This is a genomic window from Xenorhabdus aichiensis (assembly GCF_028598775.1).
Classification (GTDB): domain Bacteria; phylum Pseudomonadota; class Gammaproteobacteria; order Enterobacterales; family Enterobacteriaceae; genus Xenorhabdus; species Xenorhabdus bovienii.
Genome location: NZ_JAQRFO010000027.1, coordinates 1 through 57,671, shown reverse-complemented (window position 1 = coordinate 57,671; position 57,671 = coordinate 1). Strand labels below are relative to the sequence as shown.

The following is a 57,671-nucleotide window of genomic DNA, read 5'->3' as shown; positions in this document are numbered from 1 at the left end:
GATTTAATTTATGTCATAAAATCAAAAAAATTGAATTAATTTATTAAATTTTTTAGTTATTTTAGATGTTTGTGATGTTATATATTTATCGGCAGAATTCTTATGAAGATATAACACGTGTAATAAAATAAGATATATGCAATATATATTGTTATTTGTGTAATATACGTGATGTTGTTGTGGGTTTTATGTTAAATATTTGATGATATATATTGTGGTGAATTGAATATGTAATTTTATTATCTGTTTTATCAATAAGTTATCAAGAACTCATCAAGATTGGCTTCTTATGCCAGATGAATGACTTGAAAAAGTAATAGGCTATTAAAGATGTAAAGTCAAGGCTCTCAATATGTTCAGCTTAATTTATATATTAGGTTGGTTATACCTTATGATTTTTTGATATTTCCTTTTTTTCTATTGTGGGATTTTTATTGAATTATATATTAAGAGTATAACAGTGAACATTTGATTTATGGAGTCTTTACAATCTGCAAATAGGCATTGTTGGTAGTGAAGTGGGTGTAATAAATTAGGAAAAAAATATGGAACATCTTGACGTAGAAAAGGTGTCGAGCAAAATTTTACATGAATTGTTGCAATATAGACGCCGTTTCTCAGAATCTGAACATACGATTGAATATGAAGAACAGAAAGTCTCTGAAGTTCAGCTACCACGCATTCGTGCGTTTGTTGAACAGGGTAAAGCTGTTGAATGTATTCTTCCTGCGTTTCCGACAAAATCGCCAAACCCCCGCAAAGTACTGGGTACGATGCCTGATATGGCAGAAAAATTATCACTGATTTTTCTGAATTCTCTGTGTCAGCGCATTCAACTTTATTATCCACCAGGTGCAAATATTGTTATTTGTTCTGATGGGCATGTATTCAGTGATCTTATCCATGTCGACGATGAAACCATTACCCATTATCAATTGGAAATTGAAAAGTTGCTGCATGAACTGGGTGCAACCAATCTTTCAGTTTTTAATCTCGGCAATGTTGAATCACTAACCCAATATACCAGCAATTATGATCAACTGCGTGAGTTGCTGGTGAATGGCTATGCTTCTTCGGTAGAAGAAATTAAGGCCACGCTTAAAGAGAGTGAAGAAGGGCTTCAGCTCTATCGGGCGATTACTCGTTTTCTCTATGAAGATAGTCTGTTGCCGGGATATGACGGCTCGAAAACTGCCTTGCAGAAAGATGCGCGTCAGCGAGCGGCTGGCGTTATCCAGCGTAGTTGGGCTTGGGGAAATCTGCTGGCTGAACAATTTCCATTGGCTATTCGCCTTTCTATCCATCCGCAGCCCGTTGACAGTATTAAAATCGGTATTCATATGATGCCTACCCGGGATGATTGGCTTACGCCGTGGCATGGTGTCGCAGCCAATATTAACGGTCAATTTGTGCTGATGAAAAGTGATGAAGTGAAAAAGATGCAGGGGAAATTGGTCGAGATCCGTGGTGTCCCCAGCCATTACATGATTGAAGCCGTATCTGAGCAAAATCAGCAGGTGGAACCGCTGGTTGCCGCTCCGCAGGAACAATAATAAAGGTTATCTGAAAGCTATTCGCCGTTATACCGCATTTTTGAGAGAGGGCATTATGAGTATAGATGAACTGGATTGTCGCATTGAACCGATCATGCCTTTTGGACTACTGATTACGCCCAATGCTCCTAAGCAGGACATCACTACGTTGTCTATTGATACCCTGCGCGAGCTAGCACGTACCCATAAGCTGGTTGTATTACGTGGCTTTTCTTCTGGTTTTACGGATCCGGAAAAGTTGACGGAATACACTGGCCGTTGGGGAGAAATAATGATGTGGCCGTTTGGCGCCATACTGGATGTCATGGAGCGCCCTGATCCTTCTGATCATGTTTTGGACAGCACCCATGTGCCATTACATTGGGATGGGATGTATAAGCCGACAATTCCGGAGTTTCAGATATTTCACTGCGTCTCTGCACCTGAGGCAAGTCAAGGAGGGCGGACCACGTTTGTTGATACTGAGCAATTGATTGTTGATGCCAGTGATGATGAGCGTCATGAGTGGAAAAACACCATGATAACTTACCGTACAAGCAGAGTGACGCATTATGGTGGAGAGGTGGTTTCACCGCTGGTTTGTCTCCATCCTGATGGTAAGAAATGGGTGATGCGTTACAACGAACCCATGACAGGAAAAGATGATAAATATTCTGACCATCATTTGTTGACAATCAATGGGTTGTCAGTTGAACAGCAAAAAGAATTTGAAAGAAATCTGTATAACAGATTGTATGACCCGCGTTATTTCTATGCTCATCAATGGCAGTCCGGTGATTTTGTGATTAGTGATAATTTTACTTTGCTACATGGTCGGGAAGCGTTTATTACTCATTCTCCCCGACATCTCCAGCGGGTACATATTCATGGAACACCTGTCTGTGAGAATCTCAGTTTCCGAACTATTTCCAATTCAGATTCTGGTGAAGCGGACGTTGAGTTGAAGGAGGTTTGATTAATGGCTCGTATTGTTTTGGCTGCGATTGCGACTCCAGGCCATGTTTTTCCCATTTGCTCCATTGCCAAGCATTTGATAGGGCAGGGGCACGAAGCGACAATATTCACGGGTTCTATTTTTCGGCAGCAGGCAGAAGCGTTGGGAGCGAGTTTTGTCGCTTTTGATCAGCAGGTTGATGTTGATTACCGTAATCTGGAAGAGAAATTTCCTGAGAGAGGGCAGCATCCTCCCGGAAATCATCAGATGACACATGCCCTTAAGCAATTTTTTGCTGGCCCTATACCCGTGCTGTATCGTCAGTTGGAACAGTTAGTTGAAGGCGCTGATTTGCTGATTGTGGACAATACGTTCTATGCGGTACTGCCATTGTTACAGAAACCTGCCCATGATCGTATTCCTGTTATTGCGATTGGGGTGACACCGTTGTCATGGTCGACTCGGGATACCATCTTCTGGGGACCGCGTATTCCTCCTGAATTATTGCCTGCTGATTTGATGCGTGAGCAATTGGTGGATGAGGAAACGGGTCAGTTGATTGGACAGGTACGGGATGCATTCAACACAGCACTGTTGGAAGTGGCATCTTCTCCTCTGACACAAGATCACAATGATGTCGTTCTGAGTCGAGCCGACCGTTTCCTGCAATTGGCAACCAAATCGTTTGAATTTCCTCGTGATGATTTACCGGAAACGGTGGATTTTATCGGTGCGCTGGGTGTCGAAGTGCAGGATGATAAAACCCAGTTGGAGTGGCCAGATGAAAGCCTGCCGCTTGTCTTAGTCACACAGGGAACGCTGGCGAATGTTGATCTCAGCCAATTGCTGTTACCTACCTTGCGTGCATTGGCGACGCTGCCGGTGCGTGTGCTGGCAATTACGGCAGGAAGGCCAGTCGAAACGTTGGGTGAAGAGATCCCTGACAATGCCAGAGTGGTGGAGTACCTTAACTTTGAACACTGGCTTCCTCGTTCAGCAATTTTCATTACCAATGGTGGGTATGGTTCTCTTAATGCGGCCATTCGTCACGGTGTGCCGCTGGTGGTTGCTGGTACGGGAGATGGTAAGCTGGAGGCTGTCGCCCGTGTTATCTGGTCACGATGCGGTATTAGTCTGAATACGGATACACCGAGTGAAAAACAGTTATATCAAGCGGTGACCCGGATACTTTCTTCTCCTGAATGGCATTATCAGTCACAGAGAATCAAGGCAGATTATGATGCTCATAATGCCTTGGAATCGATCACTCGTCATGTTAATGAATTGATTGCTGAATCAGCTTGAGTCATTAATTGAAGAAAAAGTATATATACCGAATGGATTTCGAGTTGCAGCGCGACGGCAAGGGAAGGAATCCCCGGGAGCATAGTTAACTATGTGACCGGGGTGAGTGAGCGTAGCCAACAAAGCGGCAACTTGAAAGACGGAGGGTATATAATCGGTTAAACCGTCACGAACATCCCCATGTCTGAGTGGGGAATATTCAGTGACGGTTTATTCTTGATCGGAAGTTCTGATTCAGGGTATTAATGCAGAGAGATATCAGGCCTTTTCCCGTACACCTTCAACGGAAATAACCAATTCAACTTCCTGAGATTTTGGTCCTAAATTAGCCTTAATATCAAAATCTTTCAGTTTAATTTTACCATTAGCTTCAAAACCCGTACGGTATCCACCCCACGGATCTTTACCTTCTCCCATTAATTTGGCATTCAGCGTCACAGGTTTGGTGACACCATTTAATGTTAGATCACCGATAACTGTGTATTTTTCTCCCTCTTTGCTGATCTTAGTTGAAGTAAATTTAGCTTCTGGATATTTTTCCGTGTTTAAAAAATTAGGCTTGCGCAGGTGTTTATCGCGCTCGGCATGGTTGGTGTCTACGCTATTCGTCTTAATAACGACATTAACTTTGTCTTTTGCTGGGTTTTGCGGATCGAAAGCAAAATCTCCGTCAAATTTTCTGAAGCTACCGTAAAGCCAGCTCATACCCAAATGTTGGATACGAAATTCAATAAAGGCGTGTTGGCCAATCGTATCGATTTTATAGTTAGCGGCTATTGCAGAGCCTGTACTCATTAATAAAGCGCCTGCGGTCAGGCCAATTAGCATCTTTTTTAACATAGTGATTCTCCAGAGGTTATTTTTAGTCAGGGTTTGAAGCCAAATATTCTTTTTAAGGTACTATCGCGGTCAATAAAATGATGCTTCAATGCAGCAAGTGTGTGCAGCAGGGAGAGCACCACAACAACCCAAGCGAGATAAAGGTGGATAATGCCAGCGGTATCTGCCTGTACGCCTTGTTCTGACAGCGTAGCAGGGATATCAAACCATCCAAAAACACTGATAGGTTGCCCGTCAGCCGTAGAAATAAGATATCCGCTGCCTAAAATGCCAAACAGAGCCAGATAGAGCGTGAAATGAACCAGTTTGGAACCGATTCGCGTCAAATGGCTGTAACTTGTCAGAGGTTTTGGTGGCGGAGAAATAAACCGCCAGATAATACGAATAACCATGACAAAAAAAATTAAACTCCCAATACTTTTATGGAGTTCTGGTGCCTGATGATACCAAGTATCGTAATAGCTTAATGTCACCATCCATAATCCAAGTGCAAACATACCGTAAACAGCGAGTGCAACTAACCAATGGATTAAAACAGAAACATGACCAAAGCGCGTGGAAGTATTTTTTAAAAGCATACCGTTTCCTTATTTTTGATCACTGAAAACTCTCTGCGAATATAAATGAGAAAGTTTAGGTATTATAGTAGATTAAAATGCTATTTGATTTTTATAAATCTTCGACAAATAATTTGTTTAAGAATGTCAGATTTTATCAATAATATAATCATATTATGATCTTGATGATGAAATAAAAAGAATTTAATTCATTTGTTGATTGTGATTTAATGTTAGGTGATTAATATCCATAATAATTATGTGTAAAATTAAAGGTGATATTATTTAATTGTATTTTTTCTATATTCATTTTTGTTTTTAATATATTAATTAAATGAATAATGATCAAGGTGTAAATTGAAATTTATTCATTTATCCATAAAGTGACAGTTATTTTTTATTATAGATCACAATCAATAATAGGAATAACTTATTACTAAATAGATTTTGCGTGTGAATATTATCACTTTATTAAATGATTTATTTAAAAAACAGATGGGTGATTATTATTTAAATTGGTAAAAATAAAAAGCGTTTCCCTGTGTGCCATTGTTTACTCTTAGGGCAAGAGATTGTAATGTTTTCGCGTAGTCACACTCTTTGATCACTATAGCGGGAAATACGATGTACACATTGTGGATAGCCAATAAAAATTATTCTTCTTGGTCACTGCGTCCGTGGATTTTGCTGAAGGCGCTGGAGATCCCATTTAACGAGCAGCTTAGTTATTTTGAAGAGGATAAAAGTAGTTATGAAAAATTCAAAGCATTCTCACCCACTGGGCTTGTTCCTTGTCTGGTAGAGGGTGAAATTACCGTTTGGGATTCACTGGCTATTGTTGAATACCTTGCAGAACACCACACTCAGGTTTGGCCACAAGATCGCATCGCCAGAGCATGGGCAAGAAGTGCTTCGGCAGAAATGCATTCTGGTTTTGCCACATTGCGCCAAACTTGCGCGATGAATTGTTCAAAACAGTTTGAATTGAGGGAAATTTCCCCTGAATTACAGTGTGATATTGACCGCCTTGATGCTCTTTGGTCAGACGGGTTAACGAAATTTGGCGGCGAATGGCTGGCTGGGAATACATTCACTGCGGTTGATGCGTTTTTCGCTCCAGTGGCTTTCCGTGCTCAGACCTATGGGCTGAAATTTTCTGCTATTAGTCAGGCATGGGTTGATCGTATGCTTAAGCATCCGGCAATGGTGGAATGGGCTGAGGCGGCAGCAAAAGAGCCTGAAATAGAGTATTAATTAATAGATAGATATTATTTGACTCAATAACATGCAGGGTACGTTGTGTGCCCTGATTAGAATCACCTATTTTTGGTTGAATATAATTTATTGAGTGATTATTTTAATTTTATTAACCACCTAATATGGACAAAAAAAAGCTCCGTATTGATACGGAGCAGAAATGGGTAAAAGTAGCTGGAAAAATGTAGTAGGTAGTACAGGTGCATAGTAATCCTACGCAATTAAACGCGGATTAAACAAAAGAGATGTAGTGCAGAGGAAGTTCAGTGTGAGGTTTGTTGAGGGGCAATAACAAATTATTTCCGCTTGAGAGAATACCTGGTATGGCCCATTAACAATGAATTTTTATCAAACAAGCCATACCAAATATCAGTTTTTGTCATTGAGTCATACCCTATATTTTTTTATTGGCTGTGACCTGATGAGAAACGGCATCTCGGATCACCTCCAGCGAGGCAGGGTTCTCAATTAACGCAATATCGTTCGGCTCCCGTCCTTCACAAATCGCCTGCATGGTGCGGCGCAGCATTTTCCCTGAGCGGGTTTTGGGAAGTTGGGTAACAAAATAGACCCGCGCCGGGCGCCCGACACTGCCGAGCTGCTTATCGACCAGATCCATCAGTGATTTTTCCAGTGCTGCGAAAGGGTCAGCATTCTGGATTTCCCGTCCTTCCTTGAGTACCGCAAAGGCAACAGCGGCTTGCCCTTTTACTTCATCTTTGATGCCAATCACGGCTACTTCTGCCACGTCTTCATGGCTGGCGATGCACTCTTCGATTTCCCGTGTTCCTAAGCGATGCCCTGAGATATTAATCACATCGTCCGAACGCCCCAGAATAAAATAGTAACCGTCGCTGTCACGGATGCCCCAGTCGAACGTAGAATAAATCTGCTGGGCAAAATGCTTCCAGTAAGTATTTACAAAACGAGTATCATCGCCATAGATGGTCTGAATACAACCGGGAGGCAGGGGGCCTTTGGCGACCAACATCCCTTTTTCGTTATCGCCACATTCCTGACCCGTTAGTTCGTTGATCAGTTTGACGTTGAAGCCGTACATTGGAAAACCGGGGCTGCCAAAACGACTCGGCCGATCATCCAACCCACGCGCAATCGCCATAATCGGCCAGCCGGTTTCGGTCTGCCAATAATTATCAATGACCGGAACGTTGATTGTCTCCGCAACCCAGCGGGCAGTATGTTCATCAAGCGGCTCACCCGCCAGATATAGTGTCTCAAGTGATGAAATATCGTATTTTGCAATACAATCTGTGGGATATTTTTTCAGAACACGGATTGCGGTTGGCGCAGAAAACATTCTGGTGACCTGATGTTTTTCCACGATTTGCCACCAAATACTCGCATCAGGGCGGGTCGGCAGCCCTTCATACATGATGGTTGCCATGCCAGCAATAAGTGGCGCATAGACAATGTAAGAGTGGCCAACCACCCAGCCGATATCCGATGTGCAAAAGAAAACGCCGCCTGCTTTGCCGCCAAAAATGGCATCCATCGAGGTCGCCAGTGCGACTGCATAGCCGCCGACATCACGCTGTACGCCTTTGGGCGTCCCCGTTGTGCCCGATGTATATAGCACACAGGAGGTTTCATTGGATTCCATCCATGTGACAGGAATATCTGCATCAAGGTGCGTTTGCCGCAGGCTGGCGAAATCGATATCCCGTCCTTCCAGCCAATTTATTGCGGCCAGACCGCGGTTCACCATCAAAACATGGCGTGGTGTGTGTTGCGCTAGCTCAATAGCTTCGTCCAGCAGGGGTTTATAAGGAATAATTTTGCCTCTGCGCGATCCCGCATCCGCAGAGACGACCAGCACCGGCTCTGCGTTATCCAGTCGTGTGGCGAGACTGTGGGAAGCAAAGCCGCCAAACACGACCGAATGAATCGCACCGATACGGGCGCAGGCGAGCAGGACGAACAGGGCTTCTGCCACCATTGGCATGTAAACCACCACGCGATCGCCTTTTTTTACCCCCAGCGAGAGCATCATGGCAGCGGCTCGGTTGACTTCCTGATGTAATTCTTTATAGGTGAAAACTTTTTCGCTATTGGTTTCGGTTGAAATGGCAATCAACGCCTTGGCATCGGGTTGGATTTCCAGCCAGCGATCCAGCGCGTTGTAACATAGATTGGTTTGCCCACCGCTGAACCAGCGGGCAAAAGGCGGGTTACTGTGATCCAATACTTGTGCAAAAGGATGTTGCCAGTGTATTCGCCGGGCCTGGTCTGCCCAAAAGGCATCGGGATTATCAATCGAATGCTGATAAAAATCTTGGAATGACATAATCTCTCCTGGCGCTATGCAGATGAGAGGCGGTTCTTGCAGGCAGAACCGCCGATAGCTTCGTCGATTAGATAACGTATAAATCGAGATATTCGTTTACGGGCATGTTTTCCAATAAGGTGCGGTCAAGGGAAACCGACAGGATTTTTCGTTGCTGAGTGTCAGGAAATTGCCGCGTCAGGTTGGTACTGAATTTTTTCAGTAGTAATGGGATGCCATCTTTGCGGCGGCGCGCATGTCCAATCGGGAACTCGACTTTCACTTCGTCAAACTGGCTGCCATCGTTAAATGTGATGGTCAAGGCGTTGGCAATCGAACGTTTCTCAGGGGCATGGTAATCACGGGTGAAATCGGGATTTTCAACACATATCATCTTTTCCCGCAAAGCATCAATGCGTGGATCGGCGGCCACATTATCCTCATAATCGGCCGCCGTCAGACGGCCAAACAATAATGGAATGGCGACCATGTATTGGATGCAGTGATCTCTGTCCGCCGGATTATTCAATGGGCCCTGTTTATCAATAATTCGGATACAGGCTTCGTGGGTACGGATAGTGATTTGGGCAATGTCTTCGACCTGCTTACCTGCCGCTTTCAATTGCTGGTGCAGAGTCATGGCCGCTTCTACGGCCGTTTGTGAGTGGAATTCGGCAGGGAAAGCGATTTTAAACAGCACGTTTTCCATCACATACGCGCCATAAGGACGTTGGAATTTGAACGGTTGCCCATTGAACAGAACATCATAAAATCCCCACGTTTTTGCCGTTAATACTGAGGGATAGCCCATCTCGCCTTTTTGCGCCATCAGCGCCAGTCGCACGGCACGGGAAGTGGCATCACCGGCAGCCCAGGATTTGCGGGAACCCGTGTTAGGGGCATGGCGATAGGTTCTCAGGGATTGTCCGTCCACCCAAGCGAGCGAAACGGCACTCAGTATTTCTTCACGCGCTAAACCCAACATCTGGGCGACAACCGCTGTTGAAGCGACTTTAACCAACACCACGTGATCCAGACCGACTTTATTGAACGCATTTTCCAATGCCAGACAGCCCTGAATTTCATGGGCTTTAATCATGCCGGTCAGCACATCTTTTATGGTCAGTGGTTGTTTTCCATTAGCGACTGCCGTTCGAGACAGCCAGTCGGCGATGGCAAGAATTCCCCCAAGGTTGTCCGATGGATGCCCCCATTCTGCCGCTAGCCAAGTATCGTTGAAATCCAGCCAACGGATCAGGGTGCCAATATTAAAGGCGGCCTGAACTGGATCGAGTTGGAACTGAGTTCCCGGTACGCGCGCACCGTTCGGAACCACGGTACCCGGTACAATCGGCCCCAATAATTTTTTGCAGGCGGGATATTCCAGTGCTTCCAGCCCACAGCCCAGCGTATCCAGAAAACAGTAATGGGCTGTTTCGTAGGCAACGGGGGATGTTATGGTGTAGTTCATGACATAATCCACAATATCCACAATCACTTGATCGTAATCAGGGCGGTTGTTGACAACAGAGGTAGACATAACCAATCCTTCTTAAAAATCGAATAAAACATGAATACAAAAAACACCGCATAAAATAGTGCTACTTACGCTGGTCAATCGGTGTAAACGGCAGGTTCTCAGGGCCGGTGTAGTTGGCTGAAGGGCGAATAATTTTGTTATCAATGCGTTGTTCAATAATGTGAGCCGCCCAGCCAGCAGTACGGGCAATCACAAACAGTGGGGTAAACATGGCGGTAGGGATCCCCATCATGTGATAAGACACCGCCGAGAACCAATCAAGGTTCGGGAACATTTTTTTGTTATCCCGCATTACAAACTCAATGCGCTCTGCAATGTCAAACATCTGAGTTGTGCCCACTTCCTTGGAAAGACGCAGGGAAATCTCTTTAATCACCTTGTGGCGCGGGTCGGAGACGGTATAAACCGGATGACCAAAGCCAATAATGACTTCTTTTCTTTCCAGCCGGCTAAGGATATCGGCTTCGGCTTTGTCGGGAGAGTCATAACGCTGCTGGATTTCGAATGAAACTTCATTGGCACCGCCATGTTTTGACCCGCGTAAGGCGCCAATTCCACCGATAATAGCGGAGTACGTATCTGATCCTGTGCCGGCAATCACTCGGCTGGTAAATGTCGAAGCATTGAATTCATGTTCGGCATACAGGATCAAAGAGCTATGCATTGCCTTTTCCCATGAATCCCGCGGTTTTTGACCATGCAAGAGATGCAGGAAATGCCCGCCGATGGAATCATCATCAGTTTCAACGTCAATCCGACGTCCGTTATGGCTGTAGTGATACCAATAAAGCAGGATAGAGCCGAGGGATGCCAGCAGACGATCTGCGATATCACGGGCGCCGGTAAGGTTATGATCTTCTTTTTCCGGTAGGGTACAACCAAAGACAGAAACGCCCGTGCGCATCACATCCATCGGATGGGCGACCGCAGGCAAAGTTTCCAGTGCTGATTTGACACTGCTTGGCAGGCCACGCAAGGCTTTTAGTTTGGTTTTGTAAGCGGCCAGTTCTGCGCGGGAAGGGAGCCTTTCATGGACGAGCAGATAAGCAATTTCTTCGAATTCACAGTGAGCGGCTAAATCGAGAATATCATAGCCGCGGTAATGTAAATCGCTGCCGTTTTTTCCAACGGTACAGAGCGCTGTATTACCGGCAGTCACGCCAGACAGGGCCACGGATTTTTTCGGTTTAAATGTTGCCGCTTCAGGAGATCCAGTCATCGTATTCTGTTTACTCATGAGTATCACCTCTGGTTTTTCTGGGAAAACAGGGCATCCAATTTCTGTTCAAAATCGTAATAATTAATGCTTTCATAAAGTTCATTACGGGTTTGCATCAGCTCGATCACGTTTTTCTGTGTGCCGTCACGGCGGAGTGTAGTGTAGACCTGCTCTGCGGCTCGATTCATCGCCCGAAATGCAGAGAGCGGGTAAAGCGCGATAGCGACGTCTACGCGACCTAATTCTTCGGTCGTAAAGAGTGGAGTGGCACCAAACTCGGTGATATTGGCCAATATGGGAACCTGCGTTCTTGCGGCAAATACCTGATACATTTGCAACTCTGTTATCGCCTCTGGAAACAACATATCTGCACCGGCGGCAATATAAGCCTCGGCTCTGTCGAGAGCGGCTTCCAACCCTTCCACCGCCAGTGCATCTGTGCGCGCCATAATCACAAAATGCTCATCGGTGCGGGCATCAACGGCAGCTTTGATACGATCGACCATCTCCTCTTTGGAGACAATTTCTTTATTTGGACGATGCCCACAACGTTTGGCACCTACCTGATCTTCAATATGGATACCCGCAGCACCTGCTTTAATAATAGAACGAACGGTGCGGGCGACATTAAATGCCGAAGAACCAAAACCGATATCGGCATCCACCAGTAGCGGTAAATCGCATACATCGGTGATGCGACGAATATCGGTCAGCACATCATCCAGCGTTGAGATGCCCAGATCCGGCAGACCTAACGAACCTGCTGAAACGCCGCCACCAGAAAGATAAATGGCTTTGTAGCCCGCTCGTTTCGCCAGCAACGCATGGTTTGCATTGATAGTTCCGACCACCTGTAACGGAGATTCGGCCTCTATTGCCCGGCGAAAAGCCAGACCAGCAGAAGAAAATGCCATATATAACTCCATTGTTACTAAAATGAAACTAATTCGTATTGAATTGTTATTTGAGCAAGATTTGTGCCAATGGTTGAAAAACAGGGTGCGAATCGGAGATGTGTAATAGAAGGTGTTGATATTTTTTGTTTTAAATTAATGGAATAGCGCTATTCGTGCTTGTTGCATGATAACTGTACATCTATTAGGCATAATGTATACTTGTTTCATATTGAATCAATAATGTTTCATTTTTGTTTCAATTCTGAAAAAATGAAACATTGTGGCGAGCTTATCAAAAATCGAAAAGAACAAGAGGGGGGAACAAATGGCGTCAGGACACACAGGGGAGCGTGATAACAACAAACCGGTTATCTGGACAGTATCGGTTTCCCGGCTTTTTGATCTTTTTCGTGACATCACGCCGGAATTTGATCATCAGGCTGATATCACACCGATTAATCTTGGTTTTGAACAGGCGGTTCAGCATATTCGTAAACGTCTGGAAACGGAGCACTGTGATGCCGTGATTTGCGCGGGCTCGAATGGTGCCTATTTAAAAAGTCGTTTATCCGTGCCGGTGATTATCGCCAAATCCAGTGGTTTTGATTTCATGCAGGCACTGGCGCGCGCGAGGCAAATCAGCGCCCGGATTGGCGTCATCACTTATCAGAATACCCTGCCAGCATTAGAAGAATTTCAGCAGCGTTTCAACCTGCGGATTGAACAGCGCAGCTATGTGACGGAAGAAGATGCCAGAGCGCAGGTCAATGCGCTGAAAGCCGTAGGTATCAAGGTTATTGTGGGCGCAGGGCTGATTACCGATCTGGCTTATGAAGCCGAGCTGGTGGGGGTGTTTCTCTATTCTGCCGATACTATCCGGCAGGCATTTCATGATGCGCTGGAAATGGCCAGAATGACCAAACTCAATCTGGTGTCGAGTTCGCCTTATCCTACGGAGGATAAGTTACGCATTCGTCATACGCTCAACGATATTAGAGGTGATTCCGCTGCGGTGGAGCATGTACGTAACACGATTATGCTGTATGCCCGCTCGACGGCCACGGTGTTGATTCAAGGGGAAAGTGGTACGGGGAAAGAGCTGGTGGCGCAGGCCATTCATCATGAATACAGCCTGCGTTATGGACAGTCTGTGGGTAAACATCCGCGTCCCTTTGTTGCGGTCAACTGTGGTGCCATTACCGAGTCATTACTGGAAGCAGAGCTGTTTGGCTATGAAGAAGGCGCTTTCACGGGCTCCCGCCGAGGGGGGCGGGCGGGTTTGTTTGAAATCGCGCACAGAGGAACGCTGTTTCTGGATGAAATCGGCGAAATGCCATTGCCACTGCAAACGCGGTTATTGAGGGTGCTGGAGGAAAAATCCGTCGTCAGGGTCGGGGGATATCGTCCGATTGCCGTTGATGTTCGGATCATTTGTGCCACCCATTGTGATTTAGATACGTGGGTGCGAGAAGGGCGCTTCCGGGCAGACCTCTTCTACCGCTTGAGTGTGCTGCGAATTAATGTTCCGGCATTACGTGAAAGAGGGAGTGATATTGGGCTGCTGGCCGTGGAGTATCTGCGGCGGGCATTTGCAGCGCTTAACTTGCCTGTTTCATCGTCAAGGATACGGGAGCTCTCTGCTTGTCATGCAGCGCTGCAATCTTACCATTGGCCGGGTAATGTGCGGGAACTGCGTAATTTGATGGAGAGGATTGCACTATACTTAAGTGCCCACCCCGAACAGACATTGACACCGGCCTTGATCTTATCGCTTTCACCTGAGCGGCAGACTGATATCGGTTCGGTGAAGAACAACGCGAAAACTTCCGAGATTGAATCTCCTTCTTCAATGGCGGTTTCTTCCTCTGTCCATGATATTGTGGCGAGATTTGCGGGTAATCGACAGGCGGCGGCAGAATATCTGGGAATTAGCCGCACGACGTTATGGCGGAGGTTAAAGCAAGAGCCGGGGAAAGATTAAATGGAAAAACCTTATTGGAATAGGCTCCTTATTGACTAATATTGTGATAACTATCACCAATGTGACATTTTTGAAATGCAATATATTCCTGTGGTATCCAACCTGCTTCTCCGGACTTTTTGTGAGCCAAAAACCAGCCATTGAGTGATTTCTCCAGATACAGACATTCTCCTACTTTCACTGTCAATTCATGGGCGATGTAATTTTCATTGCATATTGCTTTGTTTGCATGGGTGAAGCTTAGAATTTGCTGAGGAACCCACCCACTTATATTTGAGGCATTTGTTGTCCAAATCCAGTAAGGGTATTCAATGTCACTGTGACTGATTGAGACGATATCTCCAGCCTGTAACCTGATTGGATTTGGGAAAGCGCTGAAGTAATTACAGGTAACAATGCCTTTTCTAAGCATTTCTTCTCCACATTTTCACTAATTTAGTCGCTGGAATGATAATGAGTAATTATACATTGAATTTTATTATATCGGTATGTTATTTTTGACATGGTTTTGGAAAAATAAATATAAATAAAAAACAAAGGTAACTTATTTAGCTGTGAAATTATAAAAATAAATATATTATTAATAGAGTGATGAGTGTATTGCTGATTTATCACATTATGGATATTTATAATAAATAAGGATTGTTCTTTTCTACAGTCCATAATGAGTGTTATGTTAATAACAATGAAAATGCTAAGGTTTATGAGGTTAATTGTTTTTAAGTGATGTGGTAAATTATATTCATTATAGTGCCATAATACAACGATAATATGAAATCATTAATCTAAATATGATTGGTAAGTAATGTGTTTTAAACATAATTGAGTATTATTTTATCATGATCAATTTATTTTGTCGTGAGACGCTTTTTGAGGTTTGGCTTCTATATTGTTTTGCTATTATTTAGTCCGTAAGCAGCTTATAAGTGAAGAGTAGATCCAGTGTTATGTTGGTCGCGTATAAAAATAGGCTAATACCATTAACTAATGAGGGTACTATAATGAAAATGATTGATATATTGATGGCTATAAGGACTGAAGATATTATTAATGACTATGGCAAGCTTAGCAAAGACATTAATAAACCTGTTTCACTTCATCCTTCAGTCGTTTATGACAAATATATCCGCATTTTACCTGAAGATGAAAAAGTTGTTTCAATTGATGATGTAGGGGATATTGTTATTAAAGCCAATGTTGGCGACATGATCCGATTTAATGGAATTACGTTAAATAATAATCCCATGTACTCTATCTCTGTATTGAAATTTGTGCCAATGGCAGAGAAAATGATTCAGGAAGATGTAGTTAAAATGATGGATCTACCTAAAGTAGAACATTATATTAAAATGATGCCTGTCATGAAAATGGATAATCCATTAGACGTAGACATGCAAAAAATTAGAAGCTACTACTGGATGATTGAAGTCAATGAATTGCCTTATCATGGTAGCGTGCGTGTGATGTACTATGAATGTATTATCGGAATATATAAAGAAGGTGTTCTGCAAGGCTATGTAGCGATAGAACCCGGTATTGTTCTGGATAATAAATAATTTCTCTTTAGCAAGAAAATTTTAATTTGATTTAGCTTTTAGAGGTCGCGCGATGCGCGACCTTTTTGCTTATTTATTGAATATAGTCGTCTATTTTCTGGTATTTTCGGTCTCATAAATAGAGGATAATTCGGTTACGTATTAAAAATGTGTATTATGAATTTCATTGTATTTCATCATATGCTCTCAACACATTAAATACACAACCCAAATAGGTGTACACGATAAAGTTCGTAGCAATAGAGGTAATCTACACGAATGTCGTGCATTTAATGCACGACATTATAAGCTAACTCAGAGAGATATAAAAAACAGTAAAGTAGTGCTGGAGAAAAAATTTCAACTAAAATAAAAACGATAGAAATTAATAGCGATGATACTATAGTTTTTTTAAATTTTCTGTCTGAAATGAAAAAATAACTAACTATAGAAAATAATAAAAAAAAGACAGAGAATTTAATTACCATTAATAAAATGAATGTCATTCCCTTTTCCGAGCAAAAAAACTATCCCGCCTGTTTGCACTGGCGGAAGCGAAAGAGAGTGGCAACCTGAAACGCTATCTTCATTCAATAAATAGCCAATAGAGGAGATTAACGATTAGTTGGGTGGATTGGGAGAATTGTGGTCAGATGTTGGGGGATTCGGTGTGGGATTTGGGGCAGGGGGAGGCGGAAGGGGCGTAAAGAACCGCCCCAAAATAATCGGATATTCAGCTAATGTAATCGCATCATTATGCCGATCTATACCATCCCATCAACATAATATACGTGTTGGTAATATCGATTGCTTCTCCGTTACCAGTGTTTGATGTTGCACCTGATATGGTGTGGGTATGACTACCAATATCAACTTCATGTTGATGAGCTCCATCAGTACTGGTGTTATATTTATAATTATCCCAATCAGAGGAGTGGGAGCCATAATTATTATTCGTATTATCATAAACTCCATATCGTGCTTTATCTGTATCGGTATATGCTTCTCCCCAACCACTATCATGAAAATGCTCACCGGCGCTATTCGTTGTTTTTGTTCCATAATCAAATGGGTCTGTTGTGGCTGAGAATGAGTGATTATGAGCAGGTATTTGTGCAGCGCTCAAAGTGATTGAGTCATTCCCTCCTGTTGATAAAACGTCTGAACCATTTAGAGATGCCAATCTGATAGTTTTATTTTCGCCAATATATTTCCAAGTTGTACCAGGGAATAGGTTGTTGGGGTTTTTATTTTGCGCAAACCATAAAACAATACCGACAGGATATACTGTATCAATAGTTACCGCATTTTTTGCCCGTTCCACGGTTTCCGCTAATCCGATATTTTTCACAAATGTTTCTTTGTCAGGAATATCCGCCCCATTCCGATTTTTCTCTAATCGAGTATTGGCGTTATCATTTGAATTGCTAGCGTTTTTATTAGCAGTATTTGCCAAATCGCATGCAGCTTTAACTGCTTTTGGTGTTGCCGCATTAGTTTCGCTATCACTATCGACATCATTGCTTAGAATCACAAATCCTTTATCTTTAAGTGTTGCATCAGGATGATCACGGCTCTGGGCGTGATTTTGAATGGAGTCTTTGACATATTTTCTGGTCGGCACTATGACAACGTCATCTTCTTCTAAGGCTTTTGATTCAGGCTTCTTATCTTGAATGCTCATATTTATTCCCTCATTTAATCAACAACGTGTATTGCTAAATAACATGAAGGCGGGCTACTTCTCCGCCTGTGAACACTAATAAAAAGGTTCATCAATACCGGAGAGAACTTCTGATTAGGATGGCACGGAATGGTTGGTAGGGCATTAATAAAATCTATTTGTCTATGGCTGACTGATAAGACTTAGCATTTAAAGAGGATAATTCTCCCCTTTAATTTAAGATATTGATATTTATTATTTTTGTCAGAAAACCGGAATTCCTGTTCTGAGCGGGAATTACGTAAAGTCAACAAGTTATCTAAAGGCGGGATTTCTCACCTTTAACTCTTAAGTCTTTTGCATGGTGCGGGCATCCTTCCGTTTCAAACGGAGGCAGTTGTAGGGATTCCTTCAGTTTAAGGGCCTCCAATTTGAGAGACTCCCCTCTTTAAGAGGTTCAGTTTGAACACCAAAAATATTGGTATGCAAAATGATGAATACAATCTGAAGTTATCACCATAATTCAGCGATGCCCAGTTTTTTGCCGCAATGGCCACCGCTGCGTGCCAGTAACCCCGGCGTTTGATCAAAGAACTTACCCATTGGCTGAAGGGATCTGATTTATGCTCCACGCCAATCATCACAGAACGCGCTCCCTGAACCAGTAACGTGCGCAGATAACCATTGCCAGCTTTGGTGATTTTTCCCAAACGGGGCTTTCCTCCACTGCTGTACTGCGACGGCGTTAAACCCAGCCATGCTGCTAGTTGTCGGCCATTTTTAAAATCATGTCCATTACCAATACTGGCAACTAACGCACTGGCTGTTATCGGTCTCATGCCTTTGAATTTCATGATATTTTTTCTGCGTACATCCTGATTAATTATTTTTACCAGGATGCGATAGTAATCAGCAATCTTTAGTTCAAGATTGTCAATATGCCTGAGTAGGTCATCGACACATTGTCTGACCCAGCCCGATAGTGTTTCCCTGTGCTCTGTAACCAAGTGGCGCAGTTGCTTTGGTTACTCCCCATGATGGCACGGAAAATCAATACAGTAACTCAATCGAGGGGAAGTCCCTTTCATTCGATAAGTTCATTTTTTGATCTGGTTAGGGCGGTAAATCCTGAGGCTAGGTGCTATGAAGACCATTACATTCAATTCTTCCGGCGACGTCTGTGTCGCCTCAGAGTTCAAAAAATAAAGTATGCAACCTTTTCTGTTGCCCCTTGTATGTGTAACCAAGACCAAAATTAAATCTTTTTCGTCATGAGTATCGTTTCATAACCTTCATAAATACCAGAAATAGCTAAAAACTCTCCGGCTCAGATAAAACCTGCATTTTCATAAGCCGGTAACGCCTTTTGATTATTGCTGTCCGGATCGATGAGAAACATATCTGCTTTAGCGTCTATCGGTAAAACATTATGAATTCGTTGATTGCTATAGCAGCAAGTCCTTTTCCAAGGAAGTTCTCCTCTCAGTCAAAAATTCCATCAAAATAGGAGCTTTGTATTTTTCTACCTTTCATAAAGATATCGAGATCAACTCGATAGGCGTCACTGTTGTCCCAAAATTCTTGAACGTAAGGTTTATCTAACCAACTAAGAACTTGCTCCTTATGCTGCAATGTCGCTTTCTCAAATGAAATACTCATATTATTTATCTGTATAATTATCTAACATGCTCATCAGCCAGTTTAACCTATACCCTAACTGGGCGTCAGGATGATTGATACAAAAGCGTCAGAATAAGGTCAATAATCATAATGAAAAATATACAAATTAGAGAAAAAATGAAGCTGGAATTTAAACACCTGACGCAAATAAACATCGATGACATCATCGTACTCCATAACCACCCTGAGGTTTTGCGTCAAATGCCGCTTGGTAGCCCAAACTTCGACCATGAAAAGTGTTTGAAATGGGTAACACAAAAAGAAGCCCAATGGGCTCAGTATGGTTATGGACCGTGGGCATTTGTGATTGACAATAAATTTGCAGGTTGGGGAGGGCTTCAGTTTGAGGAAGGAGATGCAGATCTTGCTCTGGTACTACATCCTGATTATTGGGGGACAGGTAAGATAATCTATGACGAGATAGTCAGACGTGCATTTACTGAGATGAATTTAGAAACCATCACCATTTTACTTCCCCCTTCCAGAACAAGGATAAAAGGTATTTTTCGCTTAGGATTTCAGCCTGACGGAGAGGTTGAGTTAGATGGGGTTCGTTTTCTGCGTTTTCGTTTGTCTGGTTCTAGGATACTAATGTCAGGGTCCTAAGAGATCTACTGATTAATGAACAAATCTATCCTTAACGAATGAAAAGGACTTTCCCTCGATTGAGTTACTGTATTGATTTTCCGTGCCATCATGGGGAGTAACCAAAATATGACAGTAGCTTTCCTTCCCACCTCTCCTTCATCTCAGGCTTCTCCATTTTTTGGCAAAAAGTGTACATCAGCTAAATATCATCAAAAATTCTGAATATTTAAAAGCACTGTTTATGTGTACAGAAATACGTCAGTTTAGAGAGGGATTTTGACGGTGAATTTTTCGAACAAAATAACGATGTCTGTTCTTCGATATGAATTTTAGAGGGAGTGATCTGAAGGGTAAATCAGACCCAAAACAGGCAAAAATGGCGTGTGTTTTTGTTACACTTTTTTACAAATGGAAATACATTAGTTGCAAACAAAAACACCTCAGAGGGGGAATCTGAGGTGTTTCGATTTTAACTTCACGTGCATTTTACGTGCACTTTGAAGTCCTTTTACTGTCATGGTAGTGTCCCATCAACTTTGCTAACTGACTGTTTTTCAAGTTGTTGTCCTGACACTGACCCACCAAATTTGGTGGAGCTGGCGGGAGTTGAACCCGCGTCCGAAATTCCTACATCCTCGGTACTACATGCTTAGTCTAGTCTTTACATTCGCTTGCCAGCTGCGGACAGACACGCCACTAACAAACTAGCCTGATTGGATTTAACGCTTCAACCCCAGGCAGGGCATCCACGCGATCTCTTTTGGGTTTGACCTCTCTTGATCCCCGTCCTAAGAGCGGAGGCTAGGGAGAGAGGGCTCTAAGCAGGTTATTAAGCTGCTAGTGCGTAGTTTTCGTCGTTTGCGACTATTATTTTGCGGCTTTTAACGAGGCCAACCGCCCCTCGGCATGCACCTTGGGTTTCGCGAATCCCGTCGAATCCAGAATCAGCCCCAAGTATGTTAAAAGCAAGTATATCAGAATATTGGATGATAATGCCAGTGATTAACGCCCTGAATTCTTCATTATTCTTTCTTTGTCTACTTTCCACTCACGTTCTTTGATATCTGAACGTTTATCATGCGCTTTTTTACCTTTCGCAACGCCAATTTTGATTTTGCTCCAAGCGTTCTTCCAGTACATGGAAAGCGCAACGATTGTATAACCTTCGCGATTGACTCGACCATATAGTGAATCAAGTTCGCGCTTGTTAAGGAGTAATTTGCGTGACCGTGTCGGATCACAAACTATATGGGAAGAAGCGACATTTAATGGTGTGATTGTGGCACCAAAAAGATAAGCATCACCATCTTTGAGCAAAACGTAACTCTCACTGATGTTTGCCTTGCCAGCGCGTAGTGATTTTACTTCCCAACCTTGTAGCGATAAGCCAGCTTCGAATTCTTCTTCGATGAAGTATTCATGGCGGGCTCGCTTATTCATGGCAATTGTTGCCGAACCGGGTTTGTGTGCTTTTTTCTTTGTCATAATGCGTTGTATTATACTGTATGCGTTAATGAAAGAAATCTCTTCTGAGTGATATTTAGCAATAAATGCATATTTATTGTTCCAAACGCCATCAGGTTTTTATTTAACCACATTTAAATGATACTATTCAGTGCTGTTACGTTTTACAGGAAATGATATGCCACAGATTAGTCGCTCTGCGTTAGTACCTTACAGCGTGGAACAAATGTACAAATTGATCAACGATGTAAAGTCTTATCCGGATTTTTTACCGGGATGTGTGGGTAGCAGTGTAATAAGTCGTAGTAATAATGAGATGACGGCTGCTGTTGAGGTCTCCAAGGCAGGGATCAGTAAGACGTTCGTGACGCGCAATACGTTATCTGATAATAAAAGTATCAGTATGCAGCTTGTTGATGGGCCTTTTCGAAAGCTGATGGGCGGGTGGCATTTTACCCCACTTAGCGAGGATGCCTGTAAAGTTGAGCTACATCTCGACTTTGAGTTTACCAACAAGTTGATTGAGTTGGCTTTTGGTAAGGTGTTTAAGGAATTAGCTGGTAATATGGTTCAGGCTTTTACCCAACGTGCGCGTGAGGTTTACAGTGTCTGATATCAATGTCGAAGTCGTTTATGCTCTGCCTGAACGGCAATATCTTTGTAATGTGAAAGTACCTCAGGGATCGACTATCGAACAGGCGATTGTCGCATCTGGTCTTTTGACATTACGTAGTGATATCGATTTGACTAAGAATAAAATCGGCATTTATAGTCGCCCGGCTAAATTGTCCGATACGATGGAAGAAGGGGATCGTGTAGAAATTTATCGTCCCCTTCTTGCCGATCCAAAAGAAATGCGTCGTAAACGGGCTGAACGAGCTAAAAATAGCACTCAATAACATTTATTCCGATATCTATTTATTCGCCAGATGCATTACTGGCGAATAAATAAAATTCCGCGTTTTACTGATCCTCTGGCAGAGCTTTTTCATTCTTGATATCAGTCAATACACCATTACTATCAAAGGTGAGTGTCAATGTTTCTTGTGTGGCCTTCTTATGGCCTGGCTGCTCACGGAATATGTAGTACCAAATTTGACTTCCAAACGGATCGGTCAGCATTGGTGTTCCCAAAGTGTAAGCGACTTGTTGTTGAGTCATTCCTTTGTGGATTTTTGATACCGCAGCCGGTGTCAGGTAATTCCCTTGATTAATATCAGGACGATAAACAACTCGCTCAAACATGGAGCAACCCGCAGTCAGCATAACAAGTGATACGGTAGCGGCAGTCAACAATTTACAGCGCATAGTAATTACATTCCTTTAGGAGTAAGGCCGTCGATGATAATAAACATTGAAGAGATTGAAAACCTTTCAGCGTTTTACCTATGACTTCAAGTATACAAAAAAGTTGTATTAATTTATGCCGCTAATAGCTCTTTTGCATTGGCCAGCGTGTTTTTTGTGACTTCATTACCGGCCAGAAGCCGCGCCAGCTCTTGGAGTCGGGATTTTTTGTCCAATAATTGCATTTGGGTTTCTGTTTCTTCCCCGTCGGTTTGTTTGTTGACATAAAAGTGTTGATGCCCACATCCTGCGACTTGCGGTAAATGTGTTACGCACATAACTTGGGTCGATTCTCCCAATTCACGCAGCAGGCGGCCAACGATCGCCGCTGTTGGGCCACTGATACCGACATCCACTTCGTCGAAGATTAATGCAGGCGTTTCCATTTTCTTGGCTGTAATGACCTGAATAGCCAGTGCCATACGGGAAAGTTCGCCACCAGAAGCAACTTTTGCCAGTGATTGATGAGGCTGTCCCGGGTTTGTTGTTACGTTAAACTCAACTTTGCTGGCACCATCAATATTTAAATGCTCGGGTTCAAATGTGAGGTCAATGGTAAAACGCCCATGAGGCATGGAGAGTTGATGTATGCTGTTGGTGATCAGTTGGCTTAATTCTACAGCATATTGTTGGCGAACCTGATGTAGCTTTTCTGCCACATTGAGCGCTTGTTGATAATGCAGGCTGACGAGTTCACTGAGATGGGCGCAATCATCTTCCTGCTGGGAGAGCTGATGTTGCTCTTCCATAAGTTGTTGGTGCAGGGCAGGCAGTTCTTCTGGCTTAACGCGATGTTTACGAGCCATGCTGATTTGTTGCGAAATTTTCTGTTCCAATTCAAACAGGCGGTTAGGGTCTAATTCCAGTAGATCACTGTAATGACGTAATTCATCACTGACTTCATTAATTTGAATGGCGGCTTCTTCCAGCATGTTAAGCAGTTCGTTGAATTTGTGATCCATGCTGGCCAGTTCAGTCAGTTCGTTTCGTGCGTAATTCAGAAGGCTGACAATGTTCTGCTCATCATTATCATTTAAGATCTGGAGAACGTTCTGACTGACAGAGAGAAACTGCCCGCAATTTGCCAGCCGCTTATATTCGCTATCCTGTTCTTGGTATTCACCGACTTGTGGTGCCAGTTCGTTTAGTTCTTTCAAGTGATATTCGAGTAACTGCTGGCGAGAGCGGCGTTCAAGAGCCTGCTGTTGAAATTGGACGAGTGCCTGACAGCTTTGCCGCCATTGTTGGTAAGCCTGCTTCATTTCATACTGCAGTTCAAATTCGCCAGCGTAAATGTCCAGTAAACGCCTTTGGTGACGGTTTTCTAAAAGTAATTGGTGGGCATGTTGCCCATGGATTTGGATTAGATGTGAACCTAATTCACGTAGCTGGGAAAGGGGGACAGCCGTGCCATTGATAAAACCACGGGAGCGCCCATCAGCGGTAATCGTGCGCCGCAACAGGCACTCATTGTCGTCATCACGACTTTCATCAAGCTGGTGGGCTTCAAGCCATTTACGGGCAGAAGGCGCATCCGCCAATGAAAAACGGGCACAGATGTCAGTACGGGTAGCACCAGCACGAACCATATTGGCTTCGCCTCGATTGCCAAGGCATAAGCCCAGCGCATCAATGGCGATGGATTTACCTGCGCCGGTTTCCCCTGTGATTGCTGTCATTCCTGAGCGGAAATCAATTTCCAGTTCGCGAACGATAGCAAAATTACTGATGGTTAACTGAGTCAGCATCGCGTTCCTCCTACCTTTCCTGTATATAAAAACATGTCTGTACTTTCACACAGTATAAACTGGTTTTTTATACAGTAAAGTGGGAGGCCTACGTTTTTAGAACATTTTTTTCGACCAACCCAGCTTCGTACTCAGTGTATTGAAATAGTTGTAATCTTTCGGGTGTATCAAGTGCAGGTTATATTCACTGCGTTTGATAATGACTTCTTCACTGTCCTGGATCGGCAACACGATCTGGCTATCACAGCTTACTTCATAGTCATTGCTGTTCCGGGAGAATTTCAGACGAATGCTGCTTTCGCTGCTGATAACAAGAGGGCGCGCTGAAAGCGTGTGTGGAAACATCGGTACCAGCACAATGGCGTTCAAGTTTGGTGTCAATATTGGCCCACCAGCAGACAACGAGTAGGCTGTTGAGCCTGTGGGGGTCGCAATGATTAAGCCATCTGAGCGTTGGGAAAACGCAAAACGCTCATCAATATAAACTTCGAAGTCAATCATGTGAGCGACTTTGCCCGGATGCAGCACGACTTCATTCAGTGCCGTACTGCGCCGTGATTTCTGTCCCTTTTTCGTGACTTGAGCTTCCAGTAGGAAACGTTTTTCGTCTCGATATTCTCCATTGAGTACTTCGGAAAGCTGCTGCAAGGCATTATCGGGATCTAAATCCGTCAGAAAGCCTAAATTGCCACGGTTAATGCCAATCACTTTGATGTCATAGCGTGACAATACTCTGGCAGCTCCCAGCATGTTGCCATCGCCGCCAACAACAATCACCAGATCAGCTATTTTGCCGATTTCGGTCAATCCTCCAGTCTGAACACCTTTTAAACCAATGTCTCTAGCAACTTGTCTATCCATGATGACGTAGTATCCTTTGGATATCAGCCAGTGATAAAGCATTTCATGGGTGGCCAGCGCTTCAGGGTGACGTGGACGGCCGACAATACCGATGCATTTGAATTCGTTATTCATTGCTGTTGTTTCCTTCAGCATATGGTTTTGCCCTCACAATATGATTGTTCCCTTGAATCCCTTGTTTTGATCCCCATAATAAGCGGGAGTAGCGCAAATAATACAAAATACGCGGAGATATTCATGAGTAGTAAAGACCAAAAAGTACCTGACGAGCAAGTCTCAGAAAATACAGAAAATGTATTTGAGCAACAAATGGATGCAGAAAAGGCAGACACGCCAGAGACTGAGAGCATTGTTGACCCGCGTGTTGCCGAGTTGGAAGAACAGCTAAAACAGGCTCAAATTGGCGAACGCGATGCAATGTTACGTGCTCGTGCTGAAGTGGAAAATATCCGTCGTCGCACAGAACTGGATATAGAAAAAGCACATAAATTCGCACTGGAACGTTTTGCCAATGAACTTCTGCCCGTGATCGACAATCTGGAACGTGCACTGGAAGCGGTTGATCGCTCTAATGACGCGCTGTTGCCAATGATTGAAGGCGTTGAGTTAACATTGAAATCATTCACTAATGCTGTAGGTAAATTCGGCATTGAAGTGGTGGGTGACACTAATGTTCCTTTCAATCCTGAAGTACATCAGGCGATGACCATGATGGAATCCGATCAACATGAACCCAATCACGTTATGTTAGTGATGCAGAAAGGTTATACCTTGAATGGTCGTTTATTGCGCCCTGCAATGGTTGCTGTTTCTAAATAAAAATTACGCTATCTTGTGATTACAATGCCGCCATACACAGGGCGGCATTTTTGTGGTTATTCTATTGTCACTCAGGCAGTGTGGGATACCAATCAATTGGCGTCAATCCTTGATCTTCCAGCAGGCTGTTTGCCTGTGAAAAATGTTTGCATCCCAGAAAACCGCGATGGGCTGATAAAGGCGAAGGGTGTGGTGCTTTCAGGACATAGTGCTGTTGGGTATTGATGAAGTGTCCTTTTTTCTGGGCATGGGAACCCCAAAGTAGGAAAATGACGCCGCGACGATGTTCATTGATTGCCGCAATGACTTTGTCAGTGAAGATTTCCCAGCCTAAATTAGCATGTGAATGTGCATTGCCACGTTCAACGGTCAGCACCGTATTGAGCAGCAATACGCCTTGCTTTGCCCAACTGACCAAGCAGCCATGATTAGGGCGGCTAAACCCAGCAATATCCGATTCCAGCTCCTTATACATGTTGACAAGAGAAGGTGGTGCAGGAATACCAGGCTGTACTGAGAAGGCCAGACCGTGGGCCTGATTTGGGCCGTGGTAAGGATCTTGCCCCAAAATCACGACTTTTACATCGGACAGTTCAGTATAGCGGAATGCATTGAAAACATCCTGCTGTGGCGGATAAATCGTCTTTCCGGCCTTACGTTCATTGGCAACATAGGTCAATGTGTCAACGAAATAGGGCTGTGTTTTTTCATGGCCGATGACTTCGTGCCATGTGAGAGAGGCGGGCATCGCGAATCCCTTTCTATATGATTGTCAGATAGGCTTAAGCTTACCGATTCCCTTCGCATAGGGAAACCCTCTGATCTTCATCTGAAGCTAATTGATAGGATGAAATTCTGATTTTATAAATTATTTTGAAAATTTATAAAAATAATTTCGTGTTTTTCTCTCATAAAAAATCATTTACTGATATTCCTTTCATTATATATGGATATTAATTTTGTTAAATAAAAATTAAATTTGTTATTAATGTGTTACAGATCTCTGCCGATAGAGAGTTTAGGTTTGTTAATTATGCCTAACCTGAATAATCTGTAGGAGAGTTTTATGACTTTATCAATAAATGGCAGTTTTTTCAGTGAATTAGGGATTTATTCGTTACAGGGAAGTCCACTGCAGCTTCAATCGAGTTCTCCAGTCAAATCACCACCTGATAAGGCTGACGAGACCCATTCCACAACACAACCCACAACAATTTCGCTTTCAGAAAATACTCAGCAAAATAATAATCTTTATCAATCATTGGTTCGCGATCGGCATCTAAGTGCCATGGCATTACCTGAATTACATGCCAATGATATTGCAGGAAAACATTCTAAACGCATCGATTATGATCTGTCACTGGTCACCCGTGATGTTTACCGTATGAATAGCATGGGAATTGGTGATTATGTGCGTCTTACGAAAGATGAAATATCAAAAGCGGGCATTGATCCTGCTATCTTGGAGGATAGTTCAACAGGATTTCAGGCAGGCGTTTATCGAAATAAGGGCTTATATATCGTGTCATTTACTGGCTCGAACGAAATACAGGATTTCATGGCAAGTATTCGTCAAGGGCTTGGATTTAAAGAAGAGCAATATGGTCAGGCTGTAAAGTTGGCACAGGCAGCGTTAAAGGCATTCGGTGAAAATGTCATTTTCACGGGTCATTCAATGGGGGGAGGATTGGCATCTGTGGCGGCGCTGACAACAGGAAAACCCGCAGTTATTTTTAATGCTGCCGGTGTGTCAGATTCGACATTGAAAAGTATGGGGTTATCACCGGAAGCAAGTCGTGAAGTAGCAGAAAATGGGTTAATCCGGAATTATATTGTTGAACATGACTGGCTTGATAATCTGCAAAAAACCTTGCCAATTCCCCAGCCCATGGGAAATAAAATTCTGCTTGAATATGAATACGAACCGGAAGGGATATTGGATTCCATTTTTGCCTATCGGTATGCTTTTCACTCATTCAAGGCGCATTTTATGGAAGCTGTGCAGGAATTGCTAACCGTCCATAAACCTTGGTTGAATAAAGCAGGTGAAATGATAGCTGCCACTGGGGACAATATGCAAAACGAGGCTATTCCTATGCAAAAACAGGCTTTGAATACATGGGGGATGAATATGGATGAGGCCGAAATCAGTGAACAGTTAAGGGAAGAGCGTCATCAATTGGTTTCACAACAGCTTGAGAAGTATTATTCAGTATAATATTCGTACAAATGGAATGACGAGTAAGGCTGAATCCATTGTTTCTGTTTGTCAGAGATGATAAAGCGGGCTGTTTGCCCGCTTTTGCCAGTGAGATTAATCGTTGGTTGGTTCTGACGTTTCTGGTTTGGAGTCACCGGAAGGCGTGCGGCGTTTTCCAATATTTTTACTATCGCGATGACGAACTTTCACTCGTGTTTTCTTCGCTTCTTCTTCTACCTTTTTCTTCTCTTTACGTTTCTCCAGCACTTTCTTAGAAGGCTTATAGCTCTTTTTCTCACTGGGTGCTTTAGTTTGTGGGCGCAGTTCATCAACAACCCGTACTTTCAATGGTTCGTTGAGATAACGGGTGACTTTGCCAAGCAGTGGATGATCGTGAGACTCAACCAGTGCAATGGCGGTTCCCTTACGGCCTGCACGGGCAGTACGGCCAATCCGGTGCAGATAAACATCGGCAGTACGTGGTAAATCAAAGTTAAAGACGTGGCTGATATTTTCAATATCTAACCCGCGGGACGCAACATCAGTTGCAACCATAACGTTGACTCTGCCATCATTCAGTCGCTTGACGGCATCTGTACGTTTGGTCTGCACCATTTCACCTTCAAGAAAACAGGCCTGAATGCCTGCTTTATGTAGATAATCGACAATTTCACGCACGCGCTCGCGTTTGCGCACAAAAACAATCGATTTTGTTACATCAGGTTGCTGAAGAAGGTGACACAGTAAGGCGGTTTTATGCTCCAGATTATCGGCTCGATAATAGAATTGCTGAATTTTTTTGCGTTCACGACGAGAAGGTTCTGCATCGATCTCAACAGGATCGGTTAACAGGCGCTCTGCAAAATCACGGATGGTTTCGCCTTCTAACGTTGCGGAAAATAGCAACGTTTGTTTGCGCCAGCGTGTCTCACCGGCAATGGTCTCGACATCATTGGCAAACCCCATGTCCAGCATGCGGTCTGCTTCATCAAGGATCAGCGTTTCCACCGCACGGCAATCAAAATTTTCTTCTTTGATGTATTGCAGTAGGCGTCCTGTAGTTGCGACAACAATATCCTGATTCTCACTGAACACTTCTGCGTGATTCATGTAAGCAACACCGCCAGTGATTGTGGCGACATCCAGATTAGTATGAGCAGCAAGTGCTTGTGCCTGTTCTGCAACCTGCATTGCCAGTTCGCGGGTAGGGGTCAAAATCAAGATACGTGGTGGGCCGGATTTTTTACGTGGAAAATCCAGTAAATGCTGTAGAACTGGTAGCAGGTACGCAGCGGTTTTGCCTGTGCCAGTCGGCGCTGAACCAAGTACGTCACGGCCATCCATGGCAGGGGGAATGGCTTCAGCCTGGATTGCTGTCGGGCGTTCGTAGCCTTTTTCGTTGAGTGCATTAAGCAGGCATTCATCAAGTTCGAATTCGGAAAAGTTTGTCGCAGTCATCATATACCTCTATTTGGGTCGCCGATTATAAACAGGTTAGGCGTATTCTTCATCCTATAAAAATATCCTGTGGGCAGGGCGCTTTTATCCGTGGGCTATAAGATTTATGCTATGACCTATTTTAATTTCAATAGACATGATTCATGGGATTGATACATAAACCCGCTTTTCGCTGCGGTGGTTTTACATTTAAACAGTTTTTTGTTGGGCATGATAAATGTGCAATGAAAGTTGGGACGGATGGCGTGTTATTAGGCGCCTGGGCTCCGGTGGATAATCGGAAGAAATGTCTGGATATCGGTTGTGGCAGCGGTTTGGTTGCCTTGATGATAGCACAGCGTACTGATGATCATTCGGTTATTGATGCCGTGGAGCTGGATACTCATGCTGCGAGACAGGCAATCGAGAATGTGCAGGAATCCCCATGGGCTGATCGTGTTAAAGTGCATCAGCAGGATATTCATGATTTTACTCAGCAAAACCATTTGCAATATGATTTGATCGTGAGTAATCCGCCCTATTTTGAACCTGCCAACGCGTGCAGGAATGAGGCACGTAGTCAGGCGCGTTACACGGGATCATTGACGCATCGTGGATTATTGGATTGTGTTGAACACTTGATTAAGGCCACAGGGCTATTTTGTGTTGTATTACCCTATAACATCGGCGAGACATTTGAGCAAATGGCGGCAGAACGGGGGTGGTTTACTCATCATCGTGTCAATATTCGTGATAGGCAGGATAAGCCGCTGCATCGCTTGTTGCTGGCATTTTCTCGACAAGGGCAGGAAACTCAGGTGAGTGAATTGACCATTCGTGCCTCAGATGGCGTATATTCAACTGAGTTTCGTCAGTTAATAACAGATTTTTATCTTTATTATTAACAAGGTTACTATCAATAGAGTAATGATGTGGGTTTTATTACGCAATGAAATGAATCGTTCTTTTTTCTTGTTTTAAAATCGTATTCCCTGGGAAATAGAGACTATGATTTGTACTATACATAAAAGGTGAGATACGAAATAACAGGTGGTTGTAAGATAAAATTACGATCAAAGTTGAACTTCACACGAAATAGAGACTCAAAGTCATGCTTGTTCGGGAAGCAAGACATCATGGCTGGCGTAATTAAGTATAAATGTGGAGTTTTACCTCAGGAGAGTGAGCCTCGGATGAGCGAGCAGTTAACGGATCAAATGCTGGTCGAACGGGTACAAAAGGGCGATCAGAAAGCATTTAATTTGCTGGTGATAAAATATCAGCACAAAGTGGCGAGCCTGATTGCTCGTTACGTACCTCAAGGCGACGTTCCTGATGTTGCTCAAGAGGTGTTTATCAAGACTTATCGTGCGCTTTATTCTTTCCGGGGTGATAGTGCTTTTTATACGTGGTTGTACCGTATTGCTGTTAATACTGCGAAAAACTATTTAGTTGCTCAGGGGCGTCGCCCACCATCCAATGACTTGGATGCCAACGATGCAGAAAATTATGATACGTCAAGTTCATTAAAAGAAATTTCGAACCCTGAGAACTTAATGTTGTCTGAAGAACTAAAGGAAGTGGTTTTCCGTACCATCGAATCGCTCCCGGATGATTTGCGGGTAGCGATTACGCTCAGAGAGTTGGACGGGTTAAGCTATGAAGAAATAGCCGACATCATGGAGTGTCCTGTCGGGACTGTCCGTTCACGAATCTTCCGGGCAAGGGAAGCCATTGATAATAAAGTCCAACCGCTGATTCAACAGTAGTGGGACAAAACAATATTGAAGGGTACTTTGGCATGCAAAGAGAGAAACTTTCCGCATTAATGGATGGCGAAGCTCTTGATAGTGAAGTCGTTCGTTTGATCGCTGAAGACACTGTGATGCAGAAACAGTGGGAAAGATATCACCTCATCCGTGACACATTGCGTGGTGATGTAGGTGATGTATTACATTTGGATATCGCGAGCCGAGTCGCATTGGCGCTTGAAAAAGAGCCGATTCATATCAATCCAGCCGCTATTCCAGAATCTCAGCCAAAACCTGAAACATGGCAGAAAATGCCGTTCTGGAACAAAATTCGCCCGTGGGCGAGCCAGATGACACAAGTCGGCATTGCTGCGTGTGTATCACTGGCGGTGATTATTGGAGTCCAGCAATATAACAGCGATGGCAGTGTTGACGCGGATACACAATCTGATACGCCAGTCTTCAATACATTGCCTGTTATGGGTTCCGCTTCACCTGTCGGTTTAGCTGCGCCTGTAGATGATGAAGCTTTAGGCAGTGATTTGAACATGCAAGTGCGGGAAAGCAATAAACGTATTGATGCTATGCTACAACAGTATGAACTTTCCCGGCGCATTCATTCAGAACAAAACCAGAGGCTGCCACTGGCTGATAATACTCAGTCTGTGGGAGCAAAAACACAACAGGCTCCACAGCAATAATGAAACGTATCTGAGAAGTTAATGAAACATATTTGTTTTTTCATCTTCTTGTTGGCGGGTAGCCTGTTCAATCCTTTGAAAGCCTCGGCGCAGCAAAGCGGCACCGAGGCTTTGTTACAGGGTATGGGAAATGCCGTACAAACTCTGAATTATGAGCTTGCTTTCATTAATTTAGAGCGAGAACTTCTGATCCCCCTGCGTTACCGCCATGCTATTATCGATGGTCAACCCATTGCTCAAATCATACAGATGGATGGATCGCGCCGCGAAATTATCCAACGCGGTAACCAAATCAGCTATTACGAGCCAGGCCTGGATTCTTTTAGTCTACGTGGCAACCACATTGTGGATTATTTTCCACCGATTATTTTTGCGGATTTCTCGCGATTACAGAAGTACTATCGCTTCATTGATGCGGGCAGTACCCATGTTGGTGATCATCCTGTGTACTTTGTTCGTATCATATCGAAAGATGAAACTCGTTATAATTATAACCTGTTGATTGATGCAAAAAGTCATCTTCCCTTGCTGATTGATCTGTTGGACAAGGATCATAATATTGTTATTGAGCAATTCCGCGTGGTGTCATCAACAGTGAATGACAGTATAAAAAAAGATCTGATTGCTATTGTCGATTTGAAATTACCGCCAATGCTGGCTATTTCGCCGTCTGAAAAAGTAAAATTCGATTGGCAGGTGGGGAAAATACCTGAAGGTTTCAAAGAAATTTCCCGTAATAGACTCAAACTATCAGAAACAGAATCGTTGGAATCCATCATGTATAGTGATGGACTGTTTCAATTTTCTGTAAATGTGGCCGATGCAGGTAAAGAAGTAGTCAATAAACAACCATTTCGACAAGGTCGGCGAACGGTTTATACTTTGGTCAGAGGTAAAAATACCATTGCAATCGTTGGCGAACTGCCTTTCGCAACCGCCAAGCAGATTGTAACAAGTGTGACGTTTACGGGAGATCATTGATGGTTAAAGAATGGGCGACGGTTGTCCGTTGGCAAAAAGGTCGCGCACTATTGCGTTATGGCTCATCTTCAGGTTGTGGCAGTTGTCAGGCCAACGCCGTCTGTGGCTCTTATTTATTGGAAAAACTGGGGCCAGAGAATATTCATCAGTTAGAACTGGAAATTTCTCAACCTCTTCAACCTGGTCAAAAAGTAGAAGTGGGTATACCTGAAAGTAGCTTACTGCGTTCAGCAATGTTAGTTTATTTGACCCCATTATTAGGGTTGTTCTTAGGTGGCTTGCTCTTCCAATATTGGGTAACTGACCAGTTATGGGTAGTTATGGGAGGCGTTGTCGGCGGGGTTACTGGTTTCTTCTTTGCCCGCAAGATAGCTAAGTATTGGGATAATCAGCAAGCGTACCAGCCCGTTGTGTTACAAATTGGTTTACCTCCTGATACGATTAAGGTTCTACAGCAGGAATAATCTGCTTTACCATTAACAGCTCTCACTTTCTGGTCATACTGAAAACCACAGGCATGACTAGGTTTTCGCAGGTTTGGCATGTAGAATACGCCTCTTTGGCCAGTGGCCAAACCTATAAACTGTCGCTTTATGTCCATCTGTGTGTCCATAGGCGAATGATTCAGAAATATTAAGGCAAAAAAAGTTTAATAATGAAGCAAATACGAAATTTCTCCATTATCGCCCACATCGACCACGGTAAATCCACACTATCTGACCGGATTATTCAAATCTGTGGGGGGCTGTCCGATCGCGAAATGGCAGCACAAGTACTCGACTCAATGGATCTCGAGCGTGAACGCGGTATCACCATCAAGGCACAAAGTGTCACTCTTGATTACCAGTCAATTGACGGACAAGTCTATCAACTAAACTTTATCGACACGCCAGGCCATGTTGACTTCTCTTACGAAGTTTCCCGCTCTCTGGCTGCCTGTGAAGGGGCTTTACTCGTTGTTGATGCGGGGCAGGGTGTTGAAGCTCAGACGCTGGCTAACTGCTATACCGCCATCGAAATGGATCTGCAAGTTGTTCCTGTTCTGAACAAAATTGACTTGCCCGCCGCTGAACCAGAGCGTGTAGCTGAGGAAATCGAAGACATTGTTGGCATTGATGCGACAGATGCCGTCCGCTGCTCTGCGAAAACAGGTGTGGGTGTGCAGGATGTCATTGAACGTCTGGTTAAAGAGATCCCGCCACCAGAGGGCGATTCCGATGCACCATTGCAGGCCTTGATTATTGACTCATGGTTTGACAATTACCTTGGTGTTGTTTCGCTTGTCCGTGTTAAAAACGGTACATTGCGTAAAGGCGATAAAATTAAAGTGATGAGCACGGGACAGGTATATAACGCTGACCGTCTGGGGATCTTTACACCGAAGCGTATCGACCGTGACATATTGAACTGTGGTGAAGTAGGTTGGTTGGTCTGTGCGATCAAAGACATTCTGGGAGCGCCAGTCGGGGATACTCTGACAACTGCGCGTCAGCCAGCGGACAAAGCGCTGCCAGGTTTCCAAAAGGTTAAACCACAGGTTTATGCAGGTCTGTTCCCTATCAGTTCTGAAGACTATGAAGCCTTTCGCGACGCTTTGGGTAAATTGAGCCTAAACGATGCTTCATTATTTTACGAGCCAGAAAGTTCTACTGCACTGGGCTTTGGTTTCCGCTGTGGCTTCCTGGGCTTACTGCATATGGAAATCATTCAGGAACGTCTGGAACGTGAATATGATCTTGATCTGATTACTACTGCACCAACAGTTGTTTATGAAGTTGAGACAGTCAGTGATGATATTATTTACGTGGATAGTCCATCCAAATTACCGCCATTAAATAATATTAAAGAACTGCGTGAACCGATTGCGGAATGTAACATGCTGTTACCGCAGGAATACCTCGGTAATGTTATAACGCTGTGTGTGGAAAAGCGTGGTGTACAGACTAATATGGTTTATCACGGTAATCAGGTTGCACTGACTTACGAAATACCCATGGCTGAAGTTGTGCTGGATTTCTTTGACCGTCTGAAATCGACTTCTCGTGGTTATGCGTCTCTGGATTATAATTTCATCCGTTTTCAACACTCAGACATGGTACGAGTGGATGTTTTGATTAACGGTGAACGTGTTGATGCGTTGGCCTTGATTACTCATCGTGAGAACTCACAATATCGTGGTCGTGAGCTGGTGGACAAAATGAAAGAGTTGATCCCGCGTCAGCAATTTGATATTGCGATTCAGGCTGCCATCGGTGCTCACATTATTGCGCGTGCTACTGTCAAACAGTTACGTAAAAACGTACTTGCGAAATGTTATGGCGGTGACGTTAGCCGTAAGAAAAAATTATTGCAGAAACAGAAAGATGGTAAAAAACGTATGAAGCAGGTAGGAAACGTTGAACTACCGCAAGAAGCGTTTTTAGCAATTCTGCATGTTGGAAAAGATAACTAACAAGGTTGTAAGGAGTCTAAATGGCTAACACTTTTGCCTTGATCTTAACGTTAGCAACGTTAATCACCGGTATTATCTGGTGTATAGATCGGTTTAAATTCGCCCCTGAACGCAGGAAAAAACTTGCTCAGATTCAGGAACAGGCAGCAGGTGCGGAATCTCAGGAAGCTTTGGCTACAGAGATTAATAAGCCTTCATGGGTTGAGACATTTGCATCTGTCTTTCCTGTGTTAGCCATTGTTTTGCTTCTGCGTTCTTTTGTTTATGAACCTTTCCAGATCCCTTCAGGTTCGATGATGCCAACGCTGCTGATTGGGGACTTCATCCTAGTTGAAAAATTCGCCTATGGTTTGAAAGATCCAATTACACAGACAACTTTGATTAAAACAGGTAAGCCTAAGCGTGGAGATATTGCAGTTTTTAAATATCCCGTTAATCCGAGTCTGGATTTTGTAAAGCGTGTCATTGGCTTGCCTGGAGATAAAATTGTTTACGATGACATAAATAAAGAACTTCAGGTTTTTCCTGGTTGTGGTTGGAATACGGTGTGTAAGAATTTACCTGTTACTTATCGAGATATGTTTCCAAGTGAATGGACTATCAAAGAGGATATTACTCCTGAAGGCGCACCAATGAGAGGGGTTTATCCCATTCCTATCGAAGAACAACTGGGATCAAACAGTATTCGCCAGGGGGAACGGGTTGAGCGTTTAGGTAATGTGTCACACCACATTTTGACTGTCCCTGGAGCATCAAATATCCCGTTTTTCAGTCAGCCAGGGTTGCCACTTGGAACTTGGGTTGTCCCTGAAGGCCATTATTTCATGATGGGCGATAACCGTGACAATAGTTCGGATAGCCGGGTATGGGGATTTGTGCCGGAGAAAAATCTGGTAGGGCGAGCAACAGCAATCTGGATAAGTTTTGAAAAACAGGAAGGCGAATGGCCTACTGGCGTACGTCTGAGTCGAATTGGGGGAATTCACTAATATTTATATATTAGCGAAGCATTAATTCATCTCACAGTGTAGAATATTCTGCCAAACGAGATGACTGGCTTTCTAGGATGGTGGACATTTTAGGAAGCCAGTGCAAACGCAACAGTTTTGTAGGGTTTATCCCCACAGGTCTGTTGCGTGTGCTTTTTTGATGAATTCTGACTGAATTGGTAGCACATGAACTCCATAATAATTAATAGGTTACAGCGTAAGCTGGGATATACCTTTATACAGCATGATTTGTTACTTCAGGCGCTCACTCATCGTAGTGCCAACAGTAAACATAATGAGCGTCTGGAATTTCTTGGCGACTCAATCCTGAGTTTTGTTATTGCCAATGCACTTTATCACCGTTTTCCCCGTGTTGATGAAGGGGATATGAGCCGTATGCGGGCAACACTGGTGCGAGGCAATACGCTGGCTGAACTGGCCAGAGAATTTGAGTTAGGTGAATGTCTGCGTTTGGGGCCAGGTGAGTTAAAAAGCGGTGGGCATCGCCGCGAATCTATTTTAGCAGATAGCATTGAAGCTTTGATTGGGGCTATTTTTCTGGATAGCGATATTCAGACAATTGAAAGGATTATATTGAGTTGGTATGAAACTCGCTTGAATGAAATTAGCCCGGGCGACAAGCAAAAAGATCCCAAAACACGTTTACAGGAATATCTGCAAGGGCGTCATTTGCCGTTGCCATCATATCTGGTTGTTCAGGTTCGTGGGGAAGCACACGATCAGGAATTTACAATTCACTGTCAAATCAGTGGATTTGAACAACCTGTTAGAGGAGTAGGTTCCAGCCGTCGCAAGGCAGAACAGGCGGCTGCGGAACAAGCATTAAAACAACTGGAGCTTGAATGAGCGAAGAAAAAAACTATTGCGGATTTGTGGCAATAGTCGGGCGGCCCAATGTCGGTAAATCGACTTTATTGAATCAGTTACTGGGCCAGAAGATATCCATCACTTCCCGTAAACCCCAGACGACGCGGCATCGTATTATGGGTATCCATACGGAAGGGGTTTATCAAGCCATTTATGTTGATACACCAGGGCTTCACATAGAAGAAAAGCGTGCTATTAACCGTTTGATGAACCGTGCGGCGAGCAGCTCAATTGGTGATGTGGAACTGGTTATTTTCGTTGTCGAAGGTACACACTGGACAGCAGATGACGAAATGGTTGTGAATAAACTGCGTAATTTGCATTGCCCAGTGATATTGGCCATTAATAAAGTGGACAATGTCACAGATAAAGCTATCCTTCTGCCCCATATCGGTTTTCTCAGCAAGCAGATGAATTTCCTTGATGTTGTGCCGATTAGTGCAGAAAAAGGCATGAACGTTGATACTATTGCCAAAATTGTGCGTGCTCATATCCCGGAAGCTGGACACCATTTCCCAGATGATTACATTACTGATCGCTCACAGCGTTTTATGGCATCAGAAATCATCCGTGAAAAACTGATGCGTTTTCTGGGTGATGAACTGCCTTATTCTGTGACAGTGGAAATTGAACAATTCGTTACCAATGAACGCGGTGGTTACACCATTCACGGTTTAATTCTGGTAGAGCGTGAAGGCCAGAAAAAAATGGTTATTGGTAATAAAGGCAGCAAAATCAAGACGATTGGCATAGAAGCCCGTCAGGATATGGAAAAGCTGTTTGATAATAAAGTTCATTTAGAACTGTGGGTAAAAGTGAAAGCGGGTTGGGCTGATGATGAGCGAGCGCTGCGCAGCCTCGGTTACATCGACGACTTATAAGGTTGATTTGTGGACGGCTGGCAGAGAGCTTTCGTACTTCATGGGCGCCCTTACAGCGAGACCAGTTTACTACTGGATTTCTTTACTGAAAATGAAGGGCGGGTACGTGTTTTAGCGAAAGGTGCACGCCGTCGTCGCTCTCATCTGAAAGGTTGCCTGCAACCTTTCACCCCGTTGCTTGTTCGTTGGAGTGGACGGGGTGAAATCAAAACATTGCGGGATGCCGAACCTATCTCATTAGCGCTTCCCTTGACAGGAAGTGTGCTATACAGCGGTTTATACGTAAACGAGCTATTATCCAGAGTTCTTGAACAAGGCGCGGCATATCCTGCACTTTTCTTTGATTATCTTCAATGTTTACAAATTCTTGCGGCGAGTGAATACACGCCTGAATATGCTTTACGTCGTTTTGAACTCGCCTTGCTAACCAATATGGGATATGGAGTAGACTATCTTCATTGTGCAGGTAGTGGTGAACCTGTGTCAGATACAATGACTTATCGTTACCGTGAAGAAAAAGGCTTTATTGCCAGCCTGGTTGTTGATCACTTCAGTTTTACTGGTAATGAACTAAAAGCGTTGGCAGCCGGTGAATTTACTGATTCGCTCACCTTGAAAGCAGCTAAACGTTTTACTCGCATTGCGCTGAAGCCTTATTTGGGGGGGAAACCCTTAAAAAGTCGTGAATTATTTCGCCAATTCGTACGTAAAAAAACTGATACCCCTAATCAGAAAAATGAAAATTAAAATGTGATTTTTCTTTATTATGGCAAGTGTATACTTTCTTGAATCTTATGTTATTACAGGAGTTAAAAATGGCTGAGGTATTATTAGGTATTAACATTGATCACATTGCAACGGTACGTAATGCCCGCGGGACACAGTATCCTGATCCAGTACAGGCTGCATTTGTTGCAGAGCAAGCAGGAGCTGATGGAATCACCGTTCACCTGCGTGAAGATCGCCGCCATATTACTGATAGAGATGTTCAACTATTAGCAAAAACGATTCAAACCCGTATGAACCTTGAAATGGCAGTAACCGATGAAATGATTGATATTGCTTGCCAAATCAAACCCGTTTTCTGTTGTTTAGTTCCTGAAACGCGTCAGGAAGTGACAACGGAAGGTGGCTTGGATGTATTAGGGCAAAAAGTGCATATTGCTGCTGCCGTTAAGCGTTTATCGGAAGCAGGTATTTTTGTTTCCCTGTTTATCGATGCAGATCACCAGCAAATTGACGCTGCGGCTGAAGTGGGAGCGCCATTTATTGAGATCCACACAGGCGCGTATGCAGATGCAGAAAATGATACCCAGCAGGAACAAGAATTTCTGCGTATTAAAGAAGCTGTGACTTACGCCGCTGGTAAAGGCATCAAAGTAAATGCGGGTCATGGTTTGACATATCACAATGTACAGCGTATTGCTGCCTTACCTGAGATTTATGAATTAAATATCGGTCATGCCATCATTGGCCGTGCCGTATTCAGTGGCTTGCCTGCTGCTGTGGCCGATATGAAAACGTTGTTGCGGGAAGCGCGCCGTTAATGGCTATTGTTGGGTTAGGCACAGATATAGTTGAAATTTCTCGCGTTGAGGAAATTGTCGAGCGTTCTGGTGAACGCTTGGCAAAACGTGTTCTAAGTGACAGAGAATGGCAACAATATCAGCAGCATAACCAACCGATTCGTTTCCTTGCAAAGCGATTTGCTGTTAAGGAAGCCGCCGCAAAAGCGCTGGGAACAGGTATTCGAAATGGTCTGGCTTTCAATCAGTTTGAAGTTATTAATGATCCCTTGGGAAAACCCACATTAAAACTTCATGGTGAAGCAGAAACTCTGGCTGACAAACTGAATGTAAGATCCCTGCATGTCACATTAGCGGATGAACGGCGTTATGCCTGTGCGACGGTGATATTGGAAAGTTGATTTTAGATCTTATCTGCATGATGTAAGAGCACGAACTTATCCCACAGTTGCTCTTCAGTTTCTTGGTGGTCAGGGTTAAGGATAATAGTATTGGTGATCGGGCAGACGGACTGGCAGGTTGGTTTTTCATAGTGTCCGACGCATTCAGTACAGCGTTCTGAGTCAATTTCATAAATTTCTGCGCCCATTGTGATGGCCTGATTGGGACATTCAGGTTCACACATATCGCAATTGATGCAGCGTTTGGTAATTAATAGCGCCATTTCAGAAAAATATCTATTTATTCTCTGGTTCTTCAGTATCGCGCAATGTAACACAAAATCAAAAAAATCCCCAGTAATTATAGGTCTTCTTCCAACTAAGTTGTTGTGAATGATTGTGATAATATCTTTCGATTCTGTGTGTCTCTGGAGTTTTTGTCATGAAACTAAGCTCTTTTACGGAAATAATATTACCGGATAATTATCACACCCAAGATTTTTTGGCCTTTCATCACAGAGATGAAAAGGGTGCTTCTGAAATAGTGCAACAAAGTCGAATGAAAAAGGGAATTATTTGGCACGGAAATCCGGCTTTACTGACTGTATCTATTGATAAACACCGGGCGCAGATCCAGCTTGAGGTTGATGGTGGTGACGCACATCAATCAGAGAAGGCTTTATCCACACTAGCTTCACATATGCTGGGATTGTTGCAGCCTGTTGAAGAATTTGAATCTATGTATCAAGCTGATCCGGTTATTGGCGAGTTGGTTACCAGACAGGCGGGGTTACGAATTTATCAGTCAGCAACACCTTTTGAAGCACTCAGTTGGGCAATTATTGGTCAGCAAATTAGCTTAAATGCGGCAATTTCTATCCGTAGGCGATTTATTCAGGCTATTGGCGTTAAACATTCTTCAGGATTGTTGTGTCATCCGACTCATGAGCAAATCATTCAGTGTTCAGAACACGATCTACGCCAGTGTGGTTTTTCTGTCAGTAAAGCCAATGCGTTGCTGAATGTTAGCCAATTAATTGATTCGGGTGAGTTGAAATTAGCCATAACAGAAGGTGAAATTAAACGGCTTACGGATAATCTGCTCGCCATTAAGGGAATTGGCATGTGGACAATCAATTACGCTTTGTTGCGCGGATTTAATTATTTAAATGGTTCACTACATGGCGATGTGGCTGTAAGGCGCAACCTCCAATATTTGCTCAGGCAGGAAGACAAGGTTAACGCTGAGCAAACAGAAGCATGGCTGTCAGGGTTTTCTCCTTGGAAGGCACTTGTGGCTGCACATTTATGGAGGCAGCAGTCCAGTAGTGGGTATTGATGGGGGAAAATCCCAGCAGGTTCATGTAGAAATCGAAGCTGCATTCAAGACAGAAGTAAATATTCTTATCTCTCTTTGTTAAGATAACTTTTCCATTCATTGAGAGGTTTTGGCGATGTTATTTTTTTCACCATTTGAAGATTTAGCTCAACAACTTTTGCCTATTGCAGTAGAAGGTGATGATGGCGCTCATGATATTGCCCATTTGCATAGAGTATGGCGAAACGCGAAGAGAATTTGTGAGGTTGAATCTGGAAACTTACAGTGGGTATTGGCCGCAGTTTTATTACACGATTGCGTCAGCGTTGAAAAAAATGATCCCAATCGACATCTTGCTTCTCATATGGCCGCAGAAAAAGCGGCATTGATACTGAAAAATTTAGGGTGGGGTGGAGAAGATATCGCTGCTGTTTGCCATGCCATTGAAGCTCATAGTTTCTCAGCCGGTTTAACTCCTAGAACATTGGAAGCCAAAATTGTACAAGATGCTGATCGATTGGATTCCATTGGGATGGTTGGTGTTGCTCGTTGTTTTTACACTGCCGGTCGTATGCGCTCCGCACTGTATGATTTTCACGATCCTCTGGCAAAACACCGTGAATATAATGACGCTGCCTACACGCTCGATCATTTTTATACCAAGCTATTGAAAATAGAATCTGGTTTTCAAACGGAAACGGGCAGGCAAATGGCTCGTGAGAGAACAGAACGTATGGAATACTTTCTTGAGGCTTTTTTGAATGAATTTCAGGTTACATAAGCAAATTGAGATGAGTGAATCAATATTAATGACTAATAGTTATAATTAGCGAGATTTTCATAAGTAAGAGAACCTGTAGTGACAGAGATATATAGTGCAGAAATATATAGTGATGAATACTGGATGCGTCGAGCAATGGAGCTGGCAATGCAGGCGCAGTCTCAGGGAGAAATTCCCGTTGGGGCTATACTGATTGCCGATAATAAAATTATTGCAGAAGGTTATAATCATCCGATTACCGAGCATGATCCCACTGCTCACGCAGAAATTATTGCCCTGCGGCGTGGTGGCATCGAATTGCAGAATTACCGTCTGTTGAATACGACCCTATACGTCACTCTGGAACCCTGTGTTATGTGTGCAGGCGCGATGGTGCATAGCCGGATACAGCGGCTGGTATATGGCGCAAGTGATATGAAAACCGGTGCAGCCGGGTCATTGATTGATATCCTGCGGCATCCGGGCATGAATCATCAGATTGAAATCACTGGTGGAGTACTGGCGCAAGAATGCGCCACAATGTTGAGTACATTCTTTAAACAACGCAGAGAGCAGCATAAGGCATTGAAACAGTTAAAAATACAACAGCAGGAAACGCCATAATCGGTTATTGCTAAGGGACTTTTTGAGATTACGTCGGTGTTTTGACTTCCGGCGTTTTTTCATGAACCACGGCTTTATTCCCTCCCTCATCTGAAAGAGGTACGATGACCTTATCTATTGGTGTTTCATGCTCCGCTTTTTTGCTGCGTTTATTTTTCGCTCGCAAGTACCCTTCCAGACTCTGGTAATAACGCCGAATGTTTTCGACATAGCGATACGCTTCATAGCCACGGGCATAGCCGTATGTTGTGTTGATATAGAACTTTTTCTTGCTTAACAGATCAAGGCGAGATTTGATATCCAGCCAACGGTCAGGATTACCTTTTTGTTCTGCCGTGAGTTTTCGGACATCGAGAATATGCCCATAACCCATATTATAAGCGGCTAGGGCGAACCAGATACGTTCATCTTCAGGAATGGTTTTCGGCAACCGATCCATCAGATAATGCAGATAAGCCATACCCCCTTTGACACTTTCCTCTGGATCAAGTCGATCACTGATCTTGACCCATTCTGCGGTCGGGCGAGTAAGCATCATCATACCGCGAACGCCTGTGGGTGAGGTTGCCTGCGGGTTCCAATGCGACTCTTGCCATGCGATGGCTGCAACTAACTGCCAGTCAAGTGAGCCAGCGTATTTCTCAAAAATAGGCTGATATATCGGCAATGTACTATTGATGGCGCGAATGAATGAAATAGTATCAAAATAATCGAATTGGTGGATATGACTGAAATACTTTTCTTCCAGCTGTGGTATCACATCGTTTTCTGACATCTCATTGAAAAAATCGAGCATAGCAGAGTAAAGGCTATAGTCATCACTGCGCTTCAAATACCAAGTCAGAGGGCGTTCCCCATTCACTTCAAAAGCAAAAGCCAAATTAGGATGAATACGCTGTTGCAGGGAAAAACTGATTGAATCGCTGATCGTATAGTCAATTTTGCCTTCGGACACCTGCTCAAGTAATTCTCGTGTATTATCGCGTGATGTATCTTCCCAAGTTAAATTGGGATAAGACTCTTCTTTATATTTTTTCAGTTCTCTGGCATGGGCAGATCCCTCAGTGACAACCAGTGTGCCGTTTAAATCGCCAAACGTGCGTGGGCGGGGTGTACCCTTGCGGTAAATCAGTTGCTGTGAAACTGAATAGTAGGCAGGGCCAGTGCGTGCCTGATCTAGCCGTTCCTCATTATAGATAAGGCCAGCAGCCAGAAAATCTACGTTATCGTTGTCTAGGTCATCAAAAATCTGGTTAATATTAGTGCGAAAATGAATGACAAGTTTTACACCTAGATATTCAGCAAACCGTTTGGCTAATTCATAGTCGAATCCCGTTGCTTCATTTTTGCTGTTCGCAGAAATCAGAGGGGAACTGATGGTACTAATCCGAAGCTCTCCCCGTGCCAGAATCCTGTTTATCTGCTCCTGCTGTTTGTTGGGCCAACTGATATTGAGGCCAATGATTGCAGCAGAGAGAAGCGCGATAATGACGATGACAAAATAATTTATCTTGATATTGCTCAAATAGTTATCTCTTGTCAGTGCGGTAGGTTCCGTATGAAATGTGAAATATAGCATGGTTAAATTTCCAGTAATTGAGCATTTTGCGTAACAAAACTGGGATGTGCAACCTTATTGAATCAATTTTGAAATTCTACTAATTGTATTATTCGATTGAATAACCGTCACGCAAACGGTTTCGTCAAAGGAAACATTCCTCTATAATGTCGGCGTTTCCCCCTGAGGCATCAGTCGGGCTTTGCTTCTAAGATGAGAGAACCTATTATTATGGAAATTCTGCGTGGATCGCCCGCTTTATCAGCGTTTCGTATTACTAAGCTCCTTTCCCAGTGCCAAGATCAGCAGCTTCCCGTTACAGAGATTTATGCAGAATATGTGCATTTTGCAGAAATTCATTCGCCTATCACAGGAAATGAGCGGGAGAAATTAAATCGGTTATTAAAATATGGCCCCTCTTTGGATGAACATGAACCTAAAGGTCAACTATTGCTGGTGACGCCTCGTCCGGGCACGATATCTCCCTGGTCATCAAAAGCGACAGAGATTGTGCACAATTGTGGGCTGAAACAGATTGCCCGTTTGGAAAGGGGAATTGCCTATTATATCCAGAGTGATGAAATGAGTGATGGGCAGTGGCAGGAGCTGTCTGCGTTACTGCATGATCGAATGATGGAAAGTGTGTTCACTCAATCTGAACAGGTTGAAGCCCTGTTTTCTCACCAACGGCCTGCGCCACTGAAACAGATCGATATCTTGCAGTCAGGGCGTGCTGCATTGGAATCAGCCAATATTGAATTGGGATTGGCTTTGGCAGCGGATGAAATTGATTATCTGATGAGAGCCTTTCAGACATTAGGGCGCAACCCGACCGATGTTGAACTCTACATGTTTGCGCAGGCAAACTCTGAGCATTGCCGCCACAAAATTTTCAACGCGGATTGGGTGATTGATGGTCAGGAACAACCTAATTCACTGTTCAAGATGATCAAAAACACGTTTGAACAGACGCCGGATTATGTTTTCTCTGCTTATAAAGACAATGCAGCCGTGATGGAAGGTTCGCAGGTTGGGCGCTTTTTCCCCAATCGTGAAAGTGGAGTGTATGATTACCACCAAGAGCCTGCCCACATATTGATGAAAGTTGAAACACATAACCACCCGACCGCCATTTCTCCTTGGCCCGGTGCGGCAACGGGATCAGGCGGGGAAATTCGGGATGAAGGTGCAACAGGGCGAGGTGCAAAACCCAAGGCCGGATTGGTCGGTTTTTCGGTATCTAATCTGAAAATTCCCGGATTTGAACAACCGTGGGAAGAAGATTTCGGTAAGCCTGATCGGATTGTCAGTGCGCTGGATATCATGCTGGAAGGCCCGTTGGGAGGTGCTGCGTTCAACAATGAATTTGGGCGTCCAGCGTTGTTAGGGTATTTCAGAACCTATGAAGAAAAGGTGAATTCCCATAATGGCGCAGAATTGCGTGGTTATCACAAGCCCATCATGCTGGCAGGTGGGATCGGAAATATCCGTGAAGAACATATTCAGAAAGGCGATATTTCTATTGGTGCGAAGCTGATCGTACTGGGTGGCCCAAGCATGAATATCGGTTTGGGTGGCGGTGCGGCTTCTTCAATGACTTCAGGCCAATCTGATGCGGAACTGGATTTTGCATCAGTGCAGCGTGACAACGCAGAAATGGAGCGCCGTTGCCAGGAAGTGATCGATAGCTGTTGGCAATTGGGGGACAAAAATCCGATTCTGTTCATTCATGATGTGGGTGCGGGTGGGTTGTCAAATGCGATGCCTGAGTTAGTCAGCGATGGCGGTCGGGGTGGTCGCTTTGAGCTGCGTAATATTCTCAATGATGAGCCGGGGATGAGTCCATTGCAGGTATGGTGCAATGAATCCCAGGAACGTTATGTCATGGCGGTGGCACCAGAACAACTTGCACAGTTTGAGGAAATTTGTCGTCGTGAACGTGCTCCGTACGCAGTGATTGGAGAGGCGACGGAAGAACGTCACTTGCTACTGAATGACAATCATTTCGATAATCAACCCATCGATATGCCGCTGGATGTTTTACTCGGCAAGACGCCAAAAATGCTGAAAAATGTGATGACACTGAAAGCACAGGGTCATAATTTGGAACGCAGAGGTATTGATTTAGCTGAAGCGGTAAAACGAGTCCTGCACTTACCGGCAGTGGCAGAGAAAACATTCCTGATTACGATTGGCGATCGTTCAATCACTGGGATGGTTGCTCGTGACCAAATGATTGGTCCGTGGCAAATTCCAGTGGCAGATTGCGCTGTTACTACGGCCAGTTTGGATAGCTATTATGGTGAAGCGATGTCAATAGGTGAACGTGCGCCTATCGCTCTGTTGAATTTTGCAGCATCGGCGCGTATGGCGGTCGGGGAAGCGCTGACCAATATCGCCTCTGCTTATGTACAAGATCTGAAACGGGTGAAATTATCGGCTAACTGGATGTCAGCATCAGGCCATGCCGGGGAAGATGCCGGATTATATGCTGCGGTAAAAGCGGTGGGCGAAGAACTGTGTCCGGCGCTGGGATTAACGATTCCTGTCGGCAAAGATTCCATGTCGATGAAAACTTGCTGGAACCAAAACGGTGAAGAGCGTGAAATGACTGCACCGCTTTCACTGGTGATCAGTGCATTTGCACGGGTGGAGGATGTTCGTTACACCGTGACACCCGAGTTATCTACCGATGATGACAACGCGCTGCTGCTGATTGATCTGGGGCAAGGGCAAAATGCATTGGGAGGGACAGCACTGGCACAAGTTTATCGTCAGCTTGGTGACAAAACCGCAGATGTTCGCAGTACTGAGCAACTCGCAGGTTTCTTTAATGCGGTTCAGCAATTAGTTTCAGAACAAAAGCTGCTGGCCTATCACGATCGCTCCGATGGTGGCTTGTTGGTGACACTGGCAGAAATGGCTTTTGCGGGTCATTGTGGGCTGCGAGCCGATATCAGTGCATTCGATGAAGATATTTTGGCAGCACTGTTTAGCGAAGAATTGGGCGCAGTGATTCAAATTCGTCAGACCGACAGAGAACAGGTTGAAAAACTGCTGGCTGATTATGGCCTGAGCGAATGCGTACACTATTTGGGGCAGGCTCAGGCAGGAGAGGATTTCGTGATCTCCAGCAACGATATGGACGTCTATCGTCAAAATCGCAGCACATTGCGCTTATGGTGGGCGGAAACGACGTGGCAGATGCAGCGTCTGCGTGACAACCCAGAGTGTGCTGACCAAGAGCATCAGACGAAACAGGATTTGAACGATCCCGGCTTGAATGTGAAGTTAACCTTCGACCCGGCAGAAGATATTGCGGCTTGCTATATTTCGAAACAAGTGCGTCCGAGAGTTGCAGTATTGCGCGAACAAGGTGTGAACTCTCATGTCGAAATGGCGGCTGCATTCCATCGTGCTGGTTTTGACGCTGTGGACGTTCACATGAGTGACTTGCTGAGTGGGCGGATTACGCTGGATCAATTCCAGACATTGGTTGCTTGTGGCGGCTTCTCATACGGTGATGTACTGGGTGCGGGCGAAGGTTGGGCAAAATCTATTCTGTTTAATTCACAGGTACGGGATGATTTTGCGAACTTTTTCGCAAGACCGGATACTTTAGCCCTTGGCGTATGTAACGGCTGCCAGATGATCTCCAACTTACATGAATTGATTCCGGGCACTGAACACTGGCCGCGTTTTGTACGTAATCGTTCAGAACGCTATGAAGCACGTTTCAGTTTAGTGGAAGTGGCAGATAGCCCTTCACTGTTTTTGCAAGGAATGGCTGGCTCTCGTTTGCCAATTGCGGTTGCTCATGGTGAAGGGCAGGTGGAATTTAGGAATAGTCAGAGCTTGTCTGAACTGGAAAAACACCAGCAGGTTGCATTACGTTTTGTCGATAACTATGGTTTGGCGACAGAAAACTATCCTGTTAATCCGAATGGCTCTGTGAACGGTATTACTGCGGTGACTAGCCTTGATGGACGAGTGACGGCGATGATGCCGCATCCTGAAAGGGTATTCCGTACTGTCAGCCATTCTTGGCATCCTAAAGAGTGGGGGGAAGACGGCCCATGGATGCGTATTTTCCGTAATGCGCGCAAACAGTTGGGTTAATTTCTTTCGTTATTATTCTTCCTTTGTATAAATTTCTGAGAATTTATCAGTGTTTTAAGTTAAAAATCACAAAACCCGCTTTACGCGGGTTTTGTGATTTAGCAATGAGGAGTGGTTGTTTACGAATGTTTCGTAAGCTCTCGCCGCGCCAGTTCTGCAAAAAAACCGCTGCGGCTATGGTACTCACTATGTGAGCTCACATAATCATCAATTCGTGCCAATAGAAACTGGGGCAATGTGATGTTTAATTTAGTAGTGCGGCCTTCGTATTTAGTCAAATCTATATCAACGTATGCCCAGATCCCACCAGTACAATCGTCATCACTAAAATGGTCAGAAATTGTTTTTGCCTCTATTGGTACCTGATTTTTTTCACTCAGATATTCAAAATATGTATCTAATGCGTTTGCTGCATCAGCAATGGCATCATCTATCGTATCACCAGCAAAATAACAGCCAACAACGTCTGGTACGAAACCAGAGAACGAACCATCTTCAGCTTGATGTAGATAAATAGGGTATCTCATGATTCACCTTAATTTTTTTGGTAAAGCGGCCAGTAGATAGACCGCTTCACAGATTATTTCAGACCTGCCTGTTTTAGTATTTTGTTTAGCGTTCCTATCGCCAGATCTTTGCGCGGATGTGGAATTACTATCGGTTGGGATTCTCCTGATTTCTCGAAAATATGGTGTGAACCGTTGATCCGCACTAATTCCCAACCGCACGCTTTGATTTTTCTAATTAATTCATCACTATTCATTTTTCTCCTCATTTGCTAATGATCTAGAATACTATATCACCATTTTATACCCACCATCAACACCATCACCCCTATCTTCAGGCAGCGATTGATTATGCTTTGTTGCTGTTGATGCAATTCTGGCATGGTTGATGCCATACAATTAAAATGTCTCCATATCGCGACAAGGAGCCTCTAATTTGTCTCAAATAAGAGACATTTAATTATATGATTTTATTAATAAAATTATTTAATGTGATTAGGTGTCATAAATAGGCGACAAAAATACATAGCTGATATGAAAATATATTCATCATGAAGCGGAATGTATGAGGATGTTTTTTTTATTTTCAATAAAATCAATCTATTAATATTTTTATTTGAAAGTTGGCATGCAATGTGCATAATATAAAACAGTTGCTCATTCAACTTTTTATGTCGGCCCACAATTAGGTGGAAATATGCCACATAAGCCCAGAATGATGCCGAAGTAAGGTGCCTACCGTCCAACTTAATGATACTCGCCTTCGGGCCTTATCAAACTACGGGCGACACGTGGAGTGAGGCACCACCTACATGCTCATCAAGCAGTATGAAGGGTCCTCACTGGCGGGATAGTAGATAAGATACTATCCCGCCGTCATTACTACAGGTAACTCCTGTCCATCGTGTTCATGTAGATATCCGTTTGTATATGCACCCGCATAGCTTTCAACAATCCACTATTTTCAAAAACCAGAAAAAGTAACAATAGAATTCATCATCTGGTAGGCTTTTTTCTCCGCCTCATGTCGGTTAGCATCAATGTAATTACAGGTTATGAGATGATTTCTTTGAATAAATGGCGTTTATTTCCCCGTTCATTGCGCCAATTGGTGTTAATGGCTTTCTGGCTGGTGCTATTGCCACTCTTAGTACTGGCTTATCAGGCTTATCAAAGTCTTGATCAACTCAGTACTCAAGCTGCCGAAATTAACCGCACGACTTTGGCAGATGCCCGCCGTAGCGAAGCGATGATAGGCGTAGCCCTTGAAATGGAACGGAGCTACCGCCAGTATTGTGTATTGGGGGATGTCAGGCTTGAAAAACTCTATCAACGTCAATACCGACAGTACCTCAACATGCTTGGCAATCAGATGATGATGCTGGCTAATAAGGAATATACCCAGCGGTTTAATCAATTACTGTCCGGTCTTGCCAAAATTGCCTGTAGTAATGGTATGCCAGAACCTGAGGCGAACAAGCGGCTTGAACAATTTTCCACAGCCAATAATCTGCTGGTGCAAGAAACCCGTAATATCATCTTCATTCGTGGTGAGCAACTACAAAAAGATATTGCAGATAAAGGGCAGTTATTTGGCTGGCAGAGCCTGATCTTATTCCTGCTGAGTGCTTTTTTGATTACCCTTTTTACCCGTATGATTATCGGGCCGGTGAAAGGGATCGAGAGTATGATTAATCGGCTGGGGGCGGGGCAAACACTGGATAATCAGATTGAATCCTTCCAGGGGCCACGGGAATTGCGATCACTGGCGCAGCGTATTATCTGGCTGAGTGAACGTCTGTCTTGGCTTGAATCTCAGCGTCACGAATTTTTACGTCATATCTCCCACGAATTAAAAACGCCTCTTGCGAGTATGCGTGAAGGCACAGAATTATTGGCAGATGAAATAGCAGGGCCACTGACGGCAGATCAAAAAGAAGTGGTGAGTATTCTGGACAGCAGCAGTAAACATTTACAACAACTCATTGAACAGTTGCTCGAATATAACCGCAAATTGGCAGATAGCTCTGCCGAGCATCAGATTGTATCTTTAAAAGAAATTGTCGATAGCGTCGTATTGTCACATCAGCTGCCAGCACGGGCAAAAAATATTAATACTGAAATTCAATTGGATACATCTTTTTGTTGGGCAGAGCCTAAACTATTGATGAGAGTGATTGATAATCTCTACTCCAATGCAGTGCACTATGGTGCTGAATCCGGTAACATCTGGATTTCCAGTCGGCAAGTAGGTAAAAATATTCAGATTGACATTGCTAATACGGGGACGCCTATCCCTGAATTAGAGAAAAGCATGATTTTCGAGCCATTTTACCAAGGAAAGCTGCAACGCAAAGGCGCGGTTAAAGGAAGTGGTCTTGGCTTGAGTATTGCGCAAGATTGTATTAAACAGATGGAAGGAGAACTACATCTGATAGAACCCGAATTTGCTGACGTATGTTTTCGAATTGAACTGCCATTAACCGCAGAGAATGACTAAATAATATGTATAACAGGTTTACTTACCGTTTTATGACGAAGACGGAGCAGCAGAATATTGTGATTCAACCGATGAAAAAACCTGCTGTCATGCAGCATTTTCTTGAGCGGGCTTCAGCCCTGCGTTTCCGCACCATGATACTATTGTTTATTCCCTATTTGCTGGCAGGATGCGCCGAAACTACCGGAAATGATGAGTTATCAACAATAGCCCAAGCCATTATGCCAGAACAGCGAGTTACGGATTATCGGCTTAAGGGGTGTGATGTAATATGGGATATTGTCAAACCAGCGGCAATGGAAAACGGTCTTTATTGGTTGAAGGTGATGGATTGCACGGATCGATTATCCTCGCTGGAAGCTCGCGATACCGCCAAACGTTTTACGCCGACGGTACCGACTGATTGGGGGCACGTTTTCAAACAGAGTATCTTGATGAGTCGAGCCACTCCTACGCTGATTGAACGTCGCAAAATTGTAGAAAACCTCAACCGATATAGTCCACAATTTCCGTCTGCATTGCGGCCACTACTGCAATTGTGGCGCGAACAACAATATTTGAAAATTAACCTTGCAGAAGAAAGGTTGAAATTCCAGCGATTGCAGTTTGATAGTGACAGTAAAATTGATCGACTGAAAGAAATACGGGCACGTTTGGAGCATGATCTTCGTTCAATCTCCCGCAAACTGGAAAACTTGACTGATATTGAACGCCAGCTTTCCTCACGCAAACAAGATCAGAGTAGTGTTGCCACATCGGGTGAAACCGAGCATTTAGGTCACGTAGAAGCCTCTGAGCAATTAAAGCCGGAAGCCAAGCCAGAAATGAACCAGAAAACCGAAGCAGAAGCCAATCTCCCAGAAGAAAAAGGAGCTGAATAATAATGACCGTGCGCAATCCCGCCCGTCTTCTTTTAGTTGACGATGATCCAGGCTTACTAAAACTATTGGGAATGCGTCTGACCAGCGAAGGGTTTCGTGTCACGACGGCAGAGAGTGGTCATGAAGCGTTGCGTCTATTGGCGAAAGAAAAAGTGGATTTAGTCATCAGTGACTTACGCATGGACGAGATGGATGGCATGGCATTGTTTGCGGAAATTCAGAAGCAGCACCCCGGTATGCCAGTGATTATTCTGACCGCTCACGGTTCTATTCCCGATGCTGTTGCGGCGACACAGCAAGGTGTATTTAGTTTCTTGACTAAACCCGTTGATCGTGACGCCCTTTATAAAGCCATCGATGCTGCGTTGGAACTGTCAAAACCGGCCATAGATGGGCAGTGGTGCGAACAGATTGTAACGCGGAGCCCCTTAATGCTGCGTTTGCTGGAACAGGCAAAAATGGTCGCTCAATCAGATGTCAGCGTTCTGATTAATGGGCAAAGCGGAACGGGTAAAGAAGTGTTGGCTCAAGCTATCCATCGGGTAAGCCCCAGAGTGAAGAAACCTTTTATTGCGATCAACTGTGGCGCTTTGCCTGAGCAATTGCTGGAGTCTGAATTATTCGGCCATGCCAAAGGCGCATTTACTGGTGCGGTCAGCAGTCGGGAAGGGTTGTTTCTGGCGGCGCAGGGAGGAACGTTATTCCTTGATGAAATTGGTGACATGCCACTGGCACTGCAAGTCAAACTATTGAGAGTGTTGCAGGAACGCAAAATTCGCCCATTGGGAAGTAACCGCGATATAGACATTGATGTCCGAATTATTTCCGCCACTCACCGTGACTTACCGAAGGCGATGCAGCGCAATGAATTCCGCGAAGATCTCTATTATCGACTGAACGTCGTCAACATGAAAATTCCTGCACTGAATGAACGGGCTGAAGATATCCCTTTATTGGCTAATCACCTGTTACGTGAATCCGCCAAACGCCATAAACCTTTTGTCCGCAGTTTCTCGACTAATGCGATGAAATGCCTGATGGCAGCGAGTTGGCCGGGCAATGTACGTCAGTTGGTCAACGTTATCGAACAGTGTGTCGCCCTGACGACAGCTCCGGTGATTAGTGATGCACTGGTCATGCAGGCGTTGGAAGGGGAAAACACGGCATTGCCGACATTTGTGGAAGCTCGTGGCCAATTTGAACTGCATTACCTGCGTAAACTGCTGCAAATGACCAAAGGCAACGTCACCCATGCTGCCCGTATGGCAGGACGTAACCGGACGGAATTTTATAAATTGCTGGCTCGTCACGAATTGGATGCCAACGATTTTAAGGAATAACTTTTCTGCCACTCCAGAAGTTCTTACACTGGATATAAATTATATAGAGATACACTGTCTTGATAAGACAGAGAGATGAATTATGGCCCAGGAGAGCCGCAATCTATGAGTCGTACTCTTAATATCGTTCTTGCCCAGCTAAATTGGCTGGTGGGAGACATTGAAGGTAACAGCAAACGTATGTTGCAGACAGTACAGGAACAGCAGGAAAAAGGTGCTGATCTGGTTATGTTTTCTGAATTGGCGCTGTCAGGCTATTTTCCTGAAGATCTACTGTTCCGTGCTGATCTGCATCAACGTTGCCGTGAACAATTGGTACGTTTGCAGGAGGCAAGCTCTCAGGTCGCTATTCTGGTTGGTCATCCGTGGCAACAGGACGGTAAGACTTACAACGCACTTTCTCTGTTTTGGAAAGGCGAAATTATTGCCCGTTATTTCAAACAATTACTGCCTAACTATGGCGTTTTTGATGAAGAGCGTTATTTCAAAGCGGGTGATCAAAGCTGTGTTGTACCATTCAAAGGCTATAATCTCGGTTTATTAATCTGTGAAGATTTGTGGTTTGATGCGCCGATTGACGCGTTGAAACAAGCAGGAGCGGATATCATTCTTTCCCTTAACGCTTCGCCTTATAACCGGGAAAAACCGAATATTCGCAGCACATTGATTCAATCGCACTGTCAGCGAACTCAATTGCCGATCATCTATCTCAATCAGGTGGGGGGACAAGATCAGCTGATCTTTGACGGTTGCTCGAAAGTCTTTGATGCAAATGGCAAAATTACCCATCGCATGGCGGCTTTTGAAGAACAGGTTGAGCAATGCCGTTTCAATGAGATGAATATTGAGCCAATGGCAAATTTGATCCCTCAATTGTCGCCGCTTGCGCAAATCTACAAGGCACTGGTGCTTTCTGTTCGTGATTATGTGCAGAAGAATGGTTTTAAAGGTGCATTGCTGGGTTTATCAGGCGGAATTGACTCTGGCCTGACACTGGCGATTGCGGTGGATGCCTTGGGTAAAGATCACGTACAGGCTGTGATGATGCCATTCCGCTATACCTCCGAAATGAGTATCCATGATGCCAGAGAACAAGCGGAATTACTGGGTGTTGAATTTGATGTGGTATCCATTGAGCCGATGTTTGATGCGTTTATGGCACAACTCGAACCGATGTTTGCGGGGACAGAAAAAGACACGACAGAAGAGAATTTGCAGGCACGCTGCCGTGCAGTCATTCTGATGGCGATGTCGAACAAACGCCGCCGTCTGGTACTGACGACCAGTAACAAGAGTGAATCGGCGGTAGGGTACTCGACCCTGTATGGCGATATGGCGGGTGGCTTTAATGCATTGAAAGACGTCCCTAAAACTATGGTATTTGCACTGTCGAAATACCGTAATACAGTATCCCCTGCCATTCCTCAACGTGTGATTGATCGACCACCATCCGCAGAACTGGCACCCGATCAACTCGATCAGGATAGCTTGCCGCCATATGACATGTTGGACACTATTCTTGAAGGATATGTAGAAAAAGATAAATCCGTGGCTGACTTAGTTGCAGAAGGTTTTGACGAAGCCATTGTTCGTAAGGTGATCCGGTTGGTTGATATCAACGAATATAAACGCCGGCAGGCACCTATCGGCCCACGTATTACAGAGCGTGATTTTGGTAAAGACAGGCGCTACCCGATTACTTCTGGTTTTGGGCGTAAAAACTGGTAATAACAGGAAAACTTCATGAAAAAGATTGATGCAATTATCAAACCTTTCAAGCTGGATGATGTGCGTGAAGCTCTGGCTGAAGTGGGTATCACTGGTATGACCGTGACAGAAGTGAAAGGATTTGGTCGCCAGAAAGGGCATACTGAACTATATCGCGGTGCAGAATATATGGTGGATTTTCTGCCAAAGGTCAAAATAGAAATTGTGGTACCGGATGATATTGTTGATACCTGCGTCGAAACTATTATTCAGACTGCACAAACGGGCAAAATCGGCGATGGTAAAATTTTCGTCTTTGATGTTGCCCGTGTTGTGCGTATTCGTACTGGTGAACAGGACGAAGAAGCGATTTAACAAAAACGGCTGAAGTGATAACGGGCGTATGCAGTAAAGATACGCCCTGAATGGTTTATCACTTAATCGAGTATAACTCCGCGTTAAAGTACTTTATGTGGGCCAAAACATTCATAATGAATATGTTGTTTATCAATGCCGATTGCCAAGAGCTGTTGGGCGATATATTGCATGAATACGACGGGGCCACAGAAATAGAATTGCATTCCTTCCTCAGTGATTGAATCTTTCACGACAGATAAATCCATGAGTCCCATATGCTGGTAATGTGCGCCTTGTTGATCTTCGTTTCTTGGCTCGCGATACCAAACTTGAGTATGCAGATTGGGCATAGATTGAGTAATCGCATTAACTTTATCTGCGAAAGCATGATAACCACCATGTTCTGCGGCATGGAACCAATTCACTGTACCGACATGGTGTTGATTATGCAGATGTTGCAGCATACTCATCATCGGAGTTAGCCCGACACCCGCAGAAATCAGTGTAACGGGTGTATCTGATTGGACATCAAGAAAAAAGTCACCGCGTGGTGCTGCCAGTAATACGGTATCGCCTTCCTGCACATTATCATGCATAAAATTTGATACCTTGCCTTGTGCTTCTCGTTTAATAGCGATTTGGTAGCTGTGGTTGTTTGGTGCTGTTGTCAGTGAATACTGACGTATTTCACGGTTTTCAAAAACGGGAGTGTCCAGGTAGATGCCTAAATATTGCCCTGCTTTGTAATCTATGACCTTACCCCCATCAGCGGGCACAAACTCGAAGCTGGTAATAACGTCACTCTGCGGTTGCTTCTTGTTGACACGGAATTGACGTAATCCACGCCAACCGCCTTCCTCAGATTCGCCACTTTGATAAATCTCTTCTTCTCGATTGATAAAGACATCTGCCAATACCCCGTAGGCCTTACCCCATGCATTCAGGACTTCATCGCCTGGATGAAACATTTCATCAAGTGTTGCCAGCAGGTGGGTGCCAACAATCTGATAATGCTCAGGCTGAATATTCAGGCTGGTATGTTTATGGGCAATTTTTTCTACAGCAGGTAACAGTGCCTGTAGATTATCGATATTGGAAGCGTAGGCACAAAGGGCATTGAAAAGCGCTTCACGCTGAGCACCGTTTAGCTGGTTACTCATGTTGAAAATATCTTTCAATTCAGGGTTGTGTTTGAACATACGTTCATAAAAATGTGCGGTCAGTTTTGGGCCGGTAGAAACGATCAGTGGGATGGTGGATTTTACGGTAGCGATAACTTGGCTATCCAACATAGGAAGCTCCTGAATTTTTCTCAAATAGCGTTGAAATTTATAACATATATTTTAAATACAACTTATAGCTTTTGGCGCTTTTTGTAAATAGAAAAGAGAGGGGATGTTTTGATTTATGTCATAGAAGGGATGATTTGTATCATCTCAAGGTTGGACTAATTCCCTAAAAAAGCTATATATTGAAATACGATGAGATATGTGATATGTCTAAAAGTAAAAAATTTATTTCTATTATGTTAATTATCATGATAGAGATAGGGTGTTTGAATTATTTTAAACTCCGTTTTTTAGACCAATATTGTGTAATGGGGCGGCAATGTGGCACTCTTTCTTTCTGCCAGTTATTAATATTTTATGATAGTATGACTGTGGTATTAATTCTATTGTCTAATGAGTTATTATATTAATTTTAAAATTTTAATTGATTCTTTATTTTATTTATGAGTGTTTTA

52 protein-coding genes, 1 other RNA gene and 1 pseudogene are annotated in these 57,671 nt (G+C 43.9%); 32 read left to right on the top strand and 22 right to left on the bottom strand.

The window, feature by feature from the left end; all coding sequences use genetic code 11:
- The first annotated feature begins 545 nt into the window (after positions 1-545).
- From pvcA to PSI22_RS13060, 3 genes are read left to right on the top strand one after another with little or no spacing between them, the layout of a single operon-like run.
- Entirely contained in the window at positions 546-1,553 is a 1,008-nt protein-coding gene (gene pvcA / locus PSI22_RS13070; RefSeq protein ID WP_273580129.1) for an L-tyrosine isonitrile synthase, read from the top strand.
- 55 nt (positions 1,554-1,608) lie between these two features.
- Positions 1,609-2,508 carry a tyrosine isonitrile desaturase/decarboxylase gene (gene pvcB / locus PSI22_RS13065; RefSeq protein WP_273580128.1) on the top strand — a complete coding sequence of 300 codons (900 nt, stop codon included), beginning with the start codon at positions 1,609-1,611 and terminating at the stop codon, positions 2,506-2,508.
- A 3-nt stretch (positions 2,509-2,511) separates the two neighbouring features.
- Complete coding sequence (locus tag PSI22_RS13060) at positions 2,512-3,792, top strand: glycosyltransferase (RefSeq protein WP_273580127.1); 1,281 nt, start codon at positions 2,512-2,514, stop codon at positions 3,790-3,792.
- A gap of 258 nt (positions 3,793-4,050) precedes the next feature.
- Here the strand turns inward: PSI22_RS13060 and PSI22_RS13055 are convergent, their stop codons facing one another.
- Together PSI22_RS13055 and PSI22_RS13050 are read right to left on the bottom strand one after the other, a co-directional pair.
- Positions 4,051-4,632, bottom strand: coding sequence for a YceI family protein (locus PSI22_RS13055; RefSeq protein WP_273580126.1), 582 nt, complete (start codon positions 4,630-4,632; stop codon positions 4,051-4,053).
- Between the two features lie 26 nt (positions 4,633-4,658).
- A complete protein-coding gene (locus PSI22_RS13050; protein WP_273580125.1) occupies positions 4,659-5,210 on the bottom strand; it encodes a cytochrome b in 552 nt (183 codons plus the stop codon).
- 603 nt (positions 5,211-5,813) lie between these two features.
- Here PSI22_RS13050 and PSI22_RS13045 point away from each other — a divergent pair.
- Positions 5,814-6,443 carry a glutathione S-transferase family protein gene (locus tag PSI22_RS13045; RefSeq protein WP_273580124.1) on the top strand — a complete coding sequence of 210 codons (630 nt, stop codon included), beginning with the start codon at positions 5,814-5,816 and terminating at the stop codon, positions 6,441-6,443.
- Between the two features lie 397 nt (positions 6,444-6,840).
- Here the strand turns inward: PSI22_RS13045 and PSI22_RS13040 are convergent, their stop codons facing one another.
- From PSI22_RS13040 to prpB, 4 genes are all read right to left on the bottom strand, one after another.
- Positions 6,841-8,751 (bottom strand): propionate--CoA ligase, encoded by a 1,911-nt coding sequence (locus PSI22_RS13040; protein WP_273580123.1) that lies wholly within the window; start codon positions 8,749-8,751, stop codon positions 6,841-6,843.
- Between the two features lie 67 nt (positions 8,752-8,818).
- The gene (locus PSI22_RS13035) at positions 8,819-10,270 is read right to left on the bottom strand and encodes a bifunctional 2-methylcitrate dehydratase/aconitate hydratase (protein WP_273580122.1); all 1,452 of its coding nucleotides are present in this window, start codon (positions 10,268-10,270) and stop codon (positions 8,819-8,821) included.
- Positions 10,271-10,331: 61 nt separating this feature from the next.
- Positions 10,332-11,489, bottom strand: a complete 1,158-nt coding sequence (prpC, locus tag PSI22_RS13030; protein ID WP_273580136.1) for a bifunctional 2-methylcitrate synthase/citrate synthase — start codon at positions 11,487-11,489, stop codon at positions 10,332-10,334.
- A 23-nt stretch (positions 11,490-11,512) separates the two neighbouring features.
- Entirely contained in the window at positions 11,513-12,403 is an 891-nt protein-coding gene (gene prpB, locus PSI22_RS13025) for a methylisocitrate lyase (protein ID WP_273580121.1), read from the bottom strand.
- A 307-nt stretch (positions 12,404-12,710) separates the two neighbouring features.
- Here prpB and prpR point away from each other — a divergent pair, with 307 nt between their 5' ends.
- The gene (gene prpR / locus PSI22_RS13020) at positions 12,711-14,366 is read left to right on the top strand and encodes a propionate catabolism operon regulatory protein PrpR (RefSeq protein ID WP_273580120.1); all 1,656 of its coding nucleotides are present in this window, start codon (positions 12,711-12,713) and stop codon (positions 14,364-14,366) included.
- Positions 14,367-14,394: 28 nt separating this feature from the next.
- Here the strand turns inward: prpR and PSI22_RS13015 are convergent, their stop codons facing one another.
- Complete coding sequence (locus PSI22_RS13015) at positions 14,395-14,778, bottom strand: SH3 domain-containing protein (protein ID WP_273580119.1); 384 nt, start codon at positions 14,776-14,778, stop codon at positions 14,395-14,397.
- 589 nt (positions 14,779-15,367) lie between these two features.
- Between PSI22_RS13015 and PSI22_RS13010 the strand changes: the two genes are divergently transcribed.
- Positions 15,368-15,922 (top strand): AidA/PixA family protein, encoded by a 555-nt coding sequence (locus PSI22_RS13010; protein WP_273580118.1) that lies wholly within the window; start codon positions 15,368-15,370, stop codon positions 15,920-15,922.
- 733 nt (positions 15,923-16,655) lie between these two features.
- On the opposite strand, the gene PSI22_RS13005 is transcribed toward PSI22_RS13010, so the two are convergent.
- The 3 genes and pseudogenes from PSI22_RS13005 to PSI22_RS12995 form a co-directional block, all read right to left on the bottom strand.
- Positions 16,656-17,585 carry a tail fiber protein gene (locus PSI22_RS13005; protein WP_273580117.1) on the bottom strand — a complete coding sequence of 310 codons (930 nt, stop codon included), beginning with the start codon at positions 17,583-17,585 and terminating at the stop codon, positions 16,656-16,658.
- A 482-nt stretch (positions 17,586-18,067) separates the two neighbouring features.
- Positions 18,068-18,580: pseudogene (locus tag PSI22_RS13000) on the bottom strand (transposase); the annotation flags it as partial.
- A gap of 466 nt (positions 18,581-19,046) precedes the next feature.
- Positions 19,047-19,223, bottom strand: coding sequence for a hypothetical protein (locus tag PSI22_RS12995; RefSeq protein ID WP_273580116.1), 177 nt, complete (start codon positions 19,221-19,223; stop codon positions 19,047-19,049).
- Positions 19,224-19,334: 111 nt separating this feature from the next.
- Here PSI22_RS12995 and PSI22_RS12990 point away from each other — a divergent pair, with 111 nt between their 5' ends.
- Positions 19,335-19,850: a GNAT family N-acetyltransferase gene (locus tag PSI22_RS12990; RefSeq protein ID WP_273580115.1), complete on the top strand. Its 516-nt coding sequence runs from the start codon at positions 19,335-19,337 to the stop codon at positions 19,848-19,850.
- 570 nt (positions 19,851-20,420) lie between these two features.
- Here the strand turns inward: PSI22_RS12990 and ssrA are convergent.
- Positions 20,421-20,784, bottom strand: a transfer-messenger RNA (tmRNA) gene (ssrA, locus tag PSI22_RS12985).
- A gap of 50 nt (positions 20,785-20,834) precedes the next feature.
- Entirely contained in the window at positions 20,835-21,317 is a 483-nt protein-coding gene (smpB, locus tag PSI22_RS12980; protein ID WP_238099107.1) for an SsrA-binding protein SmpB, read from the bottom strand.
- Positions 21,318-21,474: 157 nt separating this feature from the next.
- Between smpB and PSI22_RS12975 the strand changes: the two genes are divergently transcribed.
- Together PSI22_RS12975 and PSI22_RS12970 are read left to right on the top strand one after the other, a co-directional pair.
- Entirely contained in the window at positions 21,475-21,909 is a 435-nt protein-coding gene (locus tag PSI22_RS12975) for a type II toxin-antitoxin system RatA family toxin (RefSeq protein WP_038187003.1), read from the top strand.
- Positions 21,902-22,195 (top strand): RnfH family protein, encoded by a 294-nt coding sequence (locus PSI22_RS12970; RefSeq protein WP_273580114.1) that lies wholly within the window; start codon positions 21,902-21,904, stop codon positions 22,193-22,195. The genes PSI22_RS12975 and PSI22_RS12970 overlap by 8 nt, the downstream gene beginning before the upstream one ends.
- 64 nt (positions 22,196-22,259) lie before the next feature.
- Here the strand turns inward: PSI22_RS12970 and bamE are convergent, their stop codons facing one another.
- The 3 genes from bamE to nadK form a co-directional block, all read right to left on the bottom strand.
- The gene (gene bamE / locus PSI22_RS12965; protein WP_038186998.1) at positions 22,260-22,604 is read right to left on the bottom strand and encodes an outer membrane protein assembly factor BamE; all 345 of its coding nucleotides are present in this window, start codon (positions 22,602-22,604) and stop codon (positions 22,260-22,262) included.
- Between the two features lie 113 nt (positions 22,605-22,717).
- A complete protein-coding gene (gene recN, locus PSI22_RS12960) occupies positions 22,718-24,391 on the bottom strand; it encodes a DNA repair protein RecN (RefSeq protein WP_273580113.1) in 1,674 nt (557 codons plus the stop codon).
- Between the two features lie 96 nt (positions 24,392-24,487).
- On the bottom strand, positions 24,488-25,366 hold the full coding sequence (gene nadK / locus PSI22_RS12955; RefSeq protein WP_273580112.1) for an NAD(+) kinase: 879 nt from the start codon (positions 25,364-25,366) through the stop codon (positions 24,488-24,490).
- 123 nt (positions 25,367-25,489) lie between these two features.
- On the opposite strand from nadK, the gene grpE reads away from it, so the two are divergent.
- On the top strand, positions 25,490-26,071 hold the full coding sequence (gene grpE / locus PSI22_RS12950; protein ID WP_012989541.1) for a nucleotide exchange factor GrpE: 582 nt from the start codon (positions 25,490-25,492) through the stop codon (positions 26,069-26,071).
- A gap of 67 nt (positions 26,072-26,138) precedes the next feature.
- Here grpE and ung read toward each other — a convergent pair whose 3' ends face one another.
- Positions 26,139-26,819: a uracil-DNA glycosylase gene (ung, locus tag PSI22_RS12945; protein ID WP_273580111.1), complete on the bottom strand. Its 681-nt coding sequence runs from the start codon at positions 26,817-26,819 to the stop codon at positions 26,139-26,141.
- A 318-nt stretch (positions 26,820-27,137) separates the two neighbouring features.
- Here ung and PSI22_RS12940 point away from each other — a divergent pair, with 318 nt between their 5' ends.
- Entirely contained in the window at positions 27,138-28,289 is a 1,152-nt protein-coding gene (locus PSI22_RS12940) for a Tle-like phospholipase domain-containing protein (protein WP_273580110.1), read from the top strand.
- Positions 28,290-28,385: 96 nt separating this feature from the next.
- Here PSI22_RS12940 and srmB read toward each other — a convergent pair whose 3' ends face one another.
- Entirely contained in the window at positions 28,386-29,729 is a 1,344-nt protein-coding gene (gene srmB, locus PSI22_RS12935; RefSeq protein ID WP_038186989.1) for an ATP-dependent RNA helicase SrmB, read from the bottom strand.
- Positions 29,730-29,872: 143 nt separating this feature from the next.
- Here srmB and trmN point away from each other — a divergent pair, with 143 nt between their 5' ends.
- The 12 genes from trmN (at position 29,873) to acpS (ending at position 40,278) form a co-directional block, all read left to right on the top strand.
- A complete protein-coding gene (gene trmN / locus PSI22_RS12930) occupies positions 29,873-30,613 on the top strand; it encodes a tRNA(1)(Val) (adenine(37)-N(6))-methyltransferase TrmN (RefSeq protein ID WP_273580109.1) in 741 nt (246 codons plus the stop codon).
- Positions 30,614-30,901: 288 nt separating this feature from the next.
- Complete coding sequence (gene rpoE / locus PSI22_RS12925) at positions 30,902-31,477, top strand: RNA polymerase sigma factor RpoE (RefSeq protein ID WP_273580108.1); 576 nt, start codon at positions 30,902-30,904, stop codon at positions 31,475-31,477.
- 32 nt (positions 31,478-31,509) lie between these two features.
- Positions 31,510-32,160: an anti-sigma-E factor RseA gene (rseA, locus tag PSI22_RS12920; RefSeq protein WP_273580107.1), complete on the top strand. Its 651-nt coding sequence runs from the start codon at positions 31,510-31,512 to the stop codon at positions 32,158-32,160.
- Between the two features lie 21 nt (positions 32,161-32,181).
- Complete coding sequence (gene rseB / locus PSI22_RS12915) at positions 32,182-33,141, top strand: sigma-E factor regulatory protein RseB (RefSeq protein ID WP_273580106.1); 960 nt, start codon at positions 32,182-32,184, stop codon at positions 33,139-33,141.
- A complete protein-coding gene (rseC, locus tag PSI22_RS12910; protein ID WP_273580105.1) occupies positions 33,141-33,605 on the top strand; it encodes a SoxR-reducing system protein RseC in 465 nt (154 codons plus the stop codon). The genes rseB and rseC overlap by 1 nt, the downstream gene beginning before the upstream one ends.
- Positions 33,606-33,796: 191 nt before the next feature.
- Complete coding sequence (lepA, locus tag PSI22_RS12905) at positions 33,797-35,593, top strand: translation elongation factor 4 (RefSeq protein ID WP_038186971.1); 1,797 nt, start codon at positions 33,797-33,799, stop codon at positions 35,591-35,593.
- 20 nt (positions 35,594-35,613) lie between these two features.
- Positions 35,614-36,582, top strand: a complete 969-nt coding sequence (lepB, locus tag PSI22_RS12900; RefSeq protein WP_038198161.1) for a signal peptidase I — start codon at positions 35,614-35,616, stop codon at positions 36,580-36,582.
- Positions 36,583-36,768: 186 nt separating this feature from the next.
- Positions 36,769-37,449: a ribonuclease III gene (gene rnc, locus PSI22_RS12895; protein ID WP_012989530.1), complete on the top strand. Its 681-nt coding sequence runs from the start codon at positions 36,769-36,771 to the stop codon at positions 37,447-37,449.
- Positions 37,446-38,351: a GTPase Era gene (era, locus tag PSI22_RS12890; protein WP_012989529.1), complete on the top strand. Its 906-nt coding sequence runs from the start codon at positions 37,446-37,448 to the stop codon at positions 38,349-38,351. Before rnc ends, era begins: the two co-directional genes overlap by 4 nt.
- 9 nt (positions 38,352-38,360) lie before the next feature.
- Positions 38,361-39,098 carry a DNA repair protein RecO gene (gene recO / locus PSI22_RS12885; protein ID WP_273580104.1) on the top strand — a complete coding sequence of 246 codons (738 nt, stop codon included), beginning with the start codon at positions 38,361-38,363 and terminating at the stop codon, positions 39,096-39,098.
- 68 nt (positions 39,099-39,166) lie between these two features.
- Positions 39,167-39,898, top strand: coding sequence for a pyridoxine 5'-phosphate synthase (gene pdxJ / locus PSI22_RS12880; protein ID WP_273580103.1), 732 nt, complete (start codon positions 39,167-39,169; stop codon positions 39,896-39,898).
- Positions 39,898-40,278 carry a holo-ACP synthase gene (acpS, locus tag PSI22_RS12875; RefSeq protein ID WP_038216278.1) on the top strand — a complete coding sequence of 127 codons (381 nt, stop codon included), beginning with the start codon at positions 39,898-39,900 and terminating at the stop codon, positions 40,276-40,278. The genes pdxJ and acpS overlap by 1 nt, the downstream gene beginning before the upstream one ends.
- A 2-nt stretch (positions 40,279-40,280) precedes the next feature.
- Here the strand turns inward: acpS and PSI22_RS12870 are convergent, their stop codons facing one another.
- Complete coding sequence (locus PSI22_RS12870; RefSeq protein ID WP_038186956.1) at positions 40,281-40,541, bottom strand: YfhL family 4Fe-4S dicluster ferredoxin; 261 nt, start codon at positions 40,539-40,541, stop codon at positions 40,281-40,283.
- A gap of 158 nt (positions 40,542-40,699) precedes the next feature.
- Between PSI22_RS12870 and PSI22_RS12865 the strand changes: the two genes are divergently transcribed.
- The 3 genes from PSI22_RS12865 (at position 40,700) to tadA (ending at position 42,959) form a co-directional block, all read left to right on the top strand.
- The gene (locus PSI22_RS12865) at positions 40,700-41,596 is read left to right on the top strand and encodes a DNA-3-methyladenine glycosylase family protein (RefSeq protein WP_273580102.1); all 897 of its coding nucleotides are present in this window, start codon (positions 40,700-40,702) and stop codon (positions 41,594-41,596) included.
- Positions 41,597-41,711: 115 nt separating this feature from the next.
- Positions 41,712-42,356, top strand: a complete 645-nt coding sequence (locus tag PSI22_RS12860) for an HD domain-containing protein (protein ID WP_273580101.1) — start codon at positions 41,712-41,714, stop codon at positions 42,354-42,356.
- A 78-nt stretch (positions 42,357-42,434) separates the two neighbouring features.
- Entirely contained in the window at positions 42,435-42,959 is a 525-nt protein-coding gene (gene tadA / locus PSI22_RS12855) for a tRNA adenosine(34) deaminase TadA (RefSeq protein ID WP_273580100.1), read from the top strand.
- 28 nt (positions 42,960-42,987) lie between these two features.
- Here tadA and mltF read toward each other — a convergent pair whose 3' ends face one another.
- Positions 42,988-44,484 (bottom strand): membrane-bound lytic murein transglycosylase MltF, encoded by a 1,497-nt coding sequence (gene mltF / locus PSI22_RS12850; protein WP_273580135.1) that lies wholly within the window; start codon positions 44,482-44,484, stop codon positions 42,988-42,990.
- Positions 44,485-44,748: 264 nt separating this feature from the next.
- Here mltF and purL point away from each other — a divergent pair, with 264 nt between their 5' ends.
- Positions 44,749-48,636 carry a phosphoribosylformylglycinamidine synthase gene (gene purL, locus PSI22_RS12845; protein WP_273580099.1) on the top strand — a complete coding sequence of 1,296 codons (3,888 nt, stop codon included), beginning with the start codon at positions 44,749-44,751 and terminating at the stop codon, positions 48,634-48,636.
- 119 nt (positions 48,637-48,755) lie between these two features.
- Here the strand turns inward: purL and PSI22_RS12840 are convergent, their stop codons facing one another.
- Together PSI22_RS12840 and PSI22_RS12835 are read right to left on the bottom strand one after the other, a co-directional pair.
- The gene (locus PSI22_RS12840) at positions 48,756-49,163 is read right to left on the bottom strand and encodes a type II toxin-antitoxin system HicB family antitoxin (protein WP_273580098.1); all 408 of its coding nucleotides are present in this window, start codon (positions 49,161-49,163) and stop codon (positions 48,756-48,758) included.
- Positions 49,164-49,216: 53 nt separating this feature from the next.
- Positions 49,217-49,399 carry a type II toxin-antitoxin system HicA family toxin gene (locus tag PSI22_RS12835; RefSeq protein ID WP_273580097.1) on the bottom strand — a complete coding sequence of 61 codons (183 nt, stop codon included), beginning with the start codon at positions 49,397-49,399 and terminating at the stop codon, positions 49,217-49,219.
- 803 nt (positions 49,400-50,202) lie between these two features.
- Between PSI22_RS12835 and PSI22_RS12830 the strand changes: the two genes are divergently transcribed.
- From PSI22_RS12830 to glnB, 5 genes are all read left to right on the top strand, one after another.
- Positions 50,203-51,642 (top strand): sensor histidine kinase, encoded by a 1,440-nt coding sequence (locus PSI22_RS12830; RefSeq protein ID WP_273580096.1) that lies wholly within the window; start codon positions 50,203-50,205, stop codon positions 51,640-51,642.
- 5 nt (positions 51,643-51,647) lie between these two features.
- Positions 51,648-52,523, top strand: a complete 876-nt coding sequence (gene qseG, locus PSI22_RS12825; RefSeq protein ID WP_273580095.1) for a two-component system QseEF-associated lipoprotein QseG — start codon at positions 51,648-51,650, stop codon at positions 52,521-52,523.
- A gap of 2 nt (positions 52,524-52,525) precedes the next feature.
- The gene (glrR, locus tag PSI22_RS12820) at positions 52,526-53,863 is read left to right on the top strand and encodes a two-component system response regulator GlrR (protein ID WP_273580094.1); all 1,338 of its coding nucleotides are present in this window, start codon (positions 52,526-52,528) and stop codon (positions 53,861-53,863) included.
- 105 nt (positions 53,864-53,968) lie between these two features.
- On the top strand, positions 53,969-55,591 hold the full coding sequence (locus PSI22_RS12815; protein ID WP_273580093.1) for an NAD+ synthase: 1,623 nt from the start codon (positions 53,969-53,971) through the stop codon (positions 55,589-55,591).
- Between the two features lie 15 nt (positions 55,592-55,606).
- Positions 55,607-55,945, top strand: coding sequence for a nitrogen regulatory protein P-II (glnB, locus tag PSI22_RS12810; RefSeq protein ID WP_012989424.1), 339 nt, complete (start codon positions 55,607-55,609; stop codon positions 55,943-55,945).
- A gap of 83 nt (positions 55,946-56,028) precedes the next feature.
- Here the strand turns inward: glnB and hmpA are convergent, their stop codons facing one another.
- Entirely contained in the window at positions 56,029-57,234 is a 1,206-nt protein-coding gene (gene hmpA / locus PSI22_RS12805) for an NO-inducible flavohemoprotein (protein ID WP_273580134.1), read from the bottom strand.
- Between the last annotated feature and the right edge of the window lie 437 nt (positions 57,235-57,671).

Excerpts from the sequence above, each read along its gene's own strand:
- pvcA (WP_273580129.1), top strand. The coding sequence starts at position 546 with ATGGAACATCTTGACGTAGAAAAGGTGTCGAGCAAAATTTTACATGAA.
- pvcB (WP_273580128.1), top strand. The coding sequence starts at position 1,609 with ATGAGTATAGATGAACTGGATTGTCGCATTGAACCGATCATGCCTTTT.
- PSI22_RS13060 (WP_273580127.1), top strand. The coding sequence starts at position 2,512 with ATGGCTCGTATTGTTTTGGCTGCGATTGCGACTCCAGGCCATGTTTTT.
- PSI22_RS13055 (WP_273580126.1), bottom strand. The coding sequence starts at position 4,632 with ATGTTAAAAAAGATGCTAATTGGCCTGACCGCAGGCGCTTTATTAATG.
- PSI22_RS13050 (WP_273580125.1), bottom strand. The coding sequence starts at position 5,210 with ATGCTTTTAAAAAATACTTCCACGCGCTTTGGTCATGTTTCTGTTTTA.
- PSI22_RS13045 (WP_273580124.1), top strand. The coding sequence starts at position 5,814 with ATGTACACATTGTGGATAGCCAATAAAAATTATTCTTCTTGGTCACTG.
- PSI22_RS13040 (WP_273580123.1), bottom strand. The coding sequence starts at position 8,751 with ATGTCATTCCAAGATTTTTATCAGCATTCGATTGATAATCCCGATGCC.
- PSI22_RS13035 (WP_273580122.1), bottom strand. The coding sequence starts at position 10,270 with ATGTCTACCTCTGTTGTCAACAACCGCCCTGATTACGATCAAGTGATT.
- prpC (WP_273580136.1), bottom strand. The coding sequence starts at position 11,489 with ATGACTGGATCTCCTGAAGCGGCAACATTTAAACCGAAAAAATCCGTG.
- prpB (WP_273580121.1), bottom strand. The coding sequence starts at position 12,403 with ATGGCATTTTCTTCTGCTGGTCTGGCTTTTCGCCGGGCAATAGAGGCC.
- prpR (WP_273580120.1), top strand. The coding sequence starts at position 12,711 with ATGGCGTCAGGACACACAGGGGAGCGTGATAACAACAAACCGGTTATC.
- PSI22_RS13015 (WP_273580119.1), bottom strand. The coding sequence starts at position 14,778 with ATGCTTAGAAAAGGCATTGTTACCTGTAATTACTTCAGCGCTTTCCCA.
- PSI22_RS13010 (WP_273580118.1), top strand. The coding sequence starts at position 15,368 with ATGAAAATGATTGATATATTGATGGCTATAAGGACTGAAGATATTATT.
- PSI22_RS13005 (WP_273580117.1), bottom strand. The coding sequence starts at position 17,585 with ATGAGCATTCAAGATAAGAAGCCTGAATCAAAAGCCTTAGAAGAAGAT.
- PSI22_RS12995 (WP_273580116.1), bottom strand. The coding sequence starts at position 19,223 with ATGAGTATTTCATTTGAGAAAGCGACATTGCAGCATAAGGAGCAAGTT.
- PSI22_RS12990 (WP_273580115.1), top strand. The coding sequence starts at position 19,335 with ATGAAAAATATACAAATTAGAGAAAAAATGAAGCTGGAATTTAAACAC.
- smpB (WP_238099107.1), bottom strand. The coding sequence starts at position 21,317 with ATGACAAAGAAAAAAGCACACAAACCCGGTTCGGCAACAATTGCCATG.
- PSI22_RS12975 (WP_038187003.1), top strand. The coding sequence starts at position 21,475 with ATGCCACAGATTAGTCGCTCTGCGTTAGTACCTTACAGCGTGGAACAA.
- bamE (WP_038186998.1), bottom strand. The coding sequence starts at position 22,604 with ATGCGCTGTAAATTGTTGACTGCCGCTACCGTATCACTTGTTATGCTG.
- recN (WP_273580113.1), bottom strand. The coding sequence starts at position 24,391 with ATGCTGACTCAGTTAACCATCAGTAATTTTGCTATCGTTCGCGAACTG.
- nadK (WP_273580112.1), bottom strand. The coding sequence starts at position 25,366 with ATGAATAACGAATTCAAATGCATCGGTATTGTCGGCCGTCCACGTCAC.
- grpE (WP_012989541.1), top strand. The coding sequence starts at position 25,490 with ATGAGTAGTAAAGACCAAAAAGTACCTGACGAGCAAGTCTCAGAAAAT.
- ung (WP_273580111.1), bottom strand. The coding sequence starts at position 26,819 with ATGCCCGCCTCTCTCACATGGCACGAAGTCATCGGCCATGAAAAAACA.
- PSI22_RS12940 (WP_273580110.1), top strand. The coding sequence starts at position 27,138 with ATGACTTTATCAATAAATGGCAGTTTTTTCAGTGAATTAGGGATTTAT.
- srmB (WP_038186989.1), bottom strand. The coding sequence starts at position 29,729 with ATGACTGCGACAAACTTTTCCGAATTCGAACTTGATGAATGCCTGCTT.
- trmN (WP_273580109.1), top strand. The coding sequence starts at position 29,873 with ATGGGATTGATACATAAACCCGCTTTTCGCTGCGGTGGTTTTACATTT.
- rpoE (WP_273580108.1), top strand. The coding sequence starts at position 30,902 with ATGAGCGAGCAGTTAACGGATCAAATGCTGGTCGAACGGGTACAAAAG.
- rseA (WP_273580107.1), top strand. The coding sequence starts at position 31,510 with ATGCAAAGAGAGAAACTTTCCGCATTAATGGATGGCGAAGCTCTTGAT.
- rseB (WP_273580106.1), top strand. The coding sequence starts at position 32,182 with ATGAAACATATTTGTTTTTTCATCTTCTTGTTGGCGGGTAGCCTGTTC.
- rseC (WP_273580105.1), top strand. The coding sequence starts at position 33,141 with ATGGTTAAAGAATGGGCGACGGTTGTCCGTTGGCAAAAAGGTCGCGCA.
- lepA (WP_038186971.1), top strand. The coding sequence starts at position 33,797 with ATGAAGCAAATACGAAATTTCTCCATTATCGCCCACATCGACCACGGT.
- lepB (WP_038198161.1), top strand. The coding sequence starts at position 35,614 with ATGGCTAACACTTTTGCCTTGATCTTAACGTTAGCAACGTTAATCACC.
- rnc (WP_012989530.1), top strand. The coding sequence starts at position 36,769 with ATGAACTCCATAATAATTAATAGGTTACAGCGTAAGCTGGGATATACC.
- era (WP_012989529.1), top strand. The coding sequence starts at position 37,446 with ATGAGCGAAGAAAAAAACTATTGCGGATTTGTGGCAATAGTCGGGCGG.
- pdxJ (WP_273580103.1), top strand. The coding sequence starts at position 39,167 with ATGGCTGAGGTATTATTAGGTATTAACATTGATCACATTGCAACGGTA.
- acpS (WP_038216278.1), top strand. The coding sequence starts at position 39,898 with ATGGCTATTGTTGGGTTAGGCACAGATATAGTTGAAATTTCTCGCGTT.
- PSI22_RS12870 (WP_038186956.1), bottom strand. The coding sequence starts at position 40,541 with ATGGCGCTATTAATTACCAAACGCTGCATCAATTGCGATATGTGTGAA.
- PSI22_RS12865 (WP_273580102.1), top strand. The coding sequence starts at position 40,700 with ATGAAACTAAGCTCTTTTACGGAAATAATATTACCGGATAATTATCAC.
- PSI22_RS12860 (WP_273580101.1), top strand. The coding sequence starts at position 41,712 with ATGTTATTTTTTTCACCATTTGAAGATTTAGCTCAACAACTTTTGCCT.
- purL (WP_273580099.1), top strand. The coding sequence starts at position 44,749 with ATGGAAATTCTGCGTGGATCGCCCGCTTTATCAGCGTTTCGTATTACT.
- PSI22_RS12840 (WP_273580098.1), bottom strand. The coding sequence starts at position 49,163 with ATGAGATACCCTATTTATCTACATCAAGCTGAAGATGGTTCGTTCTCT.
- PSI22_RS12835 (WP_273580097.1), bottom strand. The coding sequence starts at position 49,399 with ATGAATAGTGATGAATTAATTAGAAAAATCAAAGCGTGCGGTTGGGAA.
- PSI22_RS12830 (WP_273580096.1), top strand. The coding sequence starts at position 50,203 with ATGATTTCTTTGAATAAATGGCGTTTATTTCCCCGTTCATTGCGCCAA.
- qseG (WP_273580095.1), top strand. The coding sequence starts at position 51,648 with ATGTATAACAGGTTTACTTACCGTTTTATGACGAAGACGGAGCAGCAG.
- glrR (WP_273580094.1), top strand. The coding sequence starts at position 52,526 with ATGACCGTGCGCAATCCCGCCCGTCTTCTTTTAGTTGACGATGATCCA.
- PSI22_RS12815 (WP_273580093.1), top strand. The coding sequence starts at position 53,969 with ATGAGTCGTACTCTTAATATCGTTCTTGCCCAGCTAAATTGGCTGGTG.
- glnB (WP_012989424.1), top strand. The coding sequence starts at position 55,607 with ATGAAAAAGATTGATGCAATTATCAAACCTTTCAAGCTGGATGATGTG.